The sequence below is a fragment of the Desulfovulcanus ferrireducens genome (assembly GCF_018704065.1).
Classification (GTDB): Bacteria; Desulfobacterota; Desulfovibrionia; order Desulfovibrionales; family Desulfonatronovibrionaceae; genus Desulfovulcanus; species Desulfovulcanus ferrireducens.
Genome location: NZ_JAGUQP010000004.1, coordinates 57672 through 108988 on the forward strand (window position 1 = coordinate 57672; position 51317 = coordinate 108988).

A 51317-nucleotide genomic window follows, 5' to 3' on the forward strand; every position below is an offset into this window, starting at 1 on the left:
CGGAATCAATATCAATATCTTCCTCTGTCAAAAGACCACTAACCAATGCTAGAACACCCTTTTCATTTTTGCAAACAATTTTAATTTTCGCGGGAAATGCTTTTTCAACCCCCACTTCCCAGGCTACTTCCAGCATTCGTTCCGGTTCCATCCGCTCCACATTGGGACAGTCTGTAGTATGGATGGTTACCCCTCTGCCCCTACTGATATAACCTATTATAGGATCCCCGGGAATAGGATTACAACATTTGGCAAACCTGAGCAAAACATCACCAACCCCTTTGATGCGCACCCCATCTTTTCTTGGCCCCTTAAGCCGCTCCTTCTCTTCCCTTTGCGCAACTTCGCCCTTTTCCAGCTCCGCCTTAGGCTCTTCTTTGGGCAATAGGCGGTTTAAAACCTGCCTGGGTGTAATCCGTGCATAGCCAACGGCAGATAAAAGATCTTCTACACTTTTATAAGAAAAATCCCGGGCAACTTCCTCCAGTTGTCCTTCTCTGAGAATCTTCTGGATATTCAAGCCCAGTTTCCGGCCTTCTTTTTCCAGAACCTCCCGACCTAAAGCAATACTTGTTTCACGCTCTTCATTACGGATCCAATGCTTGATTCTGGTCCTGGCCTTTGCTGTTTTGACGAACTTCAGCCAGTCCCGACTGGGATTTCTGTGGGGATCAGTAATAATTTCAACAACATCACCGTTTTTCAGCTTGGTGTTTAATGGTACCAAACGCCCGTTTACTTTTGCCCCGGCACAATGGTCTCCAACCTCTGAATGAATCATATATGCAAAATCAACCGGAGTAGCCCCCTCTGGAAGCTCTTTAACTTCGCCCCTAGGAGTGAATACATAAACTTCGTCCTGAAACAGATCAAAACGAAGTGAGGCCATGAATTCCCGTGGATCTTTTAGTTCTTGCTGCCAATCAAGAATTCTACGCAGCCAGCTAAAACGTTCGGCATCTTTTTCTTTTAGTTTTGTACCACCTTCCTTATATTTCCAGTGCGCTGCCACGCCGTATTCTGCCAGCTGATGCATCTCTTCAGTTCTGATCTGAATCTCAATGCGTTCGCCATCAGGACCAATGACCGTCGTATGCAAACTTTGGTACATATTGGCCTTGGGCATGGAAATATAGTCCTTAAATCTTCCTGGCACAGGCTTCCATATGGCATGGACCAGACCCAAAACCGCATAACAATCTTTGATACTTTTGACGATGACCCTAAAAGCTATGAGATCATAGACTTGGTCCAGAGTCAGGCCCTGCTGAACCATTTTATGATAAATACTGTAAATATGTTTGACCCGACCAGAAACGCGGCCTTGAATGGAATTTTCCTCCAGGATATTTTTTATGAGGTCGCACACCTTATCAATATATTGTTGCCCGGTTGTCTGATGCCTTTTGATTCCATCTTCGATCTGATGGAAGATATCTGGCCGGCTATACTTAAGACTCAAATCCTCCAATTCAACTTTCAAACGATAAAGACCGAGACGGTTTGCCAACGGGGCATAAATATCGAGGGTTTCTTTGGCGATAAGCCTTTGTTTGATATCCTTCTGAAATTCCAGAGTGCGTACATTGTGCAACCTGTCGGCTAACTTGACCATGATCACTCGAATATCATCGGCCATGGCCAAAATCATCTTACGGATATTTTCCGCCTGGGCTTCCTCCTTGGAATCAAACTTCATTTTGCTGATTTTGGTCACACCATCTACAATCTTGGCAACTTCCGACCCAAAATGACGTTCTAACTCCTCAATGCTCGCTCTGGTATCTTCAACAGTGTCATGTAATAGCCCGGCAGCAATGGTTGATGCATCGAGATGCATTTCCGCCAGGATATTGGCCACCTCCAAAGGATGAGAAAGGTATGGTTCGCCGCTAAGGCGGATTTGACCAGCATGGGCCGCAGCTGAAAATACATAGGCCTTTTGAATCAGTGCCAGGTCAGAACTAGTCAGGTATGGGGAGACTTTATCTATAATTTCATTTATTCGGATCATAATTTTCGTAAATCGCAAAAAAGATTTAATATTTTTTATAATGTTAAGTTGAGATAGGAGAACCTAAATTCATTTAGCTAACCATTAGGCCTAATGGCTTGCGCCTCCCTTTTAAAAAACCACAGCCTGGAACCAATAGATCTCAGTTTGTGGATCTTGCCAACAATTCATGGGTAACCCCGCCTTTTGACAGGTATGGGCCAAGAATGTTTCTCTATCCCATCCCCATTCTGTAGCCACCTGAGGCAAAAGCAGTCCTGAATACCAGCCTTTACGCACCAAAAGACCATGTTTTCCTGGAACAATTTTATTTAAGTCCGGAACCCTCTCCAGAGGACTCAAAATCGAAATTTCTATCTCCACCCTGTCTAATTCAGCCTTGCTTAAAGGCGGAAATCTGGGATCTTCAAAAGCAGCGGCCCTGGCCATTTTAACTATAGTTTGCGTTAATGGTTCATCGCCTACTATATGGCCAATGCAGCCCCGTAACTGACCGTTAATTTTCAAAGTCACAAACGCTCCAAAATGCTCATTTAATTTCTCTGTTGGAGGCAGAGGAAAGTTTATCTCTTGTCCTTCCAGTTTGGATTTTATACTTAAAAAAGCCAGGTCCTTAAGATACTTTTTTTCTTCGTCCGTTAAATTGAAAACAAAATTATCCATATCCTATCCTCTTTTAGAGATTACCCTATGAAATAATGATATTTGAAAAGCTGATCTGGTTAGACTTTTAAACTCTGTAAAAACAAAAGGAATACCCCACACCTTAAAATGTGAAGCTTAGCCCGGAAAGAAATCCTTCACAACAAAGTTTCTTCGGTACCAAGCCTGCCCTCAATACAGCAAAAAATTCAGGGTTTAAAGTCTAACATTCTCGAAAGGTTCAAAAAGCAGTTTAAAAATGAGAGAAATTCTTTCTTTTGTCAAACTGAACAACCTTAAACCCAAATCAAATTTTCACAAATTACCACTTGATTTTTCCAGAAATAATATATAAAGGACTAGGTCTCTTTTGGCGAGGTAGCTCAGCTGGTCAGAGCATGCGGCTCATATCCGCAGAGTCGGGGGTTCAAGTCCCTCCCTCGCTACCAATAAGAAGTATAACTCTTGAAGATTATTCTTCAAGAGTTTTTTCTTTTTCAGACCCCTTGCCAAAAATAATTTTATGTCTTATATGATAAATAAGTTAAAAACGTGTTCATTGATATACCTCTTAAATAACTAATCGAAGCAAATCGCTGAAACAGATTTTCTCGATTAGTTCATTTAATCATGGCATCCAAATTTGGAAAAGGGGGCGCCATGGTTTCGACGGGGACGGTTGAAGCCAAGGTTGCAGGCCGAGGTGCTGCGGGGACCTCGTAAAACACGCAGCAACAGAATAAATGCCAACGATTACGAATACGCACTGGCTGCTTAATTTTCGCCAGCGCTTCTCTAGCCAATGCCTGATAGGCTAGAAGAAGCGACGACGCATCAGGCTGGCCGTGGAATTGAGTCTGACAATTCCAGGGCGAGAACTTCTTCAGACTGGTTTTCAAGTTGCCTGACCAGGGGCTTACTTGAAAACGAGAAAATAAACCTGGTCTAAGCCTGTAGACGCCTTGAGCGGAGCGTTCTCGGACGGGGGTTCGACTCCCCCCGCCTCCACCAATTTCCTCCCAATTATCAATCCTTTCGGATAGTTATATCCCCCCAGTTGTGGTAATTTCAAGCTTACACAAAGTTTTTACACAAATTGAACTTTAAGGAGCTTGAAATTATGCCTTCTATTGCCAAGTCCCCATCTTATTTAATCCGCAACACTTCTTCTTATTGTTTCCGTATGTGTGTTCCTAAAGACTTAAAGCCTATTGTTGGCAAGACAGAGCTAAGGTATTCTTTACGAACTGGAAGCTTGTCAGTAGCTAAACACCGAGCTAGAAATATGGCCTGTTATGTTCAATCTTTGTTCTTAAAACTAAGAGCAATGAGGGGACTATTTATGGAAGGTGAAAAGAAAGTAACAGGTAAAACGAGGTGGTAATTCTTGGCGCTACTGGAGCCACCTGCGCAAGCTGCACATCTATCTTGGACAGACAAATTTTTACAGGACTGAGGACTAGGCAAGAATGCTGGTCTCACCCTTAAATCCTCAGTCCTTAATTACTTTCAGTCCATTGATAGCTGCAATTTTTAGGCTGAATCTACGACCCCAATAATACTCGAGGCAACCAGGTAGCCAACTGGGGGAAAAAGACCACCAGTAACAAACCTATCAACTGCAAAATAACAAAGGGGATAATTCCCTTGTATATATGACCGGTTTTTATCTGAGGGGGGGAAACTCCTTTTAAATAAAAAAGCGAAAATCCAAATGGTGGAGTCATGAAAGAAGTCTGCAGGTTAAGGGCAAACAAAACTGCAAACCATAATGGATCAAAGCCCAAACTTTTCATAATGGGAGCAAGAACCGGAATGTGAATAAAAGTAATCTCTATAAAATCAAGGAAAAATCCAATCACAAAGATGAGCCCCATAATAATGGCCAATATGGCCCATTTCCCATAAGCAAGATGTTCTATATAGCTGCGGATCAAATGGTCACCACCAAGGCCACGAAAAACCAGACCAAAAGCTCCAGCCCCAACCAGAATAATAAATACCATGGAGGTAAGCTTTGTTGTCGAGGCCATCACGCCCTGAAGCATTTTTAAATCAAAGCGCTTATTGATGATGGTAAGCACTAAAGCACCACTTGCTCCTACTGCTGCAGCCTCTGTAGGGGATGCAATACCAGCAAAGATAGAGCCCAAAACAGCAACTATAAGCACTAAAGGGGGAAGCAAAGCTTTGGCCACTCTTTTCCACAAACCCTGCTCCTTAATCTGTGCCCACTCCTCTTCAGGGATTAATGGAGCAGCTTCAGGTTTTATCCAGGCATAAACAATGATATAAAGGACATATAAGCCCACCAGGAGCATGCCAGGAATAACCGCTCCCATAAACAAGTCGCCGACCGATACGCCTATAATATCGCCCAGCAAAACCAAAACTATGCTCGGCGGAATAATCTGGCCCAGAGTGCCTGACGCAGAGATGGTGCCTGTAGCCAATTCAGGTTTGTAACCTCTCTTGAGCATCGTGGGTAGCGACAATAAGCCCATGGTCACTACTGTAGCCCCGACAATACCTGTAGATGCTCCCAAGAGCATGCCCACAATGACCACGGAGACGGCCAGTCCCCCGCGCATGCGTCCAAATACCAAGGCCATTGTCTCCAATAAATCTTCTGCTATACCAGAACGCTCTAAGGTTACGCCCATGAAGACAAAAAGAGGAACAGCCAGGAGGGTAAAGTTGGTGATAACGCCCCAGATACGCAAAGGTAACAAGTTAAAAAAGTCCCACCCAAAACCAATAAGCCCAAAAAACAGAGAAGTTCCTAAAAGGGTGAAGGCCACCGGGAAACCAAGCATCAACAAAACCGTGAGCACCAAAAACATAATTCCGGGTAAAGCTTCCATCATTTGCTCTCTTCCTCCTCGCAACCTAAGATAACCAGCAGACTTCTAAGGCCCAGGGCAATGCCCTGCAATCCAACCATGACAAAACTAAAAGGAATAAAAAACTTGAGCACGTAGCGGGCAGGAAGCCCTCCTGGATCAGGTGAGCCTTCTTGCAAGTGAAGGGAGTTAAGAAAAAAAGTATATGATGTATCAACGACCAGGAAACAGCCAGGAAGCAAAAAAACTAGCACTCCTATCAAATTAATCCATGCCTGCTGACGTTTACTAAGACGTTGATAAAAAACATCTACCCGTACATGAGCATCATGGGCAAGGGTATAACCTGCTCCAAGCAAAAATAAGACTCCGAACAAATGCCATTCAAGTTCCTGAACAAATACAAATGTAAGATTAAACAAATAACGCATGATGACGTCCAAAGTTACAATCAGGACCATGGCCAAGGCTACCCAACCAGCTATCTTCCCCAACTGTTCATTTAACCATGTTATGATTTTTATGATCCGTCGCAAAAATGACATCCTAATCTTCCCCCGTCAGACAAAATAATACGCCTGCAAGCATCAAGTCTTTACAGGCGTATTATTTATTATAAAGTACTAGCCAATCACATCATAATAGGCCCTTTCAGATATTTTGCCCCAGGCGCCAACTTTTTCTTTGAAGACCTTAAAAGCCTCGTGAACTTTCCTTGCTTGCTTGCTTTTACTGGCTTCCTCTTCCAGGGTTTCCTCTGCCAGCTTGTGCAAGTCCTTAAGTAAGGCTTCAGGGAAGCGTTTGAGCTGTACTTTATGTTTATTGACCAAAGTCTGCAAAGCCTCTCCGTTTTGAGCCTCAAATTCAGACAATGTCCACAAATTGCTTTCTGCAGCAGCAATGTCTAAAATCGCCTGTAGGTCTTTGGGGAGAGATTCATATTTCTTTTTGTTCATGATCAATTCCAGGCATGTTCCTGGCTCATGCCAGCCGGGATAGTAGTAGTATTTTGCTGCCTGATAAAATCCCATACGCAGGTCATGCAAAGGACCAACCCATTCGGTTGCATCAATAACTCCGCGTTCAAGTGAAGTATAAATTTCTCCTCCGGCCAGCAGAACAACGGTGCCTCCTGCTTTTGACAATACCTTGCCGCCAAGGCCTGGGATACGCATTTTTAATCCCTTAAAGTCAGAAATGCCTTTAATTTCTTTGTTAAACCAGCCACCCATCTGAACACCGGTGTTACCCAGTGGTCTTGGAACCAGATTAAACGGGGCGTAAGTTTCTTCCCACAGCTTTAGCCCCCCGCCAGAGTAAAACCAGGTATTGATTCCCTGGGCATTCAAGCCAAAAGGAACGGCAGAAAACCACTGGCATGCAGGCTCGCGTCCTGCCCAATAATAGGCCGCACATGAAGCACATTCAACTGTGCCTTGAGAAACTGCATCGAAAACTCCCAAAGGAGGCACTAATTCACCGCCAGCGTAGACCTCTATCCTAAGCCTGCCACCACTTAATTCCTCTACGCGCCTGGCAAAGCGCTCAGCCCCGGTTTGTAAAATAGGCAGACCTGGCGGCCAGGAAGTAACCATCCGCCACAAATAGGTTTTTCCCTTCGCCCACACGTTAGGAGCGGACAAAGTTGTGGCTACAGCAGCCCCAGCGCCAGCCAAAGCTGACTTTTGTAAAAAAGACCTTCTGTTCATGCTCACCATCCTCCTAATAATTTTTCTTTATAAGCGTTCTTAGCAGTCAAAGACACGCAACCCTTTGAAACCAAAGGCTATTTACGCCAAAACACATATAAATCGTTAACACAATCAATAAGCAACGTATAAACAAATTGAACGGGCAATAGAATGAAATTGAACTTAAATCAACTTTACAAACACGAAAAAGAGATCAGGCAAGTTATACAAAAATTATTCAAGTAAACGTGACTAAAAAAGAATGATATTCAAAAAAAAGTTAAGGTTTAGCCTTTTAATAAGGCTAAAAAGCCATATACCAGAACAAACCCCAAAAAAGAGGGAAGGAAAATCTGGAGAAAATTATCTTTTTTGGGGATGGGAAAAGAACAAAGTTCGCTTTAACCTTCTTTTTTTCGCTGGACTTTTTAAGAAGTATATTTTCCCAAATTCCTTTGTCTTCGGGGGGATGGCGCTTGTTATAGAAGCTGAAAGATAAATGGGTGCATCCGATGGCTGCACTTGGGTTGAGTAGTAGAGTATGGTGAGTGGTTGAGTAGGTAAGATATTCAGTGAATATGGGTTTCCGTAGTAGAATTTTCCCCTGATTGCCGACAGATTCCGAATTATTACCACTGCACTGAACGCAGATCAGCAGTATAAAATAGGGTTTGGCCACAGGCTCTAGAGGCTCTGGTTACGTCATTCTGAGCGAATCAAAAAATTTCGTTAGGCACGTTAGATATTATCCGATTTATCGACATAGTTTTCCTGCCCTTCAACTTTGACACCTTCCTGTAGAATAAGCTAGTGCAATCGAAGACTTAAACGGTCATTTAGGAGTGTCCACTTTATGAATCTATTTAAGGCATTAACCAAGAGTAAAGATAAAATTCTATCTGTATCTTTAGAAAAGACATTCGATCTTATGATCAAGGAGTATGGAAGCATGCTAAAATTTAAACTTAATTCTGAGCTTAAAACGATAGAATTTGAAATTCTTTTAAAAGGAGAAATAGAACCTTTAAAGGGCATCATTAATAATTATGAATTATTCACAGAAAACGATAAATATTTCATCAGAGTCAAGGAGATAAAGACATCTCGCGAGTGGATAAATATTATTGCTGAGCAATATATTAAAGATAAAAAGTTTGAAATCCCCAAACAATATGCAAAGATGTTGAAGATGATTATTTAATTATGTAACGAACATGTAAAAATTTTCGTTTCCCCAGGTAATGCTTCCTATCTATTATTTAAAGTTATAAAGTTAAAGAAGACTGGACAACAAGTTAGTCTCAGCCACATACTCTTAGATAAAGAGCATTGAACGAAAATTAATAGTACAACTTACATGACGAATGAAGCTCAGAGAAAAAATTATGGTTCGATAATGATCCTACTGGCAGCGATGCTCTGGGGCACTACAGGCACTGCCCAGGCCCTGGCCCCAATGGGGGCCAGCCCCCTCGTGGTGGGAAGTTTAAGGCTTGCTGTAGGCAGTGCTTTTCTTCTTTTTTTTGCTCGCTCACAGCGGGTAAACTTTGAACCCAATCTATGGCTCTGTTGGCCTAGTCTTCTTGCTGGTATTTGTGTAGCCTTGTACCAATTTTGCTTTTTTGCCGGAGTAAAAAAGACTGGCGTGGCCGTGGGCACCATAGTGGCCATAGGTAGTGGCCCCGTGTTTGCTGGTCTTCTTACCTATCTATTTCGCGGGGAACAACTAACTCGTACCTGGGTTATTTCTACTTTTCTGGCTGTGGTTGGCTGCGCCCTTTTAATAGGCACTAAACAAGATCTTACAATAAACATTTGGGGCATTCTCCTCGCTTTGGGAGCAGGCTTTGCATATGCTCTATACGCGCTGATAAGCAAAGATCTCCTTCAAACTCATGCACCAGAAGCAGTCATGGCCGTCATTTTTACTCTGGGATTTATTTTTACTCTCCCTGTGCTAAAATTCTTAAACTGGTCCTGGCTGTCCCAGATAAAAACTCTTTTAGTCATTTTGCACTTGGGGATCTTGGCCACTGGCCTGGCCTACATATTATTTGCCCGCGGCCTGACAACCGTACCTGTAAGCTCAGCTGTTACCCTGTCCCTGGCAGAACCACTAACCGCCGGTCTTCTGGGCATTTTTTTTCTAGGCGAACCTCTGTCATTGTATACAGGTATTGGAATTAGCTGCATTCTCATCAGTCTAGTTCTTTTATCCAGGCCTACCTAACCCAGCCGAATCAAACTTGAAGGTCTTGGGTGCTATCCGATGGCTGCACTTTGGTTGAGTAGTTGAGTATGGAGAGTAGTTGAGTGTGTGTAGGATATTCTTTGGATATGGGATTCTGTAGTAGAATTTTCCCCTGCTTGCTGCCAGATTCCGGATTATTATCACTGCACAGAACACCTACAGAGGTTCGGTTACTCAATTATAAAAAAATTTTGCTAACCATAAAAAAGAAAAGTGGAAACAATCAGCAGATGGAATGCCAAAATTAAGGCTTCTTAAAAATAGTGCAAATAGCGGATACCAAGGTCTTTTAGCTCGTAAAATTGATACAAAAACACTGTAAAAGGCACGAGATTCTTCACTGCGCCTTGCTCCGTTCAGAATGACGCTCTCCTTCCCGCTTGGACTGAATCAAAGCGGCGTAAATGGCAAAAAAACAGCCATATCAAACCCACCAATTTATACATCCGTCCAAAATTCATTGTTCTTGGAAAGTTAATCCCATCCAGAGGGAACCTATCAGTTATAGTTAGCAGCCATAGAGTCTGTGACCAAACCCCATTTTAACCGCTGATTGAAAGTCCTGGTTTCTGAAATGCATTACAAACGGCTTGGGCAACCCATCTTGGTGAAGCTTGCTTAAAAAACAGAGCATCGGGATGAATTGACTAACTATTTTGCGATACTGACCATAACTATAGATAATAAAAAGAATATTTGTTTACCCAAAATATCCCATTATGCTCTGTCCGCAAGCAAGCTATAGATGAATCCAGGCATTTGAACCAGCTTGAAAGAAATCAGGATTGAAAAAATTATGAAAAATTGTCCCCTGGATCCGTGAAAATTAACTCAACAACGATTCCTGTAACAATCCGAGGCTTTTGGAAAACAGCGAAAACTGTCTGACCGAGTTAGGCAGCCTTAATTAAAATCTTTTTAAATCGTTAGCTCCAAAATTTGCTTAAAAACCTGAAAATATAATGCCACATAAATCCAACGAATCGTGTTAAAAATTTTAAGTTAGGCTGCCTTCGAGGGAGTTTTTTCGCCTGTTTGACAAAAGTTCCGGATTGCTAATTGTCAATAAACAAAATTTACTCACTTTCACGGATTCAGGTAGTCCTCTTAAGCAAGGTTTGGCCACAGACTCCATAGGCTTAAAACAGCGAGCAGTTAACAATAAACTTTAAATATCAACAGGTTACATCCTAAAGCTACCCCCCCAATTTCTAAAGAAAATTACCTAATGATTTTTCACCAAAATTATGCTATTTTTTCTTAATTCATAAAGCTATAATTTAATTTCGTACTTTTCGAATTTCTCGTGGAGCATGATTCGTTAAAAGTCTCCCTCCAAACGAATCTTTCAACTTTTAGCTGAACACTCTAATTTTAAATTTGTGCTCTCGACCTTCGATTTGAGCTTCAAGCTTAAATAATTGGAGAAAATAAATGAGTATTCCTTTTATCGATCTTAAAACTCAATATAAAAAAATCGAGTCCAAGATTAAGGCAAGGATAGACAAGGTCCTAAACCACGGGGCCTATGTTATGGGGCCGGAAGTCAGTGAACTTGAGCAAAAATTAAGTCAATATGTAAACACAGATTACGCCCTGGCCTGTTCATCAGGTACAGATGCCTTGATTTTAGCACTCATGGCCTTGGATATCGGCCCGGGAGATGCAGTACTCACCACACCATTTACTTTTTTCGCCACGGCCGAAACCATAGCCTTTCTTGGGGCCACTCCAATTTTTGTCGACATTGATCCCGAAACGTACAACTTGTCTGTCAATGAACTTAAAAGGACCATCCAGGCCATAAAAAATAATGAGCAAACCCTTTGCCCTCTCCCGGCCAATATCAAACCTGGTTCCGTATCGCTCAAGGCTATCATTACCGTAGATTTATTTGGCCTACCCTGCGATTATGATCAAATCACTGAAATTGCCAGACATGAGAACTTAAAACTAATCGAGGATGCAGCCCAAAGCTTTGGAGCTACTTATAAAGGCAGAAAGGCTTGCTCTTTTGGAGATATTTCCTGCACATCTTTCTTCCCGGCCAAGCCCCTGGGCTGCTATGGCGATGGAGGGATGTGTTTTACCAATGATCAGGATATAATTGAAAGCTTGCGTTCTTTGCGCATTCATGGTCAGGGCAAGGACAAGTATGAAAATGTACGCATAGGCATTAACGGGCGCCTGGACACCTTACAGGCCGCCATACTACTGACCAAGCTAGAAATTTTCCCACGGGAGGTTATGCTTCGGCAGCAGGTGGCCGAGAGGTATAATCAGCTCTTTGAACAGCTACCAGAGCTAGTCACTCCCCAAGTACCTGCTGACCGGACCTCGGTCTGGGCCCAATATTCACTCTTGGCTCAAAACAATCACCAGAGAGATAAAATTTTAGCACATTTAAAAGAGAAGAATATCCCCACAGCTATTTATTATCCCAACCCCCTGCACCTGCAAAAAGCATTTGATTACCTGGGGTACAAACAGGGTGATTTTCCAATCAGCGAAAATATCGGTGAACGTATCTTTAGTCTACCCATGCATCCCTACCTTGAACCTGATATGCAGGAAAAAATTTTTAGCCTGGTCAAGGAGGCAGTTTGACAACTAAAGGAATCGAGCAGCATTGAACAACAAACTCGACAAACTCATAAATGGTAACTAATGCTTAACTCCCGCTGGCACATCTTGCTCTGGTTTGCCTATCTCCTTTGGCTTGTCTGCGCCAGCCTGACTCCTCTGGATATTTCCCTTGATGTCAGGCACGGAGACAAACTGCTCCACGGCCTGGCCTATTTTTTTATGGCCATGCTCTATCCCTGGCCTCTTGTTCGCCATGGCCGAGTTTTTATTTTCGTGGTTTTGACCATACTTGGCTCTTTTATAGAACTTTTGCAGAGTGTCCTGCCCGTAAATAGAACAGGAGACATAAAGGATATTCTGGCCAATTCCTTAGGGATTATTCTTGGTCTTTTGGTATTATGGATTTTTCAAACAACTGCTTATAAGGAAAAATATTCGAATAATAAAATCAAATAAAGCTGGTTAGAGCCGAGTCTCAGGATTGAGAGACGAACAAAGGAGAAACATTATGGACAACAAAATCTTTGAACTAGGCCTGTCTGTAGAAGCAATTTCTCTCTATCTTCTGCTTGATGCACTGATTGCGGCAGAAACACCTTTGAATATGGCAAATGTGCATTCCAGGTGGAACGCCACAGAAGAGATGCTCTCTAAATCGATTGCCGAGCTACAAATGAATGATATAATCCAGATAAATGGCCAGGAGTTTGTTCTTAATCCAGTATCCAATTGGACAGAGACTAAAAAAGCCTAAGCCATGCCTGAGTTGCATTCTCTATGGTCTGGACTAGGATGGCCTTTACTTCGGCTCTGCTTTTTTATCTCCTTAGGCGTTTTTATTGGCAACTTTATTGAATCCCTGAACTGGACCAGATTTATCGCCAAGCTAGCCTATCCTCTGGTAAAATTGGGCCATCTTCAAGATATTTCCGGGGCGAGCTTCTCCCTGGCTTTTTTTTCAGGAGTTACAGCCAATACCATGCTTGCTGAGGCCTATGACCAGGGCCGCCTCAGTAAAAAAGAACTCATTCTCTCCAATCTGTTCAACTCCTTGCCCACTTACTTTTTACACTTGCCCACGACTTTCTTTATTATTGCGCCATTAATCAAAAAGGCAGCCATTCCCTACTTCATGCTGACCATCTCTTCTGCTTTTTTACGCACCTTTTTTATTGTTCTCCTGGCCAGGTTTATTTTGCCAGCCCCTAAAGAGTCTGGTCAGAGCTACAGGCTACCCAACGAGGCCAGCTTTGACCTGAAAGAGATTGCCATAAAAACCTGGAAAAGATTTGGCAAAAGAATGCGCAAAATTTTGAGTTATACTGTGCCCATCTATGTGCTCGTCTTTTTCCTACACCGCTTCGGAGTCTTCCAGAATTTGGAAAACATCATGGCCAAATATATCGACGTCTTGTCCTGGCTCCCACCCCAGGCCTTAAGTATCGTCGCCCTCCAATTAGCTGCAGAGTTTACTGCCGGCCTGGCTGCAGCCGGTGCTCTTTTAGACAGCGGTTCTTTAATGATTAAAGAGGTGGTTCTTGCCCTAATCGTGGGAAATATTCTCTCCTCCCCCATGCGGGCCATCCGTCATCAACTACCATATTATGCAGGTATTTATAAACCAGCCCTGGCAGTGAGGTTAATTATTTTCAATCAAAGCTTTAGAATAGGCAGTCTTATGCTTGTGGCTCTGGTCTACTATTATTTTTGTTGAGCAGTGGGTGCATCCGGTGGCTGCACTTGGGTTGAGTAGTTGAGTAGGTGAGTGGTTAACCAGGTAGGATGGTCAGTGGATGTGTGATTCCGTAGTAGAATTTTTCCCTGGTTGCCGCAGTAGGGTTTGCACAGACTCTTTAGCCTTTTGACCTTTTGCCCATTTTCCCTTAACCTTTGTTTCCATGTTCATAATCGAGCAAAATTTAATCGACCAAACTAAAGAAGCTATTCTAGAAGCCGGGAAAATCATCCTTCATAATTGGGACCGGCCAAAGCAAATTAGACATAAAGGCCGCATTGATCTGGTTACAGATACTGATGTGGCTGTTGAAGATAAACTAAAATCTTCTCTCAAAGACATCCTGCCTCAGACCAGTTTTCTGGCTGAAGAATCTGCCAGCAGCACAAAACCAGGCAACCTCACCTGGATCATTGACCCCTTGGATGGAACAACCAATTTCGCTCACCACATTCCATTTGTGGCCATTTCTGTTGCCCTGTGGGCTGAAAACAATGTTGTCCTGGGTTTTGTTTATCTGCCTATTCTAAAGGAAATGTTCTGGGCGGCACATAATAAAGGGGCTTTTTTAAACGATCAAAAAATTTCGGTCTCGACTACAAAAGCACTGGAACAAAGCCTCGTGGCAACTGGATTCCCATACTCTGTTCGAGAGGACATTGATGAGATAATGACTTATTTAAGAAAGGTGCTCGTTACTGCGCGAGGTGTGCGCCGGCCAGGTTCGGCAGCCATTGATTTGGCTTACACTGCATGTGGTCGCTATGATGCCTTTTATGAACTGGGACTAAAACCCTGGGATACAGCCGCAGGGCTCCTGCTTGTCCAGGAGGCAGGAGGAAATATTTCCACTTTTTCCGATAAGCCTTATACCTTGGGACATCGTCAAATCCTGGCCACCAATGGTCTTGTTCATCAGGCCATGGTTGATTTATTGAGATGAACATCCTTCTGATTGACAATAACGACAGCTTCACCTGCAATCTGGAACATCTTCTGGCCACGACCACAAAGGGAAAGGTTAAGGTTATCCCGTATAACGAGTTAACTTTAGAACTGCCGAAAGGATACGATTTTACAGTAATCTCACCTGGGCCAGGAAAACCATCTGAATACCCCCAGTATTCATATCTTTTTGCCCAAAACATACCCATTCTGGGTATATGTTTGGGTATGCAAATTATTAATAAATTTTTTGGCGGGAAAACAGCACCGTTACAGGGATGCATTCATGGAAAAACCGATGCAATCAGGTTTATGGGCCGAAACTATCAGGTTGCCCGTTACCACTCGCTCTACTTAAGCCAGGTAGCTGATTGTCTAGAGGTAATTGCAATCAACGCTAGCGGCGTACCCATGGCGGTACGCCACAAATCTCGCAAAATTCTTGGCTATCAGTTCCATCCAGAGTCTTTTTTAACTCAGGACGGAGAAAATTTTATCAACTATGCCCTTAAATTTTTCGAGCTCAATTGAACCTGAGAGGTTTATATCCATTGCCGCACATCTGGCCCGGCACTACATGGCTGACCTTTTCTTGTCCGGACCAGGATATCCAGGCGAAAACACATGCCTGGTTGGAATTAACCCCAGCGACTCCCTGATCGTAAACGAAGAGACCAAACAAGAGGACATCAGCAAATTTGTCTTTTCCAGTCCAAGTCCTACTTTTGGTTTTTTAAGCTATACCTATGGGCTAAAATTACACTCCATACCCACAAGTAAGACCATAAATTTTCCTTTGGGCCATTTGAAAAAATATAAAGCTTTGCTTGTCTATAATCTAAAGAGCAAAAAACTCGAATTGTATAGTTATGGTCAAGACGCTAGAGAGCTGGAAAAACTCGTTTCCCAGTCAGGTCAGCTTAATCTTGATTTTACTCCTTCCCAGATTGCTAGCGAGTTAAAAGGATCTCTTATCAGCTCTCTGGACCGGTCCGCTTATATACAGGGCGTGAAAAAAGTCCTGGACTATATCCGTGCTGGCTACACTTACCAACTAAATCTTTCCATTAAATTTTCCATAGACTTTAATAACCTGAACCCCCTTGATCTATTTCTTCATCTCTGGCGCAAAAAACCTGCCCCGTTTTACGCCTGGTTTTATAGCGGCCAGCACCGGATCATCTCAACTTCTCCTGAACGTTTCCTCCAGGTTAAAAACGGCAATGTTTTGTCCCAGCCTATCAAAGGCACGCTTTCTTTCCAGCGCTTCGATCCAGCTCTTGTTTCCCAACTGACCAGCTCCGATAAGGAAGATGCAGAGTTATCCATGATAGTAGACCTGATCCGAAACGACATTTCCTATAATTGCGCTTACGGAACAGTGAGGGTGAACGGCCATAAATCAACTTTTATTGTGGACAATCTGATTCAGATGTATTCAAATGTTCAGGGAAGGCTGCGTGAAGATAGAACTTGTGTGGACCTTTTACTGGATGCATTTCCCGGAGGTTCTGTCACTGGCTGCCCAAAGAAAAAATCCATGGAGCTTATCGAAGAACTAGAGCCTCATGCCAGGGACATTTACTGCGGGACATTCTTTATAATTTGGGACAAAAAAAATATGGATTCATCCATTGCCATCAGAACCGGTTATTACGATACCAGGGCCAAAAAATTTCACTTTTTTGCCGGTAGCGGCATCGTCATCGACTCTGATCCTGAAAAAGAGTACCTGGAAACTTTGGCTAAAGCAGAAAAATTTCTGGACATAGTTCAATCATGATCTATTTTTACAAAAACGATTTTCATGAAGACCATGTCAGGTTAAATGTGCAGGGCCCGGCCTTTAAATTCGGCTTTGGCTTTTTTGAAACCCTGTTTTATAACCAAAAAAAAGTATGCCACCTGGAGGCCCATCTAACTCGCCTGCTCTCCAGCCTTGAAACATTCAGCGTGCCCTATCAACGCGTGGACTTCGAATCGGTGATCCAGGAAGTTCTTTATCAGAATGGTCTTTTAGACGACTTTGCCCGGATAAATATCTACTATTTTCTGGACTCTGACACAGCAGCCTCATCACCTCTTATTGCTGCTGCCCGTTACTCGCCTGCCCCGGACAAAACTTACCGCCTGCTTATTTCACCAAATCATCTTCACACATATTTAAGCTCGCATAAGACTATGAACTACATGTATTACTATCTCGAGCGAGCTTTGGCTTTACAAAAAGGCTTTGATGACGCTTTGATCACAAATAACAGGGAGCATGTACTGGAAGCTTCCACTGCTTCTCTGCTATTCAGCGATGGAATAAAATTTTACTCCCCGGCTTCAAAATATAAACTCCCCGGCACGAGTACTGCCGTAGCCCGTTCAGTTATAGACATTAAAGAAGAGGTCATAAACTTAGATAACCTGCCTTCGTTTAAACACGTTTATATCCTTAACTCGCTCATCGGCATGAAGCCCGTGATCCAGATAGACGATTTGAAGTTTGAGCCGGAATATAAAACCTGTCGATTGGTTTCGGAAAAAATTCTTTTTCCTTAAGTAGAGGTGCAGCGTGCTCCTACTTCTTCATCCAACACGCATTTACAAGGATTGAGGGCTTGGCCACAGAATCACTCAGCCAAAGACAGAGGGCAGGTTCAACTTTCAATTTTCAACTAATTTAAAATCATTCCTGATATTTCTATTCCCAAACTATTGACAAAAAATTAAGCTCACATTAAGGACTTTAATCCTTGTCGGGAAGTGGCGCAGCCTGGTAGCGCACCTGCCTTGGGAGCAGGGGGCCGCTGGTTCAAATCCAGTCTTCCCGACCATAGCAATCAAGGGGTTACGGATAAATTTCTGTAACCCTATTTTATTTTGGGCAATGTTTCGGGGAACATTATCCAGCCAAACCCACTTACAGCCAGCCACACACTTTTTTTATAAACCTAACCTATACTAACTCCGCCTTGTTCTTCTTCGCCCTCAACCCATTCGATCTCCAATTCAAGTGTTCTTTTGACCCTCGCCTTGGTCTCTTCTTCCACTTTAACCTCAAGAGTCAAATTCTTTGGAAAACTCAAGACGATCTCATTCGTTCCCTGCTTTAAAATCAAACTTCCTTGTTCGATTTTATCTGCTACCTGTCTTAAAAAAACGGCCACTTCCTGGGCTGTTTTTCTCTCTTCACTTTTAAATAGCACTTGTTCTCTGCCCATAGTCCCTCCTTTATTTTTTGATATAGAACACAAACCTATCTTCAACTAACTTTAGATAACTACAAATTCTACCTGTGGATGATCATCAATCCAGCAAATCTTAGCCAAAGAGGGTTGACCATCCCGAGGGTGAAACAATGAACCCGGGTTCAAGAGATATGCACCGGTTTTTGCCTGGCCCCAGAAACGACGATGAGTATGCCCAAAAAGAATCAAATTATACTCAGGGCCGAAGGCCTGTGCTACACTTTCCCCCACATTTGCTCCCCGGCCAAAACCATGGGCAATACCTATCTTTTTACCGGCCAATTCCAGGCTTAAACTAGGAGGCATATCTGTTAATTGAAAATCACAATTTCCCCGCACAGCATAAAATCTGGGATGGGCATTCAAAAAAGCCCAGGTATCCTGACCCACAATATCTCCGCAATGTATAAGCACATCTGCCTGTTCAAGATGCGCCCTAAAAATCCAGACCAATTCATCATTAGGGGATTTAAGATGTGTATCTGAAATTACCGCGATGATCATCTTAATTCTATCTAGTCAAAGGATTCAACAAGCAACCAGTTAACCAAAACTCAAATCGCCTTAATCCTCTATTTGTGTAAGACCAACTTTACTTAGCCTGTACCTGAACTGGCGCAGGTTAAGCCCCAAAAGGCCAGCTGCTTTACTTTTATGATTATTTGTCCGCTCAAGGGCCTGTTCTAAAATCTCTTTTTCCTGCTCCAAAAGGTAGTCATCCAGACTAATTTTCCCTTGTAATACTTCTTCTATTCCAGAGGATCTATCACTCACCTGGGGCTGTTCATAAATCACTAAGGAGTTAGGAGTAATTTTATCTCCTGTCTCCAGGGCCACTGCCCGCTCAACAATATTTTCCAACTCCCGGACATTACCCGGATAAGTGTATTTCAAAAGTTTTTCCTCGGCCTCTGGAGTAAATTCGTGCACATTCTTTTTTTGTTCAGCACAGGCTCTTTGTAAAAAATACCTGGCCAGCAGCAAAATGTCTTCTCCCCGTTCACGCAAAGGAGGGAGGTTAACAATGACTCCGCTTAAACGATAATAAAGGTCCTCCCGAAAATTTCCCTGAGCTACTTCCTGCTCCACCAATTTATTCGTGGCCGCGATAAAACGCACATCAACGTGCCTTTCCTCTACAGCGCCCAAGGGGATAAAACACCGTTCCTGAATGCAACGCAGAAGTTTGACCTGTGTCGAGGGCTTAAGTTCCGCCACTTCGTCTAGAAATACCGTACCCCCTTCAGCAGCCTCTAAAAGGCCTTTTTTAGGTCGATCTGCACCGGTAAACGCCCCTTTGGAATAACCAAAGAGTTCACTTTCTATTAGATTGTCAGGCAGTCCACCACAATTTATGGCCAGAAAAGGTTTGTCTTTGCGCCCACTTTCATTGTGAATAGCCCGGGCGATGAGTTCTTTTCCCGTGCCTGACTCTCCTGTGATAAGCACATTTATTTCAGTCGGGGCGATTTTTTTTACCAAATCAAAGACTTCCTGCATCTTCTTACTTTGGCCAATAATTTGACCATAGTAGCCTTTAATCTGGCCTTTGAGGAAAATATTTTCCTCTCTCAAACGGCTGGCTTCCAGGATTCGTTCCACAATCAGCAAGAACTCATCCAGGTCAAAGGGTTTGCTGATATAATCAGCCGCGCCCAGTTTCATGGCTTCAACAGCACTCTGGGTTTCAGCAAAGGCTGTAATCATGACCACCGGCAAATCCGGATGGTAATTTTTAAGTTCTTTAAGCAAATCCAAACCGCTTTCCTGGCCCAACTTTAGATCCAGCAAAACCAGATCCGGGACATGGGTCTTTAAGAGCTCCCAAGCCTGAGCCGAATTTTCCCCTTTCCAGACCCTGTGCCCTTTTTTAACCAGAGCTATTTCTAATACTTCACGCAGACTCAGATCGTCATCAACAATAAGAATATTTGCCATATTTTTTAATGTGGAGGTTTAAGGTATTCGCAATCTATTGTGTTTATTATAAGTTTAGTTGCTTACTGCTTAAATGTTTTATTGGTTTATTAGCTAACTACTCGACTACTCGACTACTTAAAAAATACAGGCTATAAATTAAATCCTGTTGAAAACCAAACGGCCGCGCAGAAAATGAGCCATGACCTGGCCTCTTAATTTCTGTCCCAAAGCTGGAGTATTTTTACCTTTGGAGAGCATGGTCTCCGGGCCTACCTCCCACTCTGCCTCCGGAGCAAAGAGGAAGAAGTCTGCTACATCTCCTTCCTGAAAAGCATTCGCCTTAAGATCAAAAATTTCAGCTGGCGCCTGCACAAAAAGCCGGATTAAATCATCATTACTTAGTACCCCATCCAGTACCAGACCAAAGCAAAGACTCAATGCCGTGTCCAGACCGGAAATACCATTTGGTGCTTCAGCAAAAGGAACATCCTTTTCAAATTGGGCATGAGGGGCATGGTCCGTGGCCAACACGTCAATTACTTTCTCACGCACAGCCTGTTGCAAGGCCAGGACATCATCTTTTGTTCGCAAAGGAGGATTGACTTTGGCCAAGGTATTATAACCCTGGACTAGGGTTTCATCCCAGACAAGGTAATGCGGGCAGGTCTCCGCCGTGATGGGAATAGATTTTTGTTTGGCCCAGGCAATCAATTCTACAGACTGACGACAGCTAATATGAGCTAGATGAATAGGTAAATCAAGATACGCTGCCATGAGGATATCCCTGGCTACCTGCATGGTTTCTGCCACTGAAGGGATACCTTTTAATCCCAAATACGCGGATACCTCTCCCTCATTCATTAGGCCTTCGTGGCTCAAATAACTGTCTTCACAATGATCGATGACTTTTAACCCCAAGTCAGAACTATATTCCACAGCACGGCGAAAAAGTTCGTTATTTTCTACAGGCAAACCATCATTTGAAAAGGCTTTGCAACCAGCTTCGGCCAGTTCAGCCATGGGCGATAGTTCTTTACCGGTCAGTCCTTTGGTCAATGCCCCGATGGGATGTAGAAATGGGCCATGAGGATGAAAATTCCTGGCCTGTTCGAGCATAAACTCTGTCACTGATGCTGAGTCATTAACAGGATTGGTATTTGCCATGGCCATAACCTGACCAAAACCTCCGGCTATGGCTGCTTTTAGGCCAGAATTAATATCCTCTTTATATTCAAATCCAGGCTCACGCAGGTGTACGTGCACGTCTATAAGACTGGGCCAAAGCAAGAACCCTTGACCATCGAATTCTTCTTCTGCCTGAACTCTCTCTGTCCCTCCGGGCACAAACTCCTTGATCTTGCCTTGATGGACTATAAGATCCCCTTTTTTATCGTTTAGAACCACATTTTTAACCACTAAATCTGCCTGCATTTAAGCCCCCGAATTGAGTTTGTTGCGTTAGCTCTTCACTTAAACTACTTTAGAGCCTGTGGCCGAACCTTCCTATCACCTTAATTTCCATGGTTTATTCTAGTCTTTGTACCAGCATAAAAGAAACCAAGACTTTCAATCAGCGCTTAAAACAGGGTTTGGCCACATGTTCTTTAATGATGTAGTTGGGTCCCGGGACGAGCCAGATAAAGATAGAGAACGGCCATACGAACTGCCACGCCGGCTTCCACCTGGTCCAGGATCAAACTCCGATCCCCGTCCGCCAATTCCGAGGAAATCTCAACGCCTCGGTTCATGGGGCCTGGATGCATAATCTTAACATCATCCTTGGCCAGAGCAAGGTGTTTGCGGGCTAACCCATAGCGCTGGGCATACTCTCTTAAATCTGGCAACAGCCCTGCTTCCTGACGCTCCAATTGAAGCCTTAGACAAATAATGGCGTCTACTCCTTCACAGGCCCGTTCAAGATCTGTAAATAATGTCACCGGCCAGTTTTTTACATCAAAAGGAAGCAAGGTCCTAGGGGCGCAGAGCCTCACCCTGGCACCCAGCTTGGTCAAGAGGATGATATCAGATCTTGCCACCCGGCTATGAGCAATGTCTCCGAGGATAAGAATCTCCCTGTTCTCAAAACTTTCCCAGACTTGACTCAAAGTAAAGCCATCCAAGAGGGCCTGAGTAGGATGAGCATGCCAACCATCGCCGGCATTGATCACTGTACAGTACAAATTTTTAGCCAGAAACTCAGCCGCTCCGCTGAAACTATGCCGGACGACAATGGCATCCGGACGCATGGCTTGCAAAGTTAGGGCAGTGTCTTTAAGACTCTCTCCTTTAAGGAGGCTACTGCCCGACTTGCTCAAGGAAAAACTATCTGCCGAAAGGCGTTTAGCGGCCATATCAAAGGAGGTCTTGGTCCTGGTGGAGGGTTCGGCAAAAAAAAGAACTACACTCTTACCTTTTAAAGTAGGTACTTTCTTTACCGGCCTGCGGTTAATTTCCAAAAAATGGCGGGCCGTCTCAAAAACATGCCGGATTTCCTCGACTGATAACTGAGAAACATCCAAAAGGTCCTTGTGCGACCAATGCATAATTTTACCTCATAATTCGTGATTTGTTCAAATGGCGCTTACTCGGCACATAAGAGTCTGTGGCCAAACCATATTTTGACTACCAGATTGAAAATCCTGGTTTCTTGAAAGCATTGCAAAGGGCTGGGTAAACCATCTTGACGAAGCTTGCGGATAAGCAGAGCATCGGGGTGACGAAGCTAAATAGCCAGAAGTATTTGCCATAACTATCGACAATAAAAAGAATATTCATTTATCCCCAATGCCCCGTTATGCTCTGCCCGCAAGCAAGTCTTAGTTGGATCCAGGCATTTGCACCAGCATGAAAGAAATCAGGATTGAAAAAAATTATGATAAAGTTGGCCTCTTAAGCAAGGTTCGGCCACAGACTCATAAATCTTTTGCCATATACATAAAAAGTTAAAAAAAGAAAAGTTTGATTAAGTGCACATAGTCAGTCATCAATATAACTCAAAAAATAAAACAGAAAAACACAATGAACTCAATAAGTATTTATACCATAAGCCTTGGTTGCCCTAAAAACCTTGTGGACACGGAAAATATGCTTGGTCCACTAAAAAATGTTTGTCGCAACGTTGATGATCCAAGAAAGGCCCAGGTCATCCTCATTAATACCTGCGCCTTTATTCAACCGGCCATAGAGGAGTCCCTGCAAAATATCCTGGAAATGGTCGAAATAGTTAAGGAAAGTAGCCAAAACCCTCTATTGGTAGTTACTGGCTGCCTGGTCTCCCGTTTTGGTCAGGAATTAAAAAAAGAAATCCCTGAAGTGGATATTTTCCTGACCATCAAGGACCAGTCCAAGTGGCTAGAAGTTCTGACCAGACATTTTAGTAATAAGTTAGCTTCCAACAACCAACACTCAATACTCAAAAACCAAAACTCAAAACTGTTCCCCCGGCTGCTGACTACCCCTAAAAGCTTTGCTTATTTGAAAATTAGTGAAGGGTGCAACAATAAATGTTCTTTTTGCTCCATCCCTTCCATAAGGGGCCGCCTCAAATCCAAACCGCTGAACCAACTCATACAAGAAGCTGAATTTCTTTTAGACCAGGGAGTCAAGGAAATTATTCTTGTAGCCCAGGACAGTACTGCTTATGGACGGGATTTGGGTTACAAATATGGTCTTATGACCCTTTTAGAGAAGCTCTTGTCCTTGTCCAGGTTGAAGTGGCTTAGAATTATGTACCTCTACCCGGCCGGACTAAGTCAAAGCTTACTCAAATTTTTAGCTGCTTGCGGGAAGCCATTTGTACCTTATTTTGATCTGCCTCTGCAGCATGCCCATCCCCAAATCTTGAAGTCCATGGGGCGACCATTTGCTCAGAATCCTCAAAAAATCATTGACCGCATTCGTAATTATTTTCCTGAGGCCGCCCTCCGCACCACTTTGATCGTTGGCTATCCTGGCGAGACAGATGCCCATTTTCAGACCCTCTACGATTTTGTAGAACGTAACCGATTCCATCATCTCGGGGTGTTCCCTTATTATCCAGAACAAGGCACAAAGGCGGCAACACTTCCCCAGCAAGTTTCAGATGTGGAAAAAAGAACACGCCAGGACCTTATAATGAGGCTACAACAAAAAATTAGCACCCGGATACTGGCTGAATATGAAGGAGAAAACATGGATGTACTGGTGGACAAAGCACACCCTGAATGGCCGGGTCTATTTGTCGGAAGGGTCTGGTTCCAGGCACCGGAAATCGACGGGGTGACGTATATCAGTGGCCCTGACATCCATAGCGGATCAATGGTTTATGCCACGATCCACGAAGCCAAAACTTACGATCTTGTAGCGCTTTATTGATAAATTTATTTATTTAAAACAACGAGCTAAGGATTAAAGACTAAAAAATTTCCCTTCACTCTGGTGTCCCATCCTTCTAGCTTTCGCCACACTCAGGCTCAACACTGCTATTCTCCTTACTTTTTAACTATCAAACCCTCATAAACTTATTGCCATCTATAGTCGTATCTGTTAGAAAAACTCAAATTATTGTGTGTTAGGGGGTTTTTATGGAAAACACAAACAACTTGGTGGAAACAAAACCTGATCTCGACATGGAGGTGAACTTTGAAGCTGAACTAGAAAAGTATTTAAACTCTGACTTTGATGAAGTCCAAGATGGCTCCATCATTTCTGGTGAAGTTGTCAAGATCACAAAAAACTATGTCCTGGTCGATGTCAGCTTCAAATCCGAAGGTCAGATTCCCATTGAAGAATTTCTAGACAGCGATGGCAATCTCACTGTGCAAGAAGGCGAGAAAGTTGACGTCTTTGTCGTGTCCAAAGATGAAGCTGAGGGTGCCATCACTCTTTCCTATGAACGTGCCAGGCGTTTTAAACTCCTTGATGAGTTAGAACAGGTCATGGAAGAAAACGGTACTATCAAGGCACGTATTATAAAACGCATCAAAGGTGGTTATCATGTTGACTTAGGTGGGATCATTGCCTTTTTGCCGGGTTCTCATGTTGATTTAAGGCCTGTTCCAGATATGGACGCTTTGGTCGGCCAGGAATTTGATTTTCGTGTCCTCAAAATTAATCGCCGTCGGAGCAATATCATTGTCTCCCGCCGCGTCCTTCTTGAAGAAGAAAGGGAAAAGAAACGCGAAGAACTTTTGAGCACCTTGGCTGAAGGACAGGTAGTGAAGGGGAAAGTAAAAAATATCACTGAGTATGGTGTATTCATCGATCTAGGCGGGGTTGACGGCTTATTACATATAACTGATATGTCCTGGAAAAGGATCAAGCACCCCAAGGAGATGGTCCAACTCGGAGATGAACTAGAATTAAAAGTTCTCAGTTTTGATCCAGAAGAGAAGAAAGTTTCTTTGGGTCTCAAACAGCTTGTCCCCGATCCATGGGCAAATATTACAGAGCGTTTTCCAGAAGGCGCAAAGCTGACTGGTAAAGTTACTAACCTGGTCGATTACGGAGCCTTTGTGGAATTGGATTCCGGAGTTGAAGGCTTAGTACACATATCAGAGATGTCCTGGACCAGGAAGCTGCGGCATCCATCACAGATGGTCAAGGTCGGTGATGAAGTTGAGGTGGTCATTTTGGGTGTGGATGCTGAGCGCAAACGCATCTCTTTAGGCATGAAGCAGGTCAATCCCAATCCCTGGGATATAGTCGCTGAAAAATATCCTGAAGGAACTATCTTAGAGGCTCCCATCAAAAACATCACTGAGTTCGGACTGTTTATTGGTATTGAAGACGGCATCGATGGTCTCATTCATGTTTCGGACATTTCCTGGACCAAGAAAATCCGTCATCCCAATGAACTGTACAAGGTTGGCGACATTGTCCGGGCCAAAGTGCTTACAGTTGACAAAGAAAATGAGAAATTCACTTTGGGCATCAAATAGCTTACCGAGGATCCATGGTTGGAAGTTCCTAACCGGTACCCTGTAGGTACAGCAGTGGTTGGGAAAATCACCAATATTACTGACTTCGGCCTGTTTGTAGAGGTGGAGGAAGGCATTGAAGGACTGGTCCATGTCTCAGAAATGAGCCGCAAAAAGATCAAGAATCCCAAAGAAGTCTTCCAGGAAGGCCAGGATATCCAAGCCAAAGTCATCCATGTCAGTGCGGACGAAAGAAGACTTGGACTGTCTATCAAGCAATTCCAGGAGGAAGAAGAGAAAAAACGGGCTCAGGATTTTAAAAACAAGTCCGGTTCTGCTGCCGGAAGTAACCTGGGCGAACTTATCCGCCAGAAATTAGAACAAGAGGATGGAGAATAAACTTAAATTCAGCCAAAAGCATCCTTTGCTCTTTGGCTTCGCTTTAATTCTAACGGCTATGGTCCTGATCATCGGGGCCATGGCCGTTTTTAATTTCTTCTTTTTTAAGGCCCACAGAAATTCATTTTTCGGAACCAAGGTCGGTGTGGTCCATATAAATGGTCTGATAGCTGATTCCCTGCGTATTACCAATTGGATTGACGAACTGGCCAAGGATAATGCCATAAAAGGGGTCATTGTGCGAATTAATTCACCCGGCGGAGTTGTTGGTCCTTCCCAAGAAATCTATGCTGCTCTTCAAGCCCTGGCCCGGAAAAAAAAGGTCGTGGCTTCAATGGGCTCTGTGGCTGCCTCCGGGGGCTATTATATTGCCTGTGCCGCACATAAAATTGTGGCCAACCCCGGCACTTTGACTGCCAGCATCGGCGTCAAGGCAAAACTCACCAACATGCAGGGACTCATGCAAAAATTGGGAATTGCCGAGCAGACCGTTACCAGTGGAAAATTAAAAAATGCCGGGACCATATTTCGGCCTTTAACCCCGGAAGAAAAAAAGTACTTTCAATCTCTGGTTAATGATATGCATGACCAGTTTGTCCAGGATGTGGCCAGAGGACGGCACATGGACATAGAAAAGGTACGGGCCCTGGCTGATGGTCGGGCCATGACCGGTCGGCAGGCCAAAGAAGCTGGTCTGGTGGATGAGTTGGGTGGATTTAACAAGTCTCTGGATGTCTTACGTTTGTTAACTGGAATTAAAGGGGAAATTTCCCTGGTGCAGGGTCCACCTGAAAAGTCGTCACTGTTAGAAAAATTTTTAGGTAAGCTTACTTTCAAAGAGCAAATTCTGGGGCCTCGGTGGGTATTTACCTATGAATAAGACTCAAGAAGTCATCGATAAGGTAAGTCAGGGTTTAAGAATTTCTTTAAGTGAAGCCCTGGAACTGGTTAAGAGAGCTTCCATTCATGATCTGGGCAGCCTGGCCTATCAGGTGCGTAGCAAATTATACGGACAGCAGGCCTTTTATATATACAATCAACATATTAATTACACCAATATCTGTCAAAATGCTTGCAGATTCTGTGCATACAGCAAGAGCCCTGACCAAGACGGCGCATATACCTACTCAATAGAGCAAATAAAAGACGAAGTTCGTAGCCGGATAAAAGAACCCATTACCGAAATCCATATTGTAGGAGGACTAAACCCAGATCTACCCTACTCTTATTATTTACAGTTACTAAAAAGTATAAAAGAGATCCGCCCTGATGTAAAAATAAAGGCCTTTACCGCTGTTGAGATCGCTTTTTTGGCCCAAAAATACGGGATTTCTCCTCGCAAGGTACTGCATGAATTGCACGAGGCTGGTTTGGATGCCTTGCCAGGTGGCGGTGCCGAGGTGTTTGATCCGAAACTCAGACAAAAACTCTGCCCGGAAAAGATTTCTGGCAAGGCCTGGCTGGATATCCATAGAGAGGCGCATAAACAAGGCATTCCTACCAATTGCACCATGCTCTTTGGGCACATTGAAACTTGGGAAGATCGCTTGAATCATCTCCAGTTCTTACGTGACCTTCAGGATGAAAGCGGTGGCTTTTTGTGCTTTATTCCTCTGCCGTATCAACCTGCAAATAATAATTTAAAAGCTGATGGCCCCGATGGTCTCGACTTTTTGCGCATGATTGCCATCTCCAGGATCTTCCTTGACAATATTCCCCATATCAAGGCCTACTGGGTTTTTGCCGGCATCAAGGCTGCACAGCTTGCCTTGTGGTACGGTGCTGATGACTTTGACGGAACAATCGTCGAGGAGAAGATTGGCCACGCTGCTGGTGCTGACACCCCCAGGGGGTTAACCGTCAAAGCCCTTTGCAAGCTTATTCAAAAAGCAGAATTTACACCTGTTGAAAGGGATACTTTTTTTAACGTCAGCCCGTAAACAAAAATGTAAGTCTTTCAACAATCCAAGTTCAGCAAGAACTGGAAGGTCCTAAAAAATGGACCAGACAATAAAAGATCTTCATAAAACCAGCCAAAAAAATTGTCTTAACTGCCAAAATTAAAATTACTGAAATTGGAGCATGAATAATTGACTTTTATAAACTTTTGGCATTAAGTATGTGAAATTTTCAACATACCTAAACGAGGAGGGTCAAAAATGGATGTTATCCTTGAACTGATCAAAAATATGTCTCACAGCACAACCGAGGGAATATTCGGCGTAACAGCTATTTTCATTTATTTTATAGTTATTGTTGCTGTTGCAATTTACCGCATCAAAGAAGGACAAAAAGAAGGTCATCATTAAAATAGAGCAAGGCTAAGGGCCTTTGGGTGATAGTAGATAGACAAAACATTGTCCAGTTACCAACTAACCCATAAATCTAATCTCTTAATGCAGCCCTTAGCCTTATGCTTCTTCATCCTCTTCATTAGACTCAGCCAAGTCACAAATCAAGTGACTAAATTTTGGGGGTTGCCCCTTACAAACGATTCAATGTTTTCTATCAACTGATCAGCCAGGTTGCTCATGGCCTCCTCACTTGCCCAGGCAATATGCGGCGTGAGGATAAAGTTAGGCTGATTCAGTTTGAGTAGTACATGGTCTTCCCGGGGCGGTTCTATACTTAAGACATCAAAACCGGCCCCAGCGATGAGACCTTCCTGTAAGGCCAGAGCCAGGGCATTTTCATCGACTACCCCGCCGCGAGCAGTGTTGATCAATAGACTTGAGGATTTCATTAATTTGAGTTCGGGCAGGGAGATGAGATTTCTTGTATCGGGGGTGAGGGGGCAATGAAGGGTTACAATATCGCTTTCACTCAAAACTGTTTCAAATGGCGTCCTGCCAGAACGAATAGTCTGCGCATTTTTGTGCTCAGCTAAAAGCACCTGCATACCAAAGGCCTTAGCCAGGCGTGCAACGGCCTGCCCCAGTGCTCCATAGCCGATTATCCCCAAGGTACTGCCGTGAATATCATGAATAGGATGAGTAAACAAACAAAACTGATCAGACTTCGACCATAACCCTGCGTGGATATCCTCCTGATAAGCGAGCAAGTTACGCCGTAAAGCCAAAATAAGCATAAAAACGTGTTCCGAGACTGCATTACAGGCATAATCGCGGATATTAGCCACAACAATTCCCCGGGCTCGGCAAAAATCTATGTCTATATGGTCTGTGCCTGTCGCTGCAACAGCGATCATTTTCAAGCTGGGCAACTTCTCTAGGGTGGCCCTGCGTAGGGGAACCTTGTTGGTGATCGCAATGTCTGCCTCTTTAAGCCTAGCTACAACTTCGTCTTCTCTGGTCCGCTCAAATTCTTCCCAGTGATGAGGGAAACCAGGTCTTTTGATATCTATTTTCAGGGTAGAACGATCCAAAAATACTATTTTATACTGCAAAACAATCTACCTCCGTGGTTAAAGTTCATCATAGAAGCCGAACCAACTTCCCTGCTTCGTCAGACCCGGCTATGAAGTAAGCAAAAAATTACAATGTACAGGTTCAGTAGCGTGAACCATTTAATGCCGGCTCTTGTAGTTGGCTCGATATATATTTTCTTGAAGTGACCAACCATTATTACTCATTTTTTCCCAAAAAGGACAAGAATGTCAAACCACGAACACCCAAATAACATTTTTGTAATATTAACTCACTACAAGTAACAACCCAACTTATTTTTTCATCACTTTATTATCCAAGCTTAAAGCAACAACCATGTGACGGCATACTATTTGCATAAAAAATCACATTAAAATTTCTAAGTAACAACTCTCTCAATGAATCTAATGAAAGACAAAATCAATCTCATAATATTGATAATATTGAAAGTTTGCTGAAGATTGACAATTTGATAAGGGATACCTTATCTATTTTATCTTTATAGCATTTTTTCATTGGGCACCTGACTATTAACCAGTCCTTTATCGATATGGTTATAGAAAAAAACTTATTTTAATATTTGAAGATACAGGAGGGACAAATTGAGTTTAAAAGGAAAAATGATTGCCCTATGTTTGCTGGCAAGTTCCATTCCTTTGTGTATTATTGGTTATTATAGCGTGAATCTTGCGACAGATATACTCCAAAAAAGGACTTATTCTCAGCTTGAATCGCTCAGGGATCTTAAAAAGTACTCCATGCAAAAGATCATTAACCGCTGGATGATAGACCTAGAAAAAATTTCTTCAGAAAAGGATACCCTCAAAGCCTATTCCCAGTTTAAGCGCTACCTCAAGTCCGAAGACGTCGAGCCTGGTCAGCCAATGGACGTACAAAATTCTTATTATCAAAAACTACATGAGATGTACGGATCTTCCCTGAAATATTATGTAAAGATCCTGGGATACGAAGATGTCCTGTTGATTGATCCTAATGGCAGGGTTATATTTACTGTCGCCAAAAAACCAGACATTGGCCAGGATTTGGCATTCGGAGAACTCAAAGATTCACATCTGGCAAAGTCATGGCGTGCTGCTGCCCAAGAAGGAAAAATAGTTTTTACCGATGTCAAACCCTACCCTCCCTATAACAATCAGCCCTCTGCCTTCCTGATCTCTCCTCTTAAGGGAGACCAAGAAAATGCCGGATTTGTTGCCCTAAAAATATCCTTTAAGGAAATCAAATCCCTAATGAACCTGCGCCCAAGCCTTGGAAATACCGGCGAGACCATACTTGTTGGTCAAGACTACCTGATGCGCTCGGATTCATACCTTGATCCGGAAAATCACTCCCTAGAGGCATCTTTCCTTAATCCAGATAAAGGACGGGTGCAATGCCAAGCTATCACCCTTGCCCTGGCTGGTAAATCAGGGCTGATGACCGATGTTGACTACAGAGGAGAAGTCGCTCTCTCAGCTTATGCGCCGATCACTATAAAAAACGTGGTTTGGGGGCTTATCGTCAAAAAGGATCGGGATGAGGCATTTGCCGAGGTCAGGACACTAAAACAAGCTTCATTTATCGTTGGAGGCGCTACCATTACATTGGTAATACTTATTATGCTCTATTTCTTGCGAAGAGAGTTAATAAAACCAATCGAGTCCCTAAAACAATTTGCACAAAAGGTGGCTGATGGCGACCTTGAAGCCAATGTCGATGGCAAATTCAAAGCAGAACTAAACGAACTGTTTGAGGCCAATTTACAGATGGTCCAACATCTTAAAGAAAAGATAAACCAGGCTAACAGGAGCAGACTTGAAGCCCAAAAACAGACCGAAAAGGCCCAAATGGCTCTAAACGAAGCCAACAAGGCCCGCAAAGAAGCCGAGGAGGCCACCCAACGAGGGAGGCTCCAGGCAGCCCAAAAACTTGAAGGTATTGTCGAGGAGATAACAACTGAATCAGATCTAATCTCCACTAAAGTCGCTGAAGTTAGCAAGGGGGTTCGTGTTCAACAGTCACAGATTCAAGAAATGACAACCGCTATGGAACAGATAAACATGACCGTAATGGATGTCGCTAAAAACGCCTCTGAAGCTGCTAATAGCGCAAGAGATACCAAGGACAAAGCTGCCAATGGATTCAAAATTGTTAAAAAAGCCATAGATGCCATAGATGAAGTTAACGATATGTCCTCGAATCTCAAGGATAATTTACACCAACTTGGTGTTAAGGTGGAGGCCATCAATCAAGTTATGGATGTTATAAACGACATAGCGGATCAAACCAATCTCCTCGCCTTGAATGCAGCCATTGAAGCGGCCAGGGCTGGCGACGCTGGCCGAGGATTCGCAGTTGTGGCCGATGAGGTAAGAAAACTCGCAGAAAGGACTATGGGGGCCACACACGAGGTTGGGGAAACAATCAGTAAAATTATCAATTCTACTCAGCAGAATATCGACCATATGGATGGGACAGTGGCCCTTGTGGCCAAAGCAACAGAGTTAGCCAATAAATCGGGCGAAACTTTGAGAGAAATTGTGGATTTGTCCGAACACACATCCACTCAAATACAAAATATCGCCACGGCAACCGAGGAGCAGTCTCAGGCCACTGAGGAAATAAGCAGGTCTTTGGAAGGCATAAACGAAATTGCCAACACCACTGCTGAAGAGATGATGCGCTCTGCCCAGGCCACTCAAGGCTTAGCCGAAGAGGTCAAAGAGCTTCAAGCTCTTGTCCAAGAACTAAAAGGAACAAATTAGTCCCCGGTATGGAAGGGGATGTGGGATTTTGAATTTCGGAACTAGCACCTGTCAAGCTATTTTGAGTAACTAACAAGAATCATTACAATAATCTTATGGTTATGCATAGAAGGGGGTGACAGCTTGTCACCCCCTTTTTTGTATTTAATGTTAAATATGCCTTATAAGCAAAAAAAACCACACAAAAGTGAGAATTTATTTTTATGTTTTTTTTAAAATTACTATTTTTGCTTTGGCTGATTAATTTTGCCCCACCGTTTTTGGCCTTTTTTCTGGAAGACAGGTGGAATACCCCTGTAGACATGGGTAAAGTCTTCTGGGATAAGAAACCCCTTTTTGGTGGACACAAAACAATTCGTGGAATAATAGCCGCTATCGGTGCCGGGGGAGGAATCGCCCTTCTCTTTGGCTTCCCCCTCTGGGTTGGGCTAACAGCGGGAATTTTAAGTATGGCAGGAGATTTAATCTCCAGCTTCATCAAACGCAGGTTTTCTCTCACCTCTGGCTATGATGTTCCTGGCCTGGACCAGCTTTTCGAGGGGCTTTTCCCTCTTCTTTTTCTAAAACATTACTTTTCGTTTTCCTGGCTGACATTTCTCGCAATTCTGATAGCCTTTTGTATCGGCGCGTATGTGGGCTCCAGATTTTACAAGTCGATTCTTCAAAAAGAGCCATTTAGCGGCTATCCCAGGCCTGTTAAGCCTCGGATAGTTTTCAAAGAATTGATCTCGTGCAGGATCAAATCAAAAATTTTAAGCCAGTTCCTCAATTTTGAAGATGCTCTTTTCTATCACCTGCTTATCCAAACCTTTTTCAAAACACTTGGTTTATATAAAAGAGGAATGGCCAACGCCCTTAACTTTAAGCTAAGGGAAGTCTACATTAACCACCCCAAACTACCTCACAACTTTGAGGCATACACAATCCTCTTTATGAGCGACCTGCACCTAGACGGACTAAACGGTTTGACCGAACGATTACAAACTGTGCTTGAACAAATCTCAGTGGATCTCTGCATCCTGGGTGGAGATTACAGGATGGCCACCCACAGTACATATCTGGATGCTATGGGTAAGTTAAAGCGAGTCATATCCAGCATAAAAACCAATGACGGGATAATAGCCGTGCTTGGAAACCATGATTGTCTTGAAATGGTCGAATTCCTGGAAGAAATTGGGGTCAAGGTCCTGCTCAATGATGCCCTCCCAATTGAACATAAAGGACAAACAATCTGGATAGTTGGAGTTGACGATCCTCACTACTACCAATGCCACGATCTAGACCAGGCTTTTGAAAAGGTTCCCCAGGATGCGTTTTCTATTTTCGTGGCCCACACTCCAAAAATATACAAAGAAGCAGCGAAGCACGGAGCAGATATCTACCTTGCCGGCCATACTCATGCAGGACAGATACAAATACCACCCATAGGTCCTGTTTTTACCCACTGCCCTGCACCTAGAAAATACAGCCAAGGGCTTTGGAGTTACAGACAGGTGACTGGATTTACTACTTCCGGAGTAGGAGTATCCGGAGTGCCGGTACGGTTCAATTGCTCTGGTGAAGTCGTTAAGATCCGGTTAAAACGAAAACCAGGAAATTGTCTGCCCAGCCGGCAAGAAGAGGGGAAATAGCGCTGATGAAACAGACCGCGTCCCTATTATAGATTGAATGGAAGCACGTATTCTAAACTTGTAAAGACTCTAAATCCAAATTAAGCAGAGCATTATTTGTTCGCCCCGTTTTCCCCTTTTGAGGAAGGCAAAGGAGGTCGTTACCAAGGTTTTTTTAAAATATATATAAGGGAAGCAGGGCGAACAAATAATGCTCTGCCTATGCTTTGCATCTTTAAAATTATAAAATGCACCACAGAATCCTAAACCTTTCTCCCTGTGGCAAGACGCGTAAACCTACGCTTCACTCACCTCCTTCTTTGTATAGACCAATACTTTTCTAATTATTCAACTTTGCCACCAACCGGGCTTTGATTGATCTTACTCCTTCAACTACCATGCCGCCGACATCAAAAGGTGAAACCCCTTCCAAGTCAGCCTTTTTGACCTCTTCACTTAGATAAACAAAACCCAACAACTCCAAATCAACCAAATTTTTCCTAATAAATTGAACATCAGCCTCATCAACTACTTTACTACCCACCGCAAAAACTCTTTTGAGCCCTAGATCCTCAGCCAAGCTTTTGATCTGCATAGCGGTTTGGATGCTTCTCCGACCAGGCTCAACAACCACCAACAAGGCATCAACCGACTCAGCAGTACCTCGACCCAGATGCTCAATACCGGCTTCCATATCCATGATCACCACATCTTCTCTTTCAATCAAAAGGTGTTTCATCAAGCTTTTGAGCAACGCATGCTCCGGGCAAAAACAACCGCTACCACCCTGCTCAACAGTTCCCATAAGCAATAGCTTAACCCCTTGATGTTCCACACAATACTTCTCAGGCAAGTCGTCCACTTTAGGATTCAAAATAAAATACGAGCCGTACCCGCCACTTGCCCCGGTGCGTTCTTCAGCCAATTTTTTCATCTTTGAAAAGGGGGTTATCTTTTTATATTGGGATTCGGGTATACCTAGAGCTGATGCTAGGTTAGCATCCGGGTCAGCATCTACGGCCAAAACACGATAGCCCTCATCAGAAAAAAGGCGAGCAAGTATCCCGGCAACTGTAGTTTTCCCCACGCCACCTTTGCCTGTAACCGCTATTTTCATAATTAACCTTTCTGTTATTCTTGTTTTTAGGGATAAGGGCTCCGAAGAGCCCTTATCTTATTGATTGACCTTAAATACCTAACCCCTCACGTCTTTGCTTAATTACAGCAATCAATTTCTCAGCAGCCTTTTTCGGATCAGTTTCTACGATAAAGTAACCTCCAACCAAATCTTTTGCCTTTTCTGTTAAAAATTCAGCAACTACAGAAGACCCCAGAACTTGAGGCACGACTCCGATATGGGTTGGTAAGCCTAATGCAACCGCCCATGTTCCAATCGCGACAGCCTTCTCTGCCATAGCCTCAGGGGCAGAGGCTACTAATGGCAACTTGTCCAAATCTACACCCAACTTGTCGGCAACGGCCACAGCTACTTTAACAGCTCTGGTATTATCAACACATGAGCCCATGTGTAGTACTAAAGGCATAGGGCCGTTAAGACCGGCTGCCTCTCCTATAGCAGTGAGCACGGCTTTTAGGGAGTCTCCGGCATAGGCCACTGTCGCTTCTTGGGTCATTAAACCATTCTTGGCAAAAGCACCAGCTCCACAACCAGTGGCTAGTATCAATACGTTATTTTTGGCCAACTCTTTAGCAATAGTAATAAAACTATTGTCTTGAGTTGTCTGGGGGTTGTTACATCCGGCAAACAACGCAATGCCCTGAATGTTTCCATTAACTATGTTATCAATTAAAGGTTTCAAGGGATCATTTGCATCTAATTTACTCAAAGCCGATATGATCGCCTCTGCACTGAAGCCTGTAATAGCTGTTTGTTTATAAGAAGGAATGTTAACTCTACTGTTATCTCGTCTTTTAAAGGCATCAATTGCCAGCTCTACAATCTTTTTGGCACTGTCCAAGGCCGTATCCTCGTGGAACTCTATATGAGTAGCGCCGGTAATCTTGTTTTCATTTAAAGTAGTAATTACTTCTGTATGGAAACATTCGCTTATTTTACTAATAGAGGGCATAATACACTGCACATCCACGACCATAGCATCTACAGCGCCCGTTATAATGGCAAGCTCTTGAGACAGGTAGTTAGAGGCCAGAGGAATTCCACGCCGCATCATTACTTCGTTACCTGTACAGCAAATACCGACAATGTTAATGCCATCTTCTGCACCGGCTTTCTTGGCCTCTTCGTTCATTTTAAGGGCTACGTCACAAACGATTTCACTCAATAAAGGATTATGACCGTGAACCGCTATATTAACGGCATTTTCCTTTAGCACCCCAAGGTTGGCTGCAGTAACTACAGGCTCAGGCGTGCCAAAAATAACATCGGACAGTTCTGTTGAGAGATACATTCCAGTATAATCAGCCAGCGCCCCCTTTAATCCTCCAAGCATAACGTTTACTGCATCGGCATCACACCCGACATGGGTGCGCCCCATAATTTCGGTGACAACGGCATCAATATTATGCGGCATAACCCGAAGTTTGCACAGTTTATCTACCCGCTCAGTGGTCATGGTTTCCTTGGCCCAGCTACAAGGTGTAGTGCGCTCCTGGCGGGAAAAATCCTCCAGGCTAGCCAAAGCTACTTCTTTTGCTAGTTGCTTTAAATCTTTGCCTGCCGGTTCCAAATTTAATTTTTCCGCTATACTTCTTAATTTTTGTTCGTCCTTAATCCTGTATGCAGGCGCGTGTCCTTCTCCAGCTGCCAATAAGGTTAAGGCCACATGACGACCATGCTCGGAATGAGCGGCAGCGCCCGCTGCAATCATGCGGATCAAGTTTCGGGCGACTATAGTGTGAGCATCTGCCCCACAAACACCTCTTTGTGGTCCGTTGCCAAAGGGATCGATTCGGCAAGGCCCTTTCCAACAAATACGACAGCAAACTCCTAACTGACCAAAACCGCATTGTGGTTTCATTGCCTCATAACGATCCCAAACTGTTTCAATACCTTCTTTATTGGCAATGGGAACCAATTGATCGACACAAGGATCAACAGATCTTTTGTTACTCATTATTATTCCTTCCTCCTCATATGTGTTTATAGGCTTGCACAGCTTCCTTTGCTCTAGCCTCAAGGAGTTTTTTGCGATAACTTTCAATATCTACCAACATTATTGCCTTGGTAGGACACGCCTCAACACAGGCACAAGACAGTTCTTTGTTATCCTTCATTCTGCTGTAACAAAGATCACATTTTCTTGCTTTGCCTTTTTTAGTTCGACTGCTACCGTTTTCGGCCTCATCTGCAGTTACCGTGATCGCTCCGAAAGGACATACCATGACGCAAACCTTGCAACCAACACAGCTTTTCTCATTTATTTTAACCATTCCTTCTTCCTGGTATATTGCCCCTGTAGGACAGGCGAGAGCACAAGGGGCATCTTCACATTGTCTACATTGAATAGGCATGATCAGGTTATTAGATTGAACAACTGAGTTTCTTGGCTGTAATCGTACCCCTTGAGCAACTGCAGTCAGTAAGTCAGAATCAGCATGAGCAACAGCACAAGCCAATTCACAACTTTTACAACCTAGACACTTTGTTGGATCAGCATAAATAAAGTAATTTTCTTTAATTCTTTCCAATGATATTCACCTCCTTTCTATTGTTCTATTTCCAAATTCTCAATGTACAATTCTCTTCCTGCGATGATTTCAACCGATCTGCTTTCACATTTAGGACATTGAAATTTATAATTATATACACGGAAGACATTGGTACAATCTAGACACTTTCCCTGCAGCGGAACTCGTTCAATAATTAATTCTGCTCCTTCAACAACAGTGTTTTGCGCATAAACTTCAAAACATTTTGTCAAAGTCATTTCTTCCACTGCTGTCATCTCTCCCACTTTTAGTTTTACCTTTAAGACCTTTTGAATCTGATGTTCTTTTATTTTAACATTGATAATCTTAAATAAATTATCGACTATTGCCATCTCGTGCATAGTATCTAATCCTTTTTTTAAATTTAATTGTTATCTTTCAGTACACGAGATACACGGATCAATACTATTAATAATAAGCGGAATATCAGACACCTTATTTCCGGGCATCATGACATGGAGCGCTTCCCAATTCATATAAGTAGGGACTCGCCACTTAAGGCGTTCTGGGGTGTCAGTGCCATTGGTGCGGAGGTAATAAATCAATTCTCCTCGAGGAGCCTCTGACTTGGCGACAGCTTCACCGGCTGGGATTTCCGGCAAATAATCAATACAAGTTGGTCCGTGAGGCAAGTCTTTCAGACATTGTTCAACAATCTTGATAGCCTCGAAGATTTCACGCAATCTTACCATTACTCTTGCTCTAACATCACAACCCTCTTCAACAGGGACATCGAACTTTAATCTATCATAAGCAGCATAAGGGCTTTTTTTCCGTACATCATAATCTATACCGGACCCCCTGGCCACAGGGCCAACCACTCCATAATGAATAGCAGCTTCTTTAGGTAAAACTCCCACTCCTTCTGTTCGAGCCCGAACAAATTTATTTTTAGTATATATATCGTATAGTTCATCTAATGATTTTTTAAGACACTCTAACTGCTTCGTAATATATTTAACCTTTTCAGTAGTTAAATCGTATCGTACCCCACCAATACAATTAGCCGCCAGGTTCATCCGATTACCGTAGATAGTCTCTTTAATGTCCTGAACTATCTCGCGTATCTCCATTGCATGCATGAACAAGGACTCAAAACCGATGATGTGAGCCAAAATGCCGGCATTGAACAAATTGGATCCCATCCTTTTTATTTCATCAGCAATAACCCTTAGATATTCGCCTCGTTCCGGGACCTGAATTCCGGCAATCTTCTCCAGGGCCATGCAATAAGTACAGGGATGACTATTTGAGCACAGAGAACAAAGACGCTCGGTTAAAGTTATGTTCTGATAAAAATTACGATTCATTGCCAATAATTCCATACCGCGGTGTACATGACCTGCTGTTATATCCAAGCTGACAACAGTCTCTCCTTCAACTTCTACCTTGAAATACATCGGCTCTTCTAACGCAACGTGCAGCGGGCCAACAGGTATTGTAAAAGTGCTCATTTAACCATTCACCTCCTTTGAAGTGCCGGCAAAGACCTTCTCCCACAATGTTTTAGTAGAGGCACCATTCATGGCTACCGATAAGGGAATCAATTTATCCATTATTCCTTCATCAATACTTCTATCAAGAAACAGTCTTTTTGGATTAGGATGGCCGACCAGTTTGATACCATACAATTCTTGCAGTTCGCGTTCTGTCCAGTCGGCGCTTTTCAAAATCGGGGTAATGGATTTTACTTTACCATTACTAGCCGGTATTTCTATTGTAACAGTGCAAGTACATCCATCCAGGTCAAAATGATATGCTATTTCGCGAACCTCAGCCTGTTGAGCGTTCTTCGTTTTATATGCTGAGGCGGTGATTACCCGGCCTCCTAATTTTGATACAATCCGGGCAACATCGGTGATTTGGTTGTGATCATCTAGCCTGCACCAGCCAGTAACGACTCCTTTAGAATCAGTTTCCCAGCGCAGGGAGAATCCTTCGCCCACTGCCTCGGTTAATTCTGCTGCAAAATCTTCTTGAATTTTTCGCTCCATCTTTTTCCCTCCTCTGCCTTACCGCAGCGATTGTTTTTGACGGCATTTCGGGCATAAATGCCTTAATTTCTCAATGTCCTTGTTAACCTGACCATAGGCTAGAGTCATTAACTCTGGAGCAATGGGGACCATAGGTGTTGCGCAGCGGGCACAAGTAACATATTTAATAAATCCTCTCTCCACGTACCTATATTTGTCTTCCTGACTGTGAGCGGTATGAAAATCTTCAGTTAAGCGGATTGCCTTGGTTGGACAATAATGTTCGCAGAGACCGCAAAAAGCACATGTATTGTGCCAAACTATAAACTCCAAGCCGCTTTTGTCTGCCGTTTCCTTGATTTGTATTGCTCCGCCTGCACAGACGTGCTCACACATTCCGCATGCTATACAGGCCTTAGCATTGTATTTTATTTTACCTCTCAGTCCCTTGGGGACAAAAGTTTCACCAAAAGGATAAGGGTCTGTAGACGGGCCTTTTAGCAAATTGCGAAGCGCTATTTTTAAAAATGAAGACATGGGGGAATCCTCCTTTACATTCTGGTTTCCCAGATTTTGATGGCTTCAAGTATCCCGTCAATAATAGCCTGAGGCCTGGGAGGACAGCCCGGCACGTTTACATCTACCGGGATAAAGCTATCGATAGGCCCAGCAATAGCATAACTGTCTCTAAACACCCCGGCCGATATAGGACAGATTCCTATGGCTACCGTTACTTTAGGATCGGGAATTTCATCATAAACACGCAGAACCTTATCCTTCACTCGAACAGTAAGAGGCCCGGTTATCAGAACGATGTCTGCATGCTTTGGACTCCCACAATATTTGCAGCCCAGACGTTCAACATCAAAACGAGGGATACAGGCTGTAGTTGCCAGTTCCACATCACAGCCATTACAGGACCCAGCATTGATGCGGTACAACCAGGGTGATTTCCCGACGATTTTTTGCAGTAATTTTTTCATAATAGTTCATCCCTGTTATCGGTGTAACAGCGTTAAAACCAAGCTGACCAAAGCTAGTAAGGTTGGCCACCTAAGATAGAACTTAAATGCCTGATCGATTCGTAGCCTTCCGGTAGTTGTACGAACAAGTGTAATGGAAATTATCATTAGGACTAAACACTTCAGAGAAAACCATATTAGATTAAGCAAGAAACCTTCACTCAAGGGGGTCGGGAAAAAGAGGGCTACGCCTAAACCCAATACCACAACCATTTTGAGGGAGGTCACTAGATTAAATAAGGCCAGACCTGAACCTGAATATTCCAGAATAGGGCCCTCAACAATTTCAGATTCGGCCTCGGGGATATCAAAGGGCACTACTCCCATATTACCAGGAATAAAGATCAAAAAAGCCACCAGCGCCGGCAACATGGTGTAATCAAAAAGAAATGGTCCGTTTTCAAGCTGGAACTGTACTATTTTGTGCAAAGAAAAGGTTGCTAATCCTCCTGTTGCCAGTCCGACCTTCAAAGCGACAGTCAGCAACACTATCACCAACGGCAACTCGTAAGACATCATCATGACCATTTCCCTGGAAAAACCGATAGCACCAAAGGGAAAACTGGAAGCGGAACCGGCGACCATCAAGGCTATTGCAGGTAATGCCAGCAAATAAAGCAAAACCAGCAAATCTCCCAAATGTTCAAAACCCTGGTAAACACCGGCAATAGGTATCAAGGTTACAGCCACCATCATCCCTGCAAACCCAAACAATGGCGCCAGTCTAAAACCCCACAGGTGTGCCGTCTCAGGGACTACCATCTCCTTTTTGGCTAGTTTGATCAGATCTATAAAAGGTTGGTAAACAGGAGGACCAACCCGCCTCTGCAATCGGGCAGCTATTTTCCGGTCAAGACCCTTCAGAAACAGTCCAAAGGTTAGAGCAAACAGGCCTCCAGGGAAAATCAACAGTCCAAAGATCGGTTGAAGTATGTCCGTCATAGTTATACCCCCTTACCTAGGCCGACGATCTGGCAAAGCACCTTAACGCATTGCTTTACCAAGTTTTTTGGCGATTCATATAGGTTATGTGAATTAAGATGCACTTCTTCAGGTGTCAGATCAGTTACGCCGCAGGTATAAATTTTTGTATATCGAATTTTCCTACTACCCATAAAATAGACGCTGACTCCCGCTATAAAGGCTAGCACCAATAATACTGCGATCCCTCCGGCATTCCAGGCTCCCAGAGGCGAATCAATTCCGAAAAGCGAAGGTGAGATAGGCGCAAGACCCAACCAGGTTTCAATTTCGGCAATTGTTGCCAGAGGCAAGCCGGGGAAAACTCCGAAAAGAATACACAATAGGGCTAGTATCAGCATGGGAACCAGCATACTCTTAGGAGCTTCGGTCACATTCTCTAACTCCCTGGGTAATTGTCCGAAAAATGCAGAATGCAAAAACTTCACAAACGAAGCCAGGGTCAGGACACTGGCTAGCATGGATAGCATGGCCAAGAAAACATAGCCTTTTTCCATGGCTGCCTGATAGATAATCCATTTAGAGGTAAATCCGTTGAATGGCGGGATGCCGGCAATGGAAAACGCTCCTATTGTAAAGACAGCGAGAGTCACCGGCATTTTCCTGCCGATCCCTCCCAACCTGTCCAGGCTCTCAATACCAGTCTTTACCATAATGGCACCGGCAACGAGAAAAAGTAGGTTTTTAAACAACATATGGTTGACTAAGTGTAGTAAACCTCCTGCCACTCCCAAAGAAGTCCCCAGACTGACTCCTAAGATGATATAACCCATCTGACTCACTGTATGATAGATAAGCAAACGTTTCATTCCACTTTGCAATAGAGCCAGCGAAGCAGCCATTAAAAGAGTTACGCCGCCTATCCAGGCAACAGCATACATTAACCCCGGCATCTTTCCTGCCAGACCAAACTTGCTTATAAGAGCAACACCGCCAAAGACATAGAACAGTTTTGCCATTCCAAAAGGCGCGCTCTTTAAAAGTACAGAAGAAATATAGCCACTGACTGGTGTTGGTGCAGTTACTGGATGCATCTGATAGTCGATGCGGAAAGGCAGCATGGCTGCCTTCATTGCAAAGCCGATCAACATCAAGGCCATGCCAAGTGCCACTAGACTTGTCGGCAATGCATTTAAGCGCCCGGCCAGTTCACTCATCTCAAAGGTACCGGCATTGGCAGTTAAGACAATCAGTCCTAAGAACATCAGACTGGCGCCAACATAATTGAAAATAAAGTACTTGAAACCTTCCCGTAATGCCTCTTTGGTTTCTTCATGGATAATCACAAAGTATAGGGTCCAGCTGCTCATGATCTCCCAGAAGACAAAAAAATTGAAGAGATCATTGCTTACTGCCACACCCAGAAGCCCCCCCATCATCAAGAGAAAAAACATGTAAAAGCGATTTTGGGCATGCCCGTGAGCCATATAGCCCTGTGAGTAGAGTAGATTTAAAACGCCAATGAAGGCGATAAGTAAGGCAAAACTCCAGGAAAATACGTCAAGATCAGGAGAAGCGGTAAATACTGCTATTAAAGTTGCGACCATCGTCACAACTGCCAACCAGCCGCTAGCAACAACCGAACGTCTTCCCAAGACGTAAACAACCAAAGCACCTGCCATTGGAACCAACACAACCATGGGCCAAACAATGGAAACATTGGGGATAGCAGCCACAGCCACGTGTCCTTTGGCTACAATTAAATCAGCAACAGGCTTAACCAAGGCCATACCTGCTTGCGGATATAAGCCATTGAACACGGCCAAGGCCGACAGTATCACAATTGCAATCAACATGGTGATCGGAGCTTCCTTGAGCGCCGGGCCCTCATACTTTTCAAAGAAGATAATTCTGACCAACTTCAGATAATAAAAACCGCCAATAATACTGCCAAGAAGGATTAAACCTGCCAATGCCAGTTGGCCTGCCTGCACACAGGCATAAAGCATTAGGAATTTACTGATAAATCCGTTAAAAGGCGGTAAGCCCATAATGGCCAAGATACCGATACTAAAACAGAGAGCCGTGACAGGCATTTCCCGGCCGATGCCTTTAAATTTAGCTATTTCCTGACTCTTCAAACGGAAGATCAATGCTCCCACGGCCAGGAAGAGGAGATTTTTCATGATAGCATGGTTCAGGACATGATAAAGAGAACCAATAAGACTCAGGTAGGTACCTATCCCCAAGATAATTACTATCTCTCCCACTTGGGCCATGGTGGAATAGGCAAGCATTTTTTTAATGTCAGTTTGGCGAAGAGCCATGACCTCGCCGAACAGGAGGGTCAGGACTCCAAGCATGGACACAATAAATCCGATACTGGAAAGCTGATGGATAGTTCCTAATCCAGCCAGTAAACTTACTCCAAAGACAACAAAGAGAATACGAGCAAGACCGTAAATACCCGCTTTGGTTAAAATCCCTGACATCGGTGCTGAAATGGATGAGGGCGCTACAGGATGAGCATCAGGCAGCCAGCTATGCATCGGCACCAGGCCAGCCTTGACGCCAAAGCCGACGATAAACATTATCAGCACGGCCAACATGAGACTCGGAGACAACAACTGCAAGTTTGCCGAAATTGTTGCCATGTCGAAACTTCCGAGCTTTATCTGCAGAGTTAAAATCGCAAAATGCATTACATAGGCCCCGGAAGTACACATGATAAAATATTTAAACCCGGCACGCAGGGCTTTTGGCGTCTGCTCATGAACAACCAGGAGATAAGAAGCCCAGGTCATCAACTCCCAGAAGACGTATAAGTTCCCCAGTTCTTTGCTGGTGGTCAGGCCCAGCAAGGTGCCCAGCATTAAGAGCAAAAAGAAAAAGTAACGATTTGTATGGGGCTTGCCCTTTAAATAGCCGACCGAATAAAGAGTGACCAAAAAACAGGCCCCGGCCATAATCAGAGCAAAGAGTTTTGACAGGCTGTCAAAATCGCCACCTTGCCAGGTCAGGAATACTGTTATGCCGGCGATGGTAACCGCCAGGGCATTGCGCAAGCCTGTCGAAAAACGTCCGACAAGATAAACTACGAACGCGCCAACGTAAGGAAGGAGAACCAAAGTGGACCAGGGTGATTCAAAGGCAGGCAAATGCGCATCTGCGGCTCCTGACAACAGGGCAGCAGCACGTTCCGCACTGTGAATGAAAGGTTCTGGGAACAACCCCATAAAAGCGGTCAGGCCGCTTAAGCACCATAAAACGGCCATCGCGGCCGGAGATGCTTCCCTGACCTTTTCAGCCTCAAGCCCTTCCTGGTCCGGCTTCTCAAAACAAAGCTTTTGGAACACAAGAAGGAAATAGACCGCCTCAATAATGCTGCCTAAGGAGGCGAGGGCGGCGAAAACCAAATGTTCGCTCTGAATAGCTGAATAAATAATCAGAAATTTGCTGATAGAACCCTTAAATGGCGAGATACCCATTACTGCGAACAGCCCGAAAGCAAACATGGTCGCTGTAACGGGCATACTCCTGCCTATGCCTTTGAGCTTCTCAGTACTACGAGTTCCAGTTCGGGCAATAAATGTTGCCGCTGCAAAAAAGAGAAGTCCCCGCATTACAACCTGATATTCCAAATGCAGCATCGCCCCTGCGACACCCTCATAAGTACCTATACCAAGCCCCAGCAAAACATATCCGGCCTCAGCGATACTGGACAAAACCAGCAGCCTGGTCAGATTTTTTATTTCCTTCAGCGCAAATAGTTCTCCTGCAAGCAGAACCATTACACCAAACAAAGCCATCAAGGACGAGCCATTAAGCAGAAAACCAGAGTCCATTTTTCCCCACCTCCATCAACCGGATATAACTTTACATTGCCTACACACCTTTAAGTATATCTTCGACTATTTTTCCCGGGGTATCTTACATCTTGCTTGATCGGATAAATCCCGGAGCATTGGCGAACTGAACCATACAAATCAAGATTTGAGGGCCATGGGCCTTCAACCCGGAGCAAGACTGATCACACTTTTTTTTAAAAACCGAGCCTACAAAATAACATAACATAAAATATTTGCATACGCTCTTGACGATTTGCCGAAGAGAACAATATTCGGGATTTAACTAACCTGCCAACACATAAAACATTTTATGATTAACTTTATTAGAGAAGGGTAGGAAAAAATTCTGTCAGGTAGCCGACAGTTTTCTAAAAAAATTAATTTAGCGATTTTTTTTGAGATATTTAGTTGTAATTTATAGCGAACAAAAGACAAGTTTCGCCTGAGGGTAGATAGTTAGGACCTGTTTTTTTGCTTTGGCTGGTTGAGTTCGTCCCTCCGTTTACGACCAAATTTATGGATGACAGGTGGGATATGGTTGTGCATATGGGCCATGTTCTCTGGGGCTAAAGTTCTTTTTTGGGAAAGAAAAGAACAGCCCAGTGGCTCTTTAGAGAAAGAGGGCGAAAGTTGCGGGACAGATTTGAGAAGAATATGCCTTGCAAAAATTAGTATGGAACGACAAAAATTTTTGACACCAGAGATTGGGATTGTATTCTCAATCAGAGAGGACAGGCTTTTGTTGATAACTCCGACCTTGTTTTCTTCCTGAGAATTTAGAGAAAGCTTGCAAGCTATGGAAAGACCTGCTTTTGTGCAGGACAACTAGAGAAATGCCCGGTAAATGTTTAGCATAATCAAACTGGACAGCCTGTTTCAAATAGGCCGTGGTATTTCTTTAGCGGAGAAACTCCTGCAGAGATGTCTAGGATACAGAAGCTATCTCCTGCAACCTTTCTAAATCCTTGATCAGAATAGTCCCACGGTTTAGTCTTTCTATAACGCCCGACTTCCGCAGATCATTTAATAAAACCGAAACTGTTTGACGGGTAGCTCCCACCACCAGAGCAATTTCTTCCGTAGTTAAGCCAAGATCCAGTTTTATTCCCTGCTCTACCGGTATTCCTGTGTCTTTTGCAGCCTGGACTAAAAAGTCCACCAGCCTTAAGTTTGTGTCTTTAAAAACCAAACCATTAATTGTGGTAATTGAATTTTTCAGCAAGTCTCCCAACACTTTGACCATAGTCAGAGCAAAAGCAGGAAACTCGGTAATACTCTTTTGAAAGTTACGGACATCCGTAACCAATATGGTTGTATCTTCCATAGCCTGTGTATAGGCTCTAGTATGTGTAGAATAGATATCTCCAGCCTCTAAAATGGCCAGGGTAAACTCCTTGTCCTCATAAGCCAGATAAACTCTAACTCTCCCAGACTTTACCAAAAATACCAGATTTTCTTTATCCTCCGGTGAGTAGAGGATTTCCTTTTTAGCCACCCGGCGTTCCCGAAATTTTTTCAAAAAGTCAGCAGACTCTGACGAACTCAGAGATTCCAACAAGTTGATGTCTGTTAGCCTCATCCTGGTTGGCAAAATCCTTTCTCCTTAGTTTATTGGGATTCCACGCCCATTTTTATTGTAAGGCTGCCAAGGAGGAGGGAGGTCATGACGATAAGGCTCCGGTATTATCCGTTTCTCCTTTATACACCGCGCCCGAACTAGGCCCTTCCTGGACAATGACCTTAGCAAGATTTGGAAGTTCAGGTATCAGCCTTTGCCACAACCATTTGGCTATGACCTCGCATGTTGGATTTTCAAGCCCAGGTATTTCATTCAGATAGTGATGATCCAATTGCTCAATAACGGGTTTGCATATTTTTTTCAGGTCACCGAAGTCGATAACCCACCCGCGGTGCTCATCAACTGGTCCGGAAACATGGACCTCCACTCTAAATGTATGCCCGTGCAGACGACTGCACTTATGCCCTTCAGGCACGTTAGGCAATCTATGAGCTGCATCAAAGGTAAATGTGACGAATATTTCCATCTATGTGCTATGTCTAGAGTTTTATATGTTAGTGTTATGCTTTAAGCCTTGACTCAGCCAAGGCCGCCTAAACTTTAAAACTTAAAAGTATTTCAGGGTATTCCAAGAAATTTATGTGTTTGTAAACTGAGTTTCCACTGGGGATGTTCCAAGCAATACTTTATTGCCAGCCTGGTGTTTTGTTCAAGATCTTCCCCATCCAGAGGTTGAAGATAAAAATGTTTAAAGTCCCACTCTTCAACATCTTGCGGAAGCAGGCCTTGCTGGGGGAAAACAAGTTTGAGTTCGTCGCCCTTTCTCACGACTACCCGAGAGCTAGCCTTGGGACTCACGCAGACCCAATCAAGGTTTTCAGGCAAAGGCAGTGTTCCATTGGTCTCAATGGCAACTTCAAAGCCCTTCCTGTGCAAGCACTCAATAAGCACCTCATCTAATTGCAGACAAGGTTCTCCTCCTGTGCAGACCACAAATGGTTTAGCCTTTGCGCTAGCAGACGGCCATTTTGAGCTAATTACACCCGCCAATTCGTGTGCGGTATCAAATTTCCCTCCACCAGGACCAGTTGTTCCGACAAAATCAGTATCACAAAATTTACAAACAGCGTTTTCTCGGTCCTGTTCATGGCCCGTCCACAAATTACATCCTGCAAAACGGCAAAACACTGCGGGACGACCAGTATAATATCCTTCACCCTGAAGGGTGTAAAATATTTCTTTGACCCAATATGGCATCTTATTTTTTGAGGCTATATAAAGTCGGGTCAGGAACTCCTGCCTCGGCAAACCCTTTCTTCCTTAGATAACAACTGTCACATCGACCACAAGCAAGACCGTGCTCATCAGGATCATAACAGGAGTGGGTTAACGAGTAATCAACCCCGAGTTCCAATCCTTTTTTAATTATTTCGGCCTTGGTCAATTTAACAAGAGGAGTGTGGATCTGAAACTTGAATTTCCCTGTAACAGTCTCTTTTGTAGCCAAATTGGCCATCTTCTCAAAGGCTTCGATAAATTCTGGTCTGCAGTCTGGATATCCTGAATAATCAACAGCGTTTACACCAATAAAAATATCAGCGGCACCTAGCACCTCTGCCCAGCCAAGTGCAAAAGAAAGAAATATCGTATTCCTGGCCGGAACATAGGTAATGGGGATCTCCGTTGTCTGCTCGGGATTCAGATCCTTGGGCACATCAATATCATCGGTTAGGGCAGACCCACCAATCTTATTCAATGGGACCTCCAGCACCAAATGCTGTTTAACCCCCATGCTTTCCGCTACTCTTTTTGCTGCCTTGATTTCCACATCATGCCGTTGGTGATAGTAAAAACTCAAGGCATACAGCTCATACCCTTGTGATTTTGCAATGGCCAGGCATGTTGTTGAATCAAGTCCTCCGGAGAAAAGAACAACTGCTTTTTTCATTGACACTATCCTATATAAACCATTTTATTTTTTAAAAGCTTACAATCAACATATTCAACTATATTGATATTCCAGTGGTTTTCAAGTCTATTATCACCGCTTGCCCGAATTTTACTCTCATTTGAAGCCCCTCGGACATCATGCCTTTGGGCTTTTCTCAAGCACCTCTTTAAAAATTTTCGCTGAGGCCTTGTTGGCACAGAAATCTCCGCACATGGTGCAAACTTTGGAATCACAGGAAGGAGAACGATCGTCTCTAATCTTCTTCGCATCTTCTGGAAAGAGGGCATTTCTGAACTGTCCTTCCCAGTCCGAGTCACGCCGCGCTTTGCTCATGGCAATATCTTGCTGACGTGTCTTTTCGGGATCTTTTCCCAAATCACCTATGTGGGCAGCCACACGTGCCACCTTGACCCCCTCAATTACATCCTGTTCATTAGGGAGAGCCAAATGTTCGGCAGGCGTAATGTAACAGATCAAATCTGCACCGAATCGAGCAGACTGCGCCGCACCAATGGCTGCTACCACGTGATCGTAGCCGGCACCGACATCGGTTGGTAGAGGTCCGAGCATGTAGTAAGGGGCATAATTGCTCATGCGTTTCTGCAAAATGATATTGGCTTCAATCTCGTCCATGGGCACATGGCCGGGGCCCTCCACCATCATCTGACATCCCATGCGCAACCCTTCTTCAGCCAGTTCGCAATTGATCAAGAGCTCCTGGATCATGGCCCGGTCAAATGAATCGCCAATAGAACCGGCGCGAAGTCCATTACCCAGAGAGAGTACCACGTCATATTTCTTAAGAATTCCCACCACGCGATCAAAGTTTTCATAGAGGGGATTTTCTTTCTTGTTTGCTTTCATCCACGCCACCATGGAGGCGCCGCCCTTGCTCACCAATCCGCCATACCGGTATCCTTGTTTTTCCAGTCGTTCAAGCGTATAAAGATTAATACCACAGTGGATTGCCATGAAACTTATGCCGTCCTCGCATTGGCGTTCGATAAGGTCGAAAAGCATCTCCTCGTCCAACCGGTTTGGATCACCGTATTTAGCTGTCGCTTCACAAAATGCCTGATAAAGAGGGACATTTCCGACAGGAATGTCCACGGCTGCAAGTATTTCTCTACGTATTTTATCCAAATCCCCGCCTACTGAGAGTTCCATCAAGGTATCCGCCCCTGCTTCTTGAGCCGCAATGGCTTTGCGCACTTCTGCGTCGATATCTACGATATCCGTAGAGGTACCAATGGAGGCATTGATTTTGGTTGAGAGCCCCATGCCAATTCCAACAATCTTAGACTTTCTGTTCTTGTTCAGCGGCACAACGATCTGGCCTCTGGCTATACGTTCACGGACCAAATCAACGGACAGGCCTTCTGTTGCTGCAATAGTTTCCATAACCTGCGTGACTGTTCCCTCTTTTGCATATTCTACCTGAGTACGTTCCATGGCTATATTATCCCTCCTACTTAAAAGCATGCAATAAAATGAAAAAATCCCCAAGCCGATATTGATCAGCTTGGGGATTTACCATCTCCACCAAGTTTCTTAGAACCATTCGGCAGGTCTTCTGACTCGTGGATCAACCTACTCCCCGCGCCTTCCCGCGCCATTTCGTAATCATTTTTACATGGCGCAGTGGCTAATTGCGGGTTTTGTCCCCACTCACAGCGGCGGGTCCGTGCCGGAATTTCACCGGCTTCCCTATTAAGCCCTTTCCATGGGCACCGAATGTCTTTATTTATAATTTAGGGAAAAATACTGTGCGCTACAACAAGTTGTCAAGGCGATTTTGGCCTATACGTTATTATATTATGACCGCGTTTGCCTTATAGAGTCTGTGGCCAAACCATATTTTAACCACTGATTGAAAGTATTGGTTTCTGAAATGCATTACAAACGGCTTGGGTAACCCATCTTGGCAAAGCTTGCGGAAAAACAGAGCATCGGGATGAATGGGCTAAATATTTTGCTACATTACCATAACTATCGATAATAAAAAGAATATTTGTTTACCCAAAATATCCCATTATGCTCTGTCCGCAAGCAAATTTTGAGAACAGGTCCAAGTCTTTGTACCAGCATGAAAGAAATCAATACTAGAAAAACCCAACTTTCTGACACGATTAACATCCTCAAATTACTACGCAATTGAAGAGTGCATTTTCTGAAATGCATTACAAACGGGTTGGGTAACACATCTTGGCGAAGATTGCGGAAGTGCTGTGCATAGGGAGGTTATTCCATCGAACTTTCGCAACCCATCATAACAACAGAAAAGGGATTAAGTAACATTCTATTGACTAACCCCATTATGCACAGCCCGCAAGCAAGCCTTAGATGTGTCCAAGTCTTTGTTAGCATTGAAGAAAATGCACTCGCAAATTAACTCAGCAACTGTGTTTTTTGTCAATAGTTAATGGTTAAAATTTATTGGTTAGTTTATTTTGTTTTCAAGAACAATTTT

43 protein-coding genes, 2 tRNA genes, 1 other RNA gene, 1 pseudogene and 1 riboswitch (1 of these 48 only partly in view) are annotated in these 51317 nt (G+C 43.7%); of the genes and pseudogenes, 21 read left to right on the plus strand and 26 right to left on the minus strand.

Going from position 1 to position 51317, the window contains the following annotated elements; all coding sequences use genetic code 11:
* Positions 1 to 2014 carry the 5' portion of a RelA/SpoT family protein gene (locus tag KFV02_RS02455; RefSeq protein WP_252379949.1) on the minus strand. The gene continues 161 nt to the left of window position 1, outside the view, so only the first 2014 of its 2175 coding nucleotides appear in the window; it begins with the start codon at positions 2012 to 2014; its stop codon lies off the left edge, out of view.
* Between the two features lie 111 nt (positions 2015 to 2125).
* Positions 2126 to 2677 (minus strand): AmmeMemoRadiSam system protein A, encoded by a 552-nt coding sequence (gene amrA, locus KFV02_RS02460; RefSeq protein WP_252379950.1) that lies wholly within the window; start codon positions 2675 to 2677, stop codon positions 2126 to 2128.
* Positions 2678 to 3028: 351 nt separating this feature from the next.
* Here amrA and KFV02_RS02465 point away from each other — a divergent pair.
* The 3 genes from KFV02_RS02465 to KFV02_RS11485 all read left to right on the plus strand — a co-directional run bounded on the left by KFV02_RS02465 (position 3029) and on the right by KFV02_RS11485 (position 4040).
* Positions 3029 to 3105, plus strand: a tRNA-Met gene (locus KFV02_RS02465).
* Between the two features lie 202 nt (positions 3106 to 3307).
* Positions 3308 to 3667, plus strand: a transfer-messenger RNA (tmRNA) gene (ssrA, locus tag KFV02_RS02470).
* A gap of 109 nt (positions 3668 to 3776) precedes the next feature.
* Positions 3777 to 4040, plus strand: coding sequence for a DUF6538 domain-containing protein (locus tag KFV02_RS11485; RefSeq protein ID WP_353617282.1), 264 nt, complete (start codon positions 3777 to 3779; stop codon positions 4038 to 4040).
* Between the two features lie 160 nt (positions 4041 to 4200).
* Here the strand turns inward: KFV02_RS11485 and KFV02_RS02475 are convergent, their stop codons facing one another.
* The 3 genes from KFV02_RS02475 to KFV02_RS02485 all read right to left on the minus strand — a co-directional run bounded on the left by KFV02_RS02475 (position 4201) and on the right by KFV02_RS02485 (position 7208).
* Complete coding sequence (locus KFV02_RS02475) at positions 4201 to 5523, minus strand: TRAP transporter large permease (protein ID WP_252379951.1); 1323 nt, start codon at positions 5521 to 5523, stop codon at positions 4201 to 4203.
* The gene (locus tag KFV02_RS02480) at positions 5520 to 6044 is read right to left on the minus strand and encodes a TRAP transporter small permease subunit (RefSeq protein WP_252379952.1); all 525 of its coding nucleotides are present in this window, start codon (positions 6042 to 6044) and stop codon (positions 5520 to 5522) included. Before KFV02_RS02480 ends, KFV02_RS02475 begins: the two co-directional genes overlap by 4 nt.
* 78 nt (positions 6045 to 6122) lie before the next feature.
* Positions 6123 to 7208, minus strand: a complete 1086-nt coding sequence (locus tag KFV02_RS02485) for a TRAP transporter substrate-binding protein (protein ID WP_252379953.1) — start codon at positions 7206 to 7208, stop codon at positions 6123 to 6125.
* An 835-nt stretch (positions 7209 to 8043) separates the two neighbouring features.
* On the opposite strand from KFV02_RS02485, the gene KFV02_RS02490 reads away from it, so the two are divergent.
* The 11 genes from KFV02_RS02490 (at position 8044) to KFV02_RS02540 (ending at position 17532) form a co-directional block, all read left to right on the plus strand.
* A complete protein-coding gene (locus KFV02_RS02490) occupies positions 8044 to 8391 on the plus strand; it encodes a hypothetical protein (RefSeq protein WP_252379954.1) in 348 nt (115 codons plus the stop codon).
* 156 nt (positions 8392 to 8547) lie between these two features.
* Positions 8548 to 9420, plus strand: coding sequence for a DMT family transporter (locus KFV02_RS02495; RefSeq protein WP_252379955.1), 873 nt, complete (start codon positions 8548 to 8550; stop codon positions 9418 to 9420).
* A 1455-nt stretch (positions 9421 to 10875) separates the two neighbouring features.
* Positions 10876 to 12048, plus strand: a complete 1173-nt coding sequence (locus KFV02_RS02500; protein WP_252379956.1) for a DegT/DnrJ/EryC1/StrS family aminotransferase — start codon at positions 10876 to 10878, stop codon at positions 12046 to 12048.
* Positions 12049 to 12108: 60 nt separating this feature from the next.
* Positions 12109 to 12483: a VanZ family protein gene (locus KFV02_RS02505; RefSeq protein ID WP_252379957.1), complete on the plus strand. Its 375-nt coding sequence runs from the start codon at positions 12109 to 12111 to the stop codon at positions 12481 to 12483.
* A gap of 52 nt (positions 12484 to 12535) precedes the next feature.
* Complete coding sequence (locus KFV02_RS02510; RefSeq protein ID WP_252379958.1) at positions 12536 to 12781, plus strand: hypothetical protein; 246 nt, start codon at positions 12536 to 12538, stop codon at positions 12779 to 12781.
* A gap of 3 nt (positions 12782 to 12784) precedes the next feature.
* Positions 12785 to 13741 carry a hypothetical protein gene (locus KFV02_RS02515; protein ID WP_252379959.1) on the plus strand — a complete coding sequence of 319 codons (957 nt, stop codon included), beginning with the start codon at positions 12785 to 12787 and terminating at the stop codon, positions 13739 to 13741.
* Between the two features lie 184 nt (positions 13742 to 13925).
* On the plus strand, positions 13926 to 14705 hold the full coding sequence (locus KFV02_RS02520; RefSeq protein WP_252379960.1) for an inositol monophosphatase family protein: 780 nt from the start codon (positions 13926 to 13928) through the stop codon (positions 14703 to 14705).
* Entirely contained in the window at positions 14702 to 15238 is a 537-nt protein-coding gene (locus tag KFV02_RS02525) for an anthranilate synthase component II (RefSeq protein WP_252379961.1), read from the plus strand. Before KFV02_RS02520 ends, KFV02_RS02525 begins: the two co-directional genes overlap by 4 nt.
* Positions 15210 to 16490, plus strand: coding sequence for a chorismate-binding protein (locus tag KFV02_RS02530; protein WP_252379962.1), 1281 nt, complete (start codon positions 15210 to 15212; stop codon positions 16488 to 16490). Before KFV02_RS02525 ends, KFV02_RS02530 begins: the two co-directional genes overlap by 29 nt.
* The gene (locus KFV02_RS02535) at positions 16487 to 17257 is read left to right on the plus strand and encodes an aminotransferase class IV (RefSeq protein ID WP_252379963.1); all 771 of its coding nucleotides are present in this window, start codon (positions 16487 to 16489) and stop codon (positions 17255 to 17257) included. Before KFV02_RS02530 ends, KFV02_RS02535 begins: the two co-directional genes overlap by 4 nt.
* A gap of 198 nt (positions 17258 to 17455) precedes the next feature.
* A tRNA-Pro gene (locus KFV02_RS02540) sits at positions 17456 to 17532 on the plus strand.
* 117 nt (positions 17533 to 17649) lie between these two features.
* On the opposite strand, the gene KFV02_RS02545 is transcribed toward KFV02_RS02540, so the two are convergent.
* From KFV02_RS02545 to KFV02_RS02565, 5 genes are all read right to left on the minus strand, one after another.
* Positions 17650 to 17919, minus strand: coding sequence for an amphi-Trp domain-containing protein (locus tag KFV02_RS02545; RefSeq protein WP_252379964.1), 270 nt, complete (start codon positions 17917 to 17919; stop codon positions 17650 to 17652).
* A gap of 51 nt (positions 17920 to 17970) precedes the next feature.
* Positions 17971 to 18450, minus strand: a complete 480-nt coding sequence (locus KFV02_RS02550; RefSeq protein ID WP_252379965.1) for a metallophosphoesterase family protein — start codon at positions 18448 to 18450, stop codon at positions 17971 to 17973.
* A gap of 60 nt (positions 18451 to 18510) precedes the next feature.
* Positions 18511 to 19884 (minus strand): sigma-54-dependent transcriptional regulator, encoded by a 1374-nt coding sequence (locus tag KFV02_RS02555; RefSeq protein WP_252379966.1) that lies wholly within the window; start codon positions 19882 to 19884, stop codon positions 18511 to 18513.
* 138 nt (positions 19885 to 20022) lie between these two features.
* Entirely contained in the window at positions 20023 to 21297 is a 1275-nt protein-coding gene (locus tag KFV02_RS02560; RefSeq protein WP_252379967.1) for a dihydroorotase, read from the minus strand.
* Positions 21298 to 21470: 173 nt separating this feature from the next.
* Positions 21471 to 22409 carry an aspartate carbamoyltransferase catalytic subunit gene (locus KFV02_RS02565; RefSeq protein WP_252379968.1) on the minus strand — a complete coding sequence of 313 codons (939 nt, stop codon included), beginning with the start codon at positions 22407 to 22409 and terminating at the stop codon, positions 21471 to 21473.
* Between the two features lie 475 nt (positions 22410 to 22884).
* On the opposite strand from KFV02_RS02565, the gene rimO reads away from it, so the two are divergent.
* From rimO to KFV02_RS02590, 5 genes and pseudogenes are all read left to right on the plus strand, one after another.
* On the plus strand, positions 22885 to 24219 hold the full coding sequence (rimO, locus tag KFV02_RS02570; protein ID WP_252379969.1) for a 30S ribosomal protein S12 methylthiotransferase RimO: 1335 nt from the start codon (positions 22885 to 22887) through the stop codon (positions 24217 to 24219).
* A 209-nt stretch (positions 24220 to 24428) separates the two neighbouring features.
* Positions 24429 to 26162 (plus strand): annotated as a pseudogene (locus KFV02_RS02575) (30S ribosomal protein S1).
* Positions 26152 to 27042 (plus strand): signal peptide peptidase SppA, encoded by an 891-nt coding sequence (gene sppA, locus KFV02_RS02580; protein ID WP_252379970.1) that lies wholly within the window; start codon positions 26152 to 26154, stop codon positions 27040 to 27042. Before KFV02_RS02575 ends, sppA begins: the two are co-directional and overlap by 11 nt.
* Complete coding sequence (gene mqnE, locus KFV02_RS02585) at positions 27035 to 28102, plus strand: aminofutalosine synthase MqnE (protein ID WP_252379971.1); 1068 nt, start codon at positions 27035 to 27037, stop codon at positions 28100 to 28102. The genes sppA and mqnE overlap by 8 nt, the downstream gene beginning before the upstream one ends.
* Positions 28103 to 28321: 219 nt before the next feature.
* Entirely contained in the window at positions 28322 to 28471 is a 150-nt protein-coding gene (locus KFV02_RS02590; RefSeq protein ID WP_252379972.1) for a hypothetical protein, read from the plus strand.
* Between the two features lie 146 nt (positions 28472 to 28617).
* Here KFV02_RS02590 and KFV02_RS02595 read toward each other — a convergent pair whose 3' ends face one another.
* Complete coding sequence (locus tag KFV02_RS02595; protein WP_252379973.1) at positions 28618 to 29568, minus strand: D-2-hydroxyacid dehydrogenase; 951 nt, start codon at positions 29566 to 29568, stop codon at positions 28618 to 28620.
* Positions 29569 to 30150: 582 nt separating this feature from the next.
* On the opposite strand from KFV02_RS02595, the gene KFV02_RS02600 reads away from it, so the two are divergent.
* Both KFV02_RS02600 and KFV02_RS02605 read left to right on the plus strand, forming a co-directional pair.
* Entirely contained in the window at positions 30151 to 32313 is a 2163-nt protein-coding gene (locus KFV02_RS02600) for a methyl-accepting chemotaxis protein (RefSeq protein WP_252379974.1), read from the plus strand.
* A gap of 203 nt (positions 32314 to 32516) precedes the next feature.
* Positions 32517 to 33944 (plus strand): CDP-archaeol synthase, encoded by a 1428-nt coding sequence (locus KFV02_RS02605; protein WP_252379975.1) that lies wholly within the window; start codon positions 32517 to 32519, stop codon positions 33942 to 33944.
* A gap of 319 nt (positions 33945 to 34263) precedes the next feature.
* Here the strand turns inward: KFV02_RS02605 and KFV02_RS02610 are convergent, their stop codons facing one another.
* The 15 genes from KFV02_RS02610 to thiC all read right to left on the minus strand — a co-directional run bounded on the left by KFV02_RS02610 (position 34264) and on the right by thiC (position 50329).
* Positions 34264 to 35040, minus strand: coding sequence for an ATP-binding protein (locus KFV02_RS02610; protein ID WP_252379976.1), 777 nt, complete (start codon positions 35038 to 35040; stop codon positions 34264 to 34266).
* 70 nt (positions 35041 to 35110) lie between these two features.
* Positions 35111 to 37018 (minus strand): anaerobic carbon-monoxide dehydrogenase catalytic subunit, encoded by a 1908-nt coding sequence (cooS, locus tag KFV02_RS02615; protein WP_252379977.1) that lies wholly within the window; start codon positions 37016 to 37018, stop codon positions 35111 to 35113.
* A 16-nt stretch (positions 37019 to 37034) separates the two neighbouring features.
* Positions 37035 to 37592: a 4Fe-4S dicluster domain-containing protein gene (locus KFV02_RS02620; RefSeq protein WP_252379978.1), complete on the minus strand. Its 558-nt coding sequence runs from the start codon at positions 37590 to 37592 to the stop codon at positions 37035 to 37037.
* Positions 37593 to 37609: 17 nt separating this feature from the next.
* Positions 37610 to 37954: a hydrogenase maturation nickel metallochaperone HypA gene (hypA, locus tag KFV02_RS02625; RefSeq protein WP_252379979.1), complete on the minus strand. Its 345-nt coding sequence runs from the start codon at positions 37952 to 37954 to the stop codon at positions 37610 to 37612.
* A 30-nt stretch (positions 37955 to 37984) separates the two neighbouring features.
* Positions 37985 to 39067: a hydrogenase large subunit gene (locus tag KFV02_RS02630; RefSeq protein ID WP_252379980.1), complete on the minus strand. Its 1083-nt coding sequence runs from the start codon at positions 39065 to 39067 to the stop codon at positions 37985 to 37987.
* Positions 39068 to 39607 carry an NADH-quinone oxidoreductase subunit C gene (locus KFV02_RS02635; protein ID WP_252379981.1) on the minus strand — a complete coding sequence of 180 codons (540 nt, stop codon included), beginning with the start codon at positions 39605 to 39607 and terminating at the stop codon, positions 39068 to 39070.
* An 18-nt stretch (positions 39608 to 39625) separates the two neighbouring features.
* A complete protein-coding gene (locus tag KFV02_RS02640; protein WP_252379982.1) occupies positions 39626 to 40123 on the minus strand; it encodes a 4Fe-4S dicluster domain-containing protein in 498 nt (165 codons plus the stop codon).
* Positions 40124 to 40137: 14 nt separating this feature from the next.
* Positions 40138 to 40569: an NADH-quinone oxidoreductase subunit B family protein gene (locus KFV02_RS02645; RefSeq protein WP_252379983.1), complete on the minus strand. Its 432-nt coding sequence runs from the start codon at positions 40567 to 40569 to the stop codon at positions 40138 to 40140.
* 15 nt (positions 40570 to 40584) lie between these two features.
* Positions 40585 to 41550 (minus strand): respiratory chain complex I subunit 1 family protein, encoded by a 966-nt coding sequence (locus tag KFV02_RS02650; RefSeq protein WP_252379984.1) that lies wholly within the window; start codon positions 41548 to 41550, stop codon positions 40585 to 40587.
* Between the two features lie 2 nt (positions 41551 to 41552).
* Positions 41553 to 45374 carry a proton-conducting transporter transmembrane domain-containing protein gene (locus KFV02_RS02655; RefSeq protein WP_252379985.1) on the minus strand — a complete coding sequence of 1274 codons (3822 nt, stop codon included), beginning with the start codon at positions 45372 to 45374 and terminating at the stop codon, positions 41553 to 41555.
* 928 nt (positions 45375 to 46302) lie between these two features.
* Positions 46303 to 46968: a Crp/Fnr family transcriptional regulator gene (locus KFV02_RS02660; protein ID WP_252379986.1), complete on the minus strand. Its 666-nt coding sequence runs from the start codon at positions 46966 to 46968 to the stop codon at positions 46303 to 46305.
* A 70-nt stretch (positions 46969 to 47038) separates the two neighbouring features.
* The gene (queD, locus tag KFV02_RS02665; RefSeq protein ID WP_252379987.1) at positions 47039 to 47422 is read right to left on the minus strand and encodes a 6-carboxytetrahydropterin synthase QueD; all 384 of its coding nucleotides are present in this window, start codon (positions 47420 to 47422) and stop codon (positions 47039 to 47041) included.
* A gap of 92 nt (positions 47423 to 47514) precedes the next feature.
* Complete coding sequence (queE, locus tag KFV02_RS02670) at positions 47515 to 48153, minus strand: 7-carboxy-7-deazaguanine synthase (protein ID WP_252379988.1); 639 nt, start codon at positions 48151 to 48153, stop codon at positions 47515 to 47517.
* Between the two features lies 1 nt (position 48154).
* Positions 48155 to 48844, minus strand: coding sequence for a 7-cyano-7-deazaguanine synthase QueC (queC, locus tag KFV02_RS02675; protein ID WP_252379989.1), 690 nt, complete (start codon positions 48842 to 48844; stop codon positions 48155 to 48157).
* A gap of 138 nt (positions 48845 to 48982) precedes the next feature.
* Complete coding sequence (gene thiC / locus KFV02_RS02680) at positions 48983 to 50329, minus strand: phosphomethylpyrimidine synthase ThiC (RefSeq protein WP_252379990.1); 1347 nt, start codon at positions 50327 to 50329, stop codon at positions 48983 to 48985.
* Positions 50330 to 50393: 64 nt separating this feature from the next.
* A riboswitch (cobalamin riboswitch) is annotated at positions 50394 to 50597 on the minus strand.
* Positions 50598 to 51317 lie beyond the last annotated feature (720 nt).

What these genes read in the sequence shown, in the direction of transcription:
- amrA (WP_252379950.1), bottom strand. Translation starts at nt 2,677, where the DNA reads ATGGATAATTTTGTTTTCAATTTAACGGACGAAGAAAAAAAGTATCTT.
- KFV02_RS11485 (WP_353617282.1), top strand. Translation starts at nt 3,777, where the DNA reads ATGCCTTCTATTGCCAAGTCCCCATCTTATTTAATCCGCAACACTTCT.
- KFV02_RS02475 (WP_252379951.1), bottom strand. Translation starts at nt 5,523, where the DNA reads ATGATGGAAGCTTTACCCGGAATTATGTTTTTGGTGCTCACGGTTTTG.
- KFV02_RS02480 (WP_252379952.1), bottom strand. Translation starts at nt 6,044, where the DNA reads ATGTCATTTTTGCGACGGATCATAAAAATCATAACATGGTTAAATGAA.
- KFV02_RS02485 (WP_252379953.1), bottom strand. Translation starts at nt 7,208, where the DNA reads ATGAACAGAAGGTCTTTTTTACAAAAGTCAGCTTTGGCTGGCGCTGGG.
- KFV02_RS02490 (WP_252379954.1), top strand. Translation starts at nt 8,044, where the DNA reads ATGAATCTATTTAAGGCATTAACCAAGAGTAAAGATAAAATTCTATCT.
- KFV02_RS02495 (WP_252379955.1), top strand. Translation starts at nt 8,548, where the DNA reads ATGACGAATGAAGCTCAGAGAAAAAATTATGGTTCGATAATGATCCTA.
- KFV02_RS02500 (WP_252379956.1), top strand. Translation starts at nt 10,876, where the DNA reads ATGAGTATTCCTTTTATCGATCTTAAAACTCAATATAAAAAAATCGAG.
- KFV02_RS02505 (WP_252379957.1), top strand. Translation starts at nt 12,109, where the DNA reads ATGCTTAACTCCCGCTGGCACATCTTGCTCTGGTTTGCCTATCTCCTT.
- KFV02_RS02510 (WP_252379958.1), top strand. Translation starts at nt 12,536, where the DNA reads ATGGACAACAAAATCTTTGAACTAGGCCTGTCTGTAGAAGCAATTTCT.
- KFV02_RS02515 (WP_252379959.1), top strand. Translation starts at nt 12,785, where the DNA reads ATGCCTGAGTTGCATTCTCTATGGTCTGGACTAGGATGGCCTTTACTT.
- KFV02_RS02520 (WP_252379960.1), top strand. Translation starts at nt 13,926, where the DNA reads ATGTTCATAATCGAGCAAAATTTAATCGACCAAACTAAAGAAGCTATT.
- KFV02_RS02525 (WP_252379961.1), top strand. Translation starts at nt 14,702, where the DNA reads ATGAACATCCTTCTGATTGACAATAACGACAGCTTCACCTGCAATCTG.
- KFV02_RS02530 (WP_252379962.1), top strand. Translation starts at nt 15,210, where the DNA reads ATGCCCTTAAATTTTTCGAGCTCAATTGAACCTGAGAGGTTTATATCC.
- KFV02_RS02535 (WP_252379963.1), top strand. Translation starts at nt 16,487, where the DNA reads ATGATCTATTTTTACAAAAACGATTTTCATGAAGACCATGTCAGGTTA.
- KFV02_RS02545 (WP_252379964.1), bottom strand. Translation starts at nt 17,919, where the DNA reads ATGGGCAGAGAACAAGTGCTATTTAAAAGTGAAGAGAGAAAAACAGCC.
- KFV02_RS02550 (WP_252379965.1), bottom strand. Translation starts at nt 18,450, where the DNA reads ATGATCATCGCGGTAATTTCAGATACACATCTTAAATCCCCTAATGAT.
- KFV02_RS02555 (WP_252379966.1), bottom strand. Translation starts at nt 19,884, where the DNA reads ATGGCAAATATTCTTATTGTTGATGACGATCTGAGTCTGCGTGAAGTA.
- KFV02_RS02560 (WP_252379967.1), bottom strand. Translation starts at nt 21,297, where the DNA reads ATGCAGGCAGATTTAGTGGTTAAAAATGTGGTTCTAAACGATAAAAAA.
- KFV02_RS02565 (WP_252379968.1), bottom strand. Translation starts at nt 22,409, where the DNA reads ATGCATTGGTCGCACAAGGACCTTTTGGATGTTTCTCAGTTATCAGTC.
- rimO (WP_252379969.1), top strand. Translation starts at nt 22,885, where the DNA reads ATGAACTCAATAAGTATTTATACCATAAGCCTTGGTTGCCCTAAAAAC.
- sppA (WP_252379970.1), top strand. Translation starts at nt 26,152, where the DNA reads ATGGAGAATAAACTTAAATTCAGCCAAAAGCATCCTTTGCTCTTTGGC.
- mqnE (WP_252379971.1), top strand. Translation starts at nt 27,035, where the DNA reads ATGAATAAGACTCAAGAAGTCATCGATAAGGTAAGTCAGGGTTTAAGA.
- KFV02_RS02590 (WP_252379972.1), top strand. Translation starts at nt 28,322, where the DNA reads ATGGATGTTATCCTTGAACTGATCAAAAATATGTCTCACAGCACAACC.
- KFV02_RS02605 (WP_252379975.1), top strand. Translation starts at nt 32,517, where the DNA reads ATGTTTTTTTTAAAATTACTATTTTTGCTTTGGCTGATTAATTTTGCC.
- KFV02_RS02610 (WP_252379976.1), bottom strand. Translation starts at nt 35,040, where the DNA reads ATGAAAATAGCGGTTACAGGCAAAGGTGGCGTGGGGAAAACTACAGTT.
- cooS (WP_252379977.1), bottom strand. Translation starts at nt 37,018, where the DNA reads ATGAGTAACAAAAGATCTGTTGATCCTTGTGTCGATCAATTGGTTCCC.
- hypA (WP_252379979.1), bottom strand. Translation starts at nt 37,954, where the DNA reads ATGCACGAGATGGCAATAGTCGATAATTTATTTAAGATTATCAATGTT.
- KFV02_RS02630 (WP_252379980.1), bottom strand. Translation starts at nt 39,067, where the DNA reads ATGAGCACTTTTACAATACCTGTTGGCCCGCTGCACGTTGCGTTAGAA.
- KFV02_RS02635 (WP_252379981.1), bottom strand. Translation starts at nt 39,607, where the DNA reads ATGGAGCGAAAAATTCAAGAAGATTTTGCAGCAGAATTAACCGAGGCA.
- KFV02_RS02640 (WP_252379982.1), bottom strand. Translation starts at nt 40,123, where the DNA reads ATGTCTTCATTTTTAAAAATAGCGCTTCGCAATTTGCTAAAAGGCCCG.
- KFV02_RS02645 (WP_252379983.1), bottom strand. Translation starts at nt 40,569, where the DNA reads ATGAAAAAATTACTGCAAAAAATCGTCGGGAAATCACCCTGGTTGTAC.
- KFV02_RS02650 (WP_252379984.1), bottom strand. Translation starts at nt 41,550, where the DNA reads ATGACGGACATACTTCAACCGATCTTTGGACTGTTGATTTTCCCTGGA.
- KFV02_RS02655 (WP_252379985.1), bottom strand. Translation starts at nt 45,374, where the DNA reads ATGGACTCTGGTTTTCTGCTTAATGGCTCGTCCTTGATGGCTTTGTTT.
- queD (WP_252379987.1), bottom strand. Translation starts at nt 47,422, where the DNA reads ATGGAAATATTCGTCACATTTACCTTTGATGCAGCTCATAGATTGCCT.
- queE (WP_252379988.1), bottom strand. Translation starts at nt 48,153, where the DNA reads ATGCCATATTGGGTCAAAGAAATATTTTACACCCTTCAGGGTGAAGGA.
- queC (WP_252379989.1), bottom strand. Translation starts at nt 48,844, where the DNA reads ATGAAAAAAGCAGTTGTTCTTTTCTCCGGAGGACTTGATTCAACAACA.
- thiC (WP_252379990.1), bottom strand. Translation starts at nt 50,329, where the DNA reads ATGCTTTTAAGTAGGAGGGATAATATAGCCATGGAACGTACTCAGGTA.